The sequence below is a fragment of the Streptomyces sp. HUAS TT11 genome (genome assembly GCF_051553595.1).
Lineage (GTDB): Bacteria > Actinomycetota > Actinomycetes > Streptomycetales > Streptomycetaceae > Streptomyces.
This window is the reverse complement of record NZ_CP196188.1, coordinates 1-57,142: the sequence shown is the minus strand read 5'-3', so window position 1 is coordinate 57,142 and position 57,142 is coordinate 1. Positions and strand designations below refer to the sequence as shown.

The following is a 57,142-nucleotide window of genomic DNA, read 5'->3' as shown; positions in this document are numbered from 1 at the left end:
ACTTGCCCACCCGCGTGCCCACATCATCCTCACCCTCACCCCTCAGGGGACACCTGAGGCTGTCCTCAACACCCTCTGCAAGGGCCCGCTGCGCACTGCCCACCAGTCCACCGGCTTGCCCCCTCTACCCACCGAGGCCCGCCTGCGCGTCACTCCTCACAAACCCCACCGTGCCGAATAGGCCCACCACGTCTCGCGGTGTTTGCACGGGAGACGCTGGGCACTCGCTTAAAAGGTCGTGTCCAGGAGGAGGACGCTGCGCAGCTTCAGAGCATGCTGGAACCGGCTGCCGGCGCCGCCAGCGTCGGCCCCGAGTCCACCTGTTGACCGGTCAACCTCTCCTTCTTGGTGACTCAGGCCTCGGCCGGTGAGTTCCTGGCCGCCGTGGAAAAAGAGAGGCCCGCGAGAGCTGTCCGCCCCTCGCAGCGCGAGGTGAACGGACCACTGCCGCCGTACAAGTCGAGCTTGCGGCGCTGCCGAGCCCATGTCGACGAGCACGGGTGTCGGGGGAGAAGCAACCCAAGAGGCTGCTCATAAAGGCTCTGTTGCTGCCGCGGCACTGGCGCGAAGCACCGTCAGGGGAGAGACGTGACCGCCTAAGCCGCGCGACCCTGACTGGGAGCGGCAGGGCCATACATCGGAAACGGTCGATAGGACGACACGATGAACGGACTGGCATTGGGCCTCGCCGTAGGGGCCGGGTACGTCCTCGGACGCACAAAGAAGATGAAGCTTGCATGTGCCGTGGGCTCGCTGGTCGCCGGAAAACGGATGCATCTGAGCCCCAAGGGCGTCGCAGATCTGATCAGCGAGCAACTGCGAAACAATCCGCAGTTCAAGGAGATCGGCGACCAGCTGCGCCAGGACCTGCGCGGAGTGGGCGAGGCCGCCTCCGGACCGCTGGTCGAGCGACAGCTCGAGGGCCTTGCAAAGCGGCTGCACGGCCGTACGGACCGCGCGCGTGAGCAGATCTCCGGTCGTGTACCGGCGACCTCCGACCTGTCCGGCCTCCACGACGAAGAAGAGGAAGCGGGAGAGGAGGAAAAGGAGGGCAGTGGCGAGGCTTCCCAGGGCGAGGAGGCTCCACGCGAGGCGCAGGCGAAGGCTCCGGCCAAGAAGACCTCGGCGACCGCCCGGAAGGCCCCTGCAAAGAAGGGCCCTGCAAAGAAGGCTCCAGCGAGGAAGGCCGCCACCACGAAGGGCGGCGCGCGTCGCGTCACCAGCGGGTCGGCGGGGGAGAGGGGGCGGTGACGATGGCAGACACCGTCGCATCCGGGAACGGCAAGGCGAAGGGCGGACTGTCTCAGCTCGCCCAGAGCGAAGCGGTCGACCACCTCAAGAAGGAGCTGCAGAGCTACCTGGCGGCTCAGGGCCAGCGGATGCTCGCCGGCGCGGGTCGCAAGCTCGGCGAGGCCACCAGCAAGCTCACCGACATCGCCGAGGGCAACGGCCCTGGCCTCACCAAGATGGCCCTGGAAGGCGGACGCAAGCTTGTCGAGGGCAAGGGGCCGCTGCGCGCCCTCATGGAAACGGGCGCAGGCCAGGCCAAGGAGAAAATCGGCGAAGCCGTCCAGAGCGTCACCGGCGGCAAGAGCAAGCGCAAGGGCCGTGCGGGCAGCAAGCCCATCGTCATTCTCGAGTCCATCGATGTCGGTGTGCCGCTGCGCACCGCCTACGACCAGTGGACCCAGTACCAGGACTTCAGCACCTTCGCGAAAGGCGTCAAGAGCGCGAGCCGCGCCGACGACACCCATTCCGACTGGCAGGCCAAGGTGTGGTGGTCCAACCGCAGTTGGAAGGCCCAGACCAACGAGCAGGTGCCCGACGACCGCATCTCCTGGACGTCTGAGGGCGCCAAGGGTACGACAAGGGGCGTCGTCTCCTTCCACTCGCTCGCCGAGAACCTGACGCGGATCGAGCTGCTCATCGAGTACTACCCCAGCGGCTTCTTCGAGAAGACCGGCAACATTTGGCGCGCTCAGGGCCGCCGGACTCGCCTGGACCTCAAGAACTTCGTCCGTTTCATCACCCTGAAGGGAGAGGCGGAGGACAGCTGGCGCGGCGAGATCCGCGACGGCGAGGTAGTCCGCACGCACGAGGATGCCATCGCCGAGGAGGAAGAGGAACCGGAGGGCGAGTACGAGGAAGAGGAGCCCGAGGAAGAGCCTGAGGAAGAGGAACCCGAGGGCGAGTACGAGGAAGAGGAACCTGAGGGAGAGGAACCGGAGGGCGAGTACGAGGAAGAGGAGCTCGACGAAGAGGAACCGGAGGGCGAGGAAGACAATGAGGGCAACGACGAAGAGGAAGAAGAGGAATACGAAGAAAAGCCCGACGAGCGCGACGCCAAGCGGTCGCCCGCCCGGAGCCGGCGCTGATGACACCCGGCAGGCTTGCAGCAACAGTGCCACCGGACGTGACAGTGAGAGCTTTGAACTGGTCGACGTCAATCTTTGACGGTCGCTAGTGCGGCCGTTCATGTTCGAGCCGCCATCTGGCCGACATGGCCTTCCGAAGTGCTGCGCCGCGGGCTCTTCAGAGGGTGTTTATACGGATACTGACTCTATGCGCATCGAATACGACCCCGAGGTGATGGACGGGGCGGACTTCTACAGGTTCCTGACATCGGTCGTCGTTCCCCGCCCGATCGCCTGGGTCTCCACGGTCACCCCGGACGAAGGCATCGCGAACCTCGCCCCGCACTCCTTCTTCAGCATCGCCAGCACCGATCCCCCGGTCGTAGGGTTCACATCGATCGGCCGCAAGGACACCCTGCGCAATATCGAGGCCACCGGGGAATTCGTACTCAACTTCTCGTCCGAATCGCTTTTGGAGTTGATCAACGCCACCGCCATTACCTTCCCCCGGTCGGTCAGCGAGTTCGAGACCGCGGGCGTCGAGCGCGAGGCCAGCAGATGCGTTCGGCCGCCCAGGGTGGCCGTCTCCCCTGTGGTCCTGGAGTGCCGTTCGCACACCACCCTGCGCCTTGGCAATTCCACACTGATCTTCGGACAAGTGGTACATGCCGTAGTGGACAAGGACTACATCGTCGACGGCCGTCCCAGCGTCGAGCTGCTCCGCCCGCTCACCAAGCTCGGTGGCGACGAATGGGGCACCCTGGGCGAGGTCCTGCACCTGCGCGGCATCCACCACGAGGAACCCGACATGCCCCGGGAACGCGATGCGGACTGATTCCGGGTCGAGGACTGTCTGAGCACCACCATCGGCACCGACCCCGAGGGCTGCCCCACCCTCGAGTGGCACTTCGCCCAGGACGTCCTCGACGCCCAGGCCGCCACCGACCGACGGCTGGTACGCGTGCTGACCAACCTCACCGCCGAGCAGGTGCTACTGCGGTACAAGCGCCAGGGAGTGGTCGAACGCCGCTACCACGACTCCAAAGGCCCCTCGCGGTCGCACCCGTGCTCCTGCAGAACGACCGCAGCATCGCCGCCCTGATCACCGTGATCTGCCTGGCCCTGATGGTGTTCTGCCTGATCGAGCGCCAGGTCCGTCAGGCCCTGGGTCCCGAGCAGACCATCCGCGGCCTCTACTCCAACAACCATGCCGTCCGCCAAACCAGCCGCATGGTCTTGTACCACCTCGCCAGCCTAACGATCCGGCCCGACACCGCCACCCGCCCCACCCCCCATCCAATCAACTGAGGAGTCCAGCCACACCTGCTCGAACTCCGGGCATCGACGAAACCCGACCTCGCTAGTGCTCCCGAGTGGCTGCGCACTCGCCGCGGCTGGTCGATGTCTTGTGGCTGGGCTGATGCCATTGAACGGCATGCCGATGGAGAGGACCTGCTGGCGGTGTTCTTCCGTCTCTTGGACGAGTACCGGGCTGAGGCTTGATCGTGCGCTCCCGGGCGCTGGCCGAGTCTGGCGTCACGCTGCAGTTGCCCGTGCGCGTCCGCCCCAACGCAGGCCCTTCTCCCTGCGGATGCGGGCACGCTCCTTCCCTGCGCGGCGAGGACGTCGGGGTGCCGAGCATTCTTGTAACGCCAGCGCAGGTAGGCGTGCAGGGCCCGGCTCTGGACGGTGTGGTTGCGGTGGTGGGAGTTGGCGACAGTGAACTGCAGCGGCCCGAAGTGGGCCTCGATCGGGTTGGCCCAGGACGCGTAGGTCGGGGTGAAGCACAGCTCGACCCGGCTCTTCTTCGCCCAGCGCCGGATCGTGTCGCCTTTGTAGGCGGAGAGGTTGTCCAAGATGACGCAGATCGGGGCACCGTCCGGGCGGGCCGCGCGTATCGACCTGAGTGCTGCCAGCTCCCTTCTTCCGGCGGTTGACGCCCCAGAGGGCGTCGTCGCCCACACACCCGACCTGCAAAATCCGCCTGGTTTGCGACGCCCTCCCGCCCGCTTGCTTTCGTCATCATCGGCCAGACCCCCAACGACTGCATGCAGCTCACCACCGTCATGAAGGCAATTCGCGTTCCCCACACGGAACCTCTGCTAGCCCTTATGCCGCGCCCCGTCTCGCCGTGTCGAGATGGGGCGTAGTCGTACCTCGGACGTAAAGTCCGACCGCGTGGCACACACCTTTGACGAACTCGTGGAGAAGCAGCGCGCGGCAGACAAGGCGCAGGTCCAGGTCGAACAGCTCCGAGACACGTACGGGTCCCCGACCGCGGAGCTGTGGAGCGAGCAGCAGACCGGTACGTACGAGACCGCGTGGCGCGCCTGGCGTGACCTTGGGCGGGACGTACAGGCGGCGATCACCGAGTACGCCAAGGACGAAGGCGTGGCCCGGAACGTTGTTGAGGCGGATGTGAAGAAGCAGGCCCGGCACTCGGAGGCGGACTGACCCTGTTACGGCGCGGGGCCGGCCATGGGCTTTTGGGCCAGGTGCGAGCTCCTCGTCCGTCTCGGGGGTAGGGCGGTCCTCGGGTGCGCGTCGACGGTGTGATCCTTGGCAGGGCGTACAGTCTGCACGATCTCAGCGGGCTCTTTTGCCGGGCGGGCATCAAAGGTTTGACTGAGGTGGATCCGGCGGCCGAGGACCCGATCGAGTAGGTCGGTGAGCTGATCGGGTGGTGTGGAGGCGGACCAGACGTGTGGAAGGTCTGAATCTCTCCTAGAGCCTGATGTCCCCCGTACAGTCGGCATGCACTATGTCGGGAGACGTTGCCACAGATGGCCCGTCGGCCCTCAGATCATTGGGGGCCGGCGGGCCGGGTGCGTTCAGGCCACAGTGTCCGACTGGGTCCCTCATAGGCGTCCACGGGGTCAATGAGGCGGGGACGCAGTCCAGGTGAGTTGATCGTCAGCTCGCCGAAGTTGGCCCAGATCGCCATCGCCGCGTTGTTGAGTTCGGTTCCACGTCCGTCGCGCGAGCCGGATTGGGGTGGCTCTCCGCGGCGCACATCCGCGGTTGGGACCGTGCCAACCCTCGTCAGCCAGGTTCCGCACAGCCCGCGGACGTCACCGTGTTCCTCACTGTCGGCGACGGCTGAAAAGTGGACCAGTAGCGACGCTTGAAAGTTGACCCCCTCCAGTGGTCTGGCTCGTTGAGTCAGGCCGGGAGGAGTGGTGATCAGCGTGGAGGATTGGGCGGAGATCCGTCGGCTTCACCGGGCCGAGCAGATGCCGGTGAGAGCAATCGCGAGGAAGCTGGGGATCTCGAGGAACACCGTCCGCAGGGCCATCGCGGACGACGCGCCGCCGAAGTACCAGCGGGCGCCGAAGGGCTCGATCGTGGACGTGGTCGAGCCGCAGATCCGTGAGCTACTCGAGCAGTGGCCCGAGATGCCGGCGACGGTGATCGCCGAGCGGATCGGCTGGGACCGGGGTCTGACCGTGCTCAAGGACCGTATTCGGGACTTGCGGCCAGCCTACCGGCCTGCGGATCCGGCCTCGCGGACGGTCTATGAGCCCGGCGAGATCGGCCAGTGCGACCTGTGGTTCCCGCCCGCCGACATCCCGCTCGGCTTCGGCCAGGTGGGGCGGCCGCCGGTGCTGGTCATGGTCGCGGGCTACTCGCGATGGATCACCGCCCGGATGCTGCCCTCCAGGTCAGCGGCCGACCTGATCGCCGGGCACTGGCGGCTGCTGACCGAGCTGGGAGCCGTCCCGCGGGTGCTGGTCTGGGACAATGAGGGAGCCGTCGGCTCATGGCGGTCCGGTGGCCCCCAACTCACCGACGAATTCGCAGCGTTCGCCGGACTGCTGGGCATCAAGTTCCTGCTCTGCAAGCCACGCGACCCAGAGGCCAAGGGGCTGGTCGAGCGGGCCAACGGCTATCTGGAGACGTCATTTCTGCCCGGGCGGGTGTTCACCTCTCCGGCGGACTTCAATATTCAGCTCGCCGACTGGCTGACCAGGGCCAACCGGCGTATCCACCGCATCTTGCAGGCCCGTCCGTCGGACCGGCTGGAGGCCGACCGCTCCCGCATGCTCACGCTGCCGCCGATCGCCCCGCCGGGCTGGTGGAAGGCATCGCTGCGGCTGCCGCGGGATCACTATGTCCGCCTGGACACCTGCGACTACTCGGTCCATCCGCTGGCCGTCGGCCGCCGCATCGAGGTTGCCGCGGACCTGGACCAGGTCCTGGTGACCTGCGATGGCGTCGAGGTCGCCCGGCATGCCCGCAGCTGGGCCCGCCATCAGACCATCACCGACCCCGATCACGCGGCGGCTGCCGCTGCCGCCCGCAAGGCGGCCGTCGGCAAGAAGGCGGCACCGACGATGACCACGGAAGTCGAAGAGCGGTCGCTGGACACCTATGACCGGATCTTCGGTGTCATCGACGGCGGCCTCAGCAGGGGCGAGGGAGTCGCGTGATGGCCGCCAAGCAGACGGTGAACAGCCGTGATGTCTCCTCCGAACTGGTCTATCTGACCAAGGCATTGAAGGCCCCGGCCCTGAGGGATGCGGCCATCCGGCTTGCCGAGCGGGCCCGTGACGAGGACTGGAGCCACGAGGAGTATCTGGCTGCCTGCCTGCAGAGGGAGGTCGCCGCCCGCGATTCGCATGGCGCCGAGGGACGTATCCGGGCAGCCCGCTTCCCTTCCCGCAAGTCTCTGGAGGACTTCGACTTCGATCACCAGCGGTCTGTGAAACGCGAGGTCATTGCCCACCTGGGGACGCTGGATTTCGTCGTCGGCAAGGAGAATGTCATCTTCCTGGGGCCGCCTGGCACCGGCAAGACTCACCTGGCCACCGGGCTCGGCATCCGGGCCTGCCAGGCCGGCCACCGGGTGGCCTTTGCCACCGCCGCTCAGTGGGTGGCCCGCCTGGCTGAAGCACATCAAGTGGGCAGGCTCAGCGATGAATTGACGCGGTTGGGTCGTACCCCGCTGATCATCGTGGACGAGGTCGGCTACATCCCCTTCGAACCCGAGGCCGCGAATCTGTTCTTCCAGTTCATCTCGGGCCGCTACGAACGGGCCTCGGTGATCGTGACCAGCAACAAACCCTTCGGACGATGGGGCGAGGTCTTCGGCGACGACACCGTCGCAGCCGCCATGATCGACCGCCTCGTTCACCATGCCGAAGTCATCTCACTCAAGGGCGACAGCTACCGCATGCGCGGCCGCGACCTCGGACGGGTTCCCGCAGCGAACGCCGGGGAATGACCAACATCGAAAGACGCAGGGGGTCACTTTTCGTCCGTCGGCAGCGGCTCACAATTCAGCCGTCGCCGACACCTCACGAACTTCAGCCCCGCACAGATCGAACCCGCATGTTGATTGTCTGCGAGCGCTAACGACCTCGGGCTCGATAAGAGTTGACGCAATCCTGGCTTGGTGAATCCATGCTGCTCACAGCCTCGCTTCTTGACGGCTGGCTGCGCTGGCGCGCCTTCATGGTGGTTTCACGCGCGGGCTGGCAGTTGTTGATCCACCCAGATGACTTTGCCGTCCGGGATGTGGCGGGTACCCCATCGGCGGGACAGTTGAGTGACGAGGCCGTGTTATAGAAGTTGCTGGTGGGATGGGTGGGTCGTCCGGGGAAGTCGCGGGTGGCCATCCAGATGGTGAGGTAGCGGTGATCCGATTGATGCTGGTCTCGGTGACGACGTCATGTTCGCGGCGGGTGGTATCGCGGCGGACGACCTCGTAGCCCTTCGTCCAGGACGGCGACGGACGTGAACCAGGCCGGGTCGTCGATGTTGCGCAGGCCCTCACGATGTCCTGGAGTCCTACCAGTTCACCACGGGCGTACGGCGTGGTCGGGCCGCTGGCATCTCCGCTACGCCCCCTTCTCCCACGCTCTGGCTGGAGTTGAGGATGAGGGGGCAGGATGGGCGGCGCGGACGCTGCCGGGGATCGAGGCGCGCTCGCCGGTGTCATGCGCCGGGGCCGCTGACGGTGCGGCGGCCCGAGAAACGGGCACGGCGCTAGGGTGCCGCAATGAGGTTGCGCGGAGTGTTTATCGCATTGTTCCTGGTCCCGCTGGCGTGGGGGGTGATCACCCTGCTGAGGGCCGGGGCGGCCTACGGCGTCCCGGACTGCCCGGGGGTCCAGCTGGACGAGGACGGCGAGGACCACCCCGGCCGCATGCGGCCGCACTACACCTGCACGCTCGACTACAACATCAACGGCGGCGATTCGACCGGCACGGCCACGTACGATCAGCTCAAATACGCTCAGGAGGTGAAGCGTGGCGACCTCTTGGGCCAGGGTCTGCTGTACACGCTGTACGGAACGGCGGGCACGGCCGCCACCGTGATCGCCACCCGGTCACGGCACTAGGTCTGGCCTAGGTCTTCCAGTCCCCACCGGTTCAGCTGCCGGGCAGCGAGAGTTCGGGCACGGCTGACGACGGCAAGATCGCTGGGGAACTGCCAAGAAGCAACCTGGTCTGCGTTGAGCACGTGGGTCCGTGCGAGGAGCTATCGACTGTGGAAGAGCACAGATCGTCCAGTGTGTGGTGAGGCCGTGCGAGGGCCGCGCGCAGACGGTTCATGCCGGCGCTGATGTCCTGGTCGCGGGCCTCGATCAGACCGTCGGTACAGAGGGCGAGCAGGCTTCCTTCAGCGCGTTCCAAAGTTACGGATTCGAAGGGAACCAGTTCGAGGCCGAGCGGTGCCCTGATGGGCAGGTCAGGATCAGTTCAACGCATCGGCTGCGCTCAGTTCGGCGAGCAGGGTCCGGTGCAACTGGTCGAAGACCCCGGCCTTCTGCCACCGCTCCAGCCGCCGCCAGCAGGTCCGACCCGAGCCGAAGCCCAGCTCCAGGGGAAGCAGTTGCCAGGCAATGTCGTTGTGCAGCACGTACAGGATGCCCTGCAGGCACAGCCGGTCCGGCACCGGCCGCGGTCCAGGAGACGTCTCAGGCCAGGGCGGCAGCAACGGCTCGATCAGCGCCCACAGGGCATCGTCCACGATCCACGGCCGGACAGTCACACCATCCCGAACGGCCGAATCGTCATACCGGTCACGGCCGACCAGTGCCGTTCAATGAGCTTGATTACGAGCTCTTCCTGCGGAGTGGGGCAGCACCCTGTGTGCAGATCGAGAATCACCGGGGGAGGGGGCCATTCCAGCCGTGCACTATTCCCCTCCGACCAGTAGTTCTCTCGTCGGAACCCGGCAGCTTGTCAGGAGACCGTCGCCCCCGGGGTGTCCCGCAGGGCGACGTTGGCGTGGCTCTCCTGGAAGCTCTGGTCTGAAACGAGGGTCAGCCGGGCCGTGGACTGGAACGCCGGCAGGGTACTGGAGCCGCAGGAGACCATCGTGGTCTTGAGCTTGGCCATGGTCAGGGCGAGCCCTTCGTTGAGGTCGCCCGCGTAGGGAACGTAACCATCCACGCCTTCCTCGAAGACCAGGCCCTGGCCTCCCTGGCCGTAGCGCTGCCAGTTGCGGGCCCGGTTCGAGCCCTCACCCCAGTACTCCTTCACGAAGCCGTCACGGGTGGGCAGCTTCGCGCCGGCCGCCTGGTCGAAGCGTGCGAAGTAACGCCCCATCATGACGAAGTCGGCTCCCATCGCCAGCGCCAAGGCCACGTGGTAGTCGTGCACCAGCCCGCCATCGGAGCAGATCGGCACGTACTCGCCGGTGCGTTCGCGGAAGGCATCGCGGGCTGCCGCGACGTCCAGCACAGCGCTGGCCTGGCCGCGGCCGATGCCTTTCTGGTCCCGAGTGATGCAGATGGAGCCGCCTCCCACCCCGACCTTGACGAAGTCCGCCCCCGCCTCGGCGAGAAAGGTGAATGCTTCGCCGTCGACCACGTTGCCGCCGCCGACCGGGATTTCTGGATAGTGCTTCTTCACCCAGGTCAGGGCCTGTGCCTGCCAGTCGCTGTAGCCGTCGGACGAGTCGAAGCACAGCGCGTCCACGCCCGCTTCCAGCAGGGCCGGGACGCGCTCTTGATAGTCGTGGGTGTTGATCCCCGCGCCTACGCGCAGACGCTTGGCAGCGTCCACGAGCTGGTTCGGGAAGCGCTTGTTGTCCGTGTAGTCGGAACGGAACACCAGATGCTGCAAGCGACCCTCGGTATCCAGTACCGGGAGGCAGTCCAGCCGTTCGTCCCACAGCCGCGCGTTGGCCTCGGAAAGCGTGATGTCGGGCCCGGCGTGGGCCAGGTCGGCGATAGCGGTCATCCGGCCGCTGACGGGTCCGTCCAGGTCATGGCGCTGGGGATGGAAGTCCCGGGAGGTTACCAGGCCGAGCAGGCGGCCGGTGGCGGTCCCGTCGTGGGTGACTACGGCGGTGCTGTGACCGGTGCGGCGCATGACGTCGGCCAGGAAGCTCAGGCTGTCGTCGGGGCGGACGTTGGTGTCGCTGGTGACGAATCCGGCCTTGAAGTTCTTCACCTGCCGGACCGCTGCAGCCTGGTCCTGGATCGGCTGGTTGTGGTGCAGGAAGCTGAGACCACCGTTGCGCGCGAGCGCGATCGCGAGATCGGGTGTGCTGACGGCCTGCATGATCGCGGACGTGAACGGGGATTGCAGCTCGATCGCTGACGGCTCGCCCGCGATGTGCCGCACCAGGGGCGTGCGCAGGTCAACGGCCGCAGCCGAGCAGTCGGTCCGAGTCCGGTTCGGCAAGAGCAGAAACTCGTTGAACGTCCGTGAGACCTCGGCGATGATCTGTGCCACTCGTTCCTCCTGGCCCGTCGGCCGGGGCCCGACTGCCCCGCCGTGAGGATCGCCCCCGTATCCCAGGGCCCGGGCAGGCAGAGATCAGCACGGCAGCTGTGAAGGTGCCACCAACTGCGGCAGAGCCTGACCGGCCCGTGGATCGAACGGGGGCGGTCGTGACCTGGCACCTTATCGATTGACTCAGCCGCTGCACTAATCGTGCCCCTCACCGGCAACCCCCGGGACCGGAGACGCCTCAAGAAGCACAACTCATGATCGTGTTACGAGCTCTAAGGATGACAATGTGTTCGTCCGGGTCGTCGGTGACGATCAGAAAGACCTTGCCCGCCGCGTTGTCGAGGTCCAGTTGCTCGGTGAACGGGCGCTCGTGGCTGTCCCGCGGGCTGCGCCAGTACCGTGTCGCCCGCTGTCCGGGATGAGATCGGCAGGACCGGCGCGGCTGTCGCGTACCGCCGCGCCCAGCCGAGTGATTCCTGTATGCCACTCGGGCTGCAGGCCAAGGGTGCCGCCCGAGGAGGGTGGTCTCTCTCCACTACCGTTGTGGAACGCTGGCGGTTGCTGGCATCGGTAGCGGTCCTGTCCGAGAAGCGTTGAGGAGATGGGCGTCCATGGCCGTGTGTGAGGTCTGCGGCAACGACTACGAGATGTCATTCGACGTACACGTCAAAGGAGCTGTCCACACCTTCGACAGCCTCGAGTGCGCCGCCCAGCGGATGGCACCGATCTGCGACAACTGCCAATGCCGCATCCTTGGCCACGGCCTCCAAGCCGACGGGCAGTTCTTCTGCTGTGCGCACTGCGCCCGCCAGCGGGGCAAGGCAGAACTCGTCGACCACGCCTGACTGAGCGGACTGGCGTTCCTGGCCGCCACTACCTGCGATGGCGCAACAAGAATGCCCGGCACCCTCATGTCCTCGCCGCCCAGCGGAAGGAGCGTGCTCGCATCCGCAGTGAGAAGGGCCTGCGCTGGGGCGGACGACCAACGAAAGTCGCGTGACCTTGATCAGGGCACCGGCAACACTGGTGCCATGACCGATGATCGTGAGGCTCTGCAGGCCGGTTGGAATCACACCCGTCACCACCTCGACGCCGCCCGAGCCCACCTCACACGCCCGCCGGACATCGATCTCTCAGCGACGCTGGAGTTCCTGGAGCACAACGAGTTGGGACTCGCCTTCGACTGCCTGGTCGATCTCGGTGACGACCTCGACCTGCCCCTCAGTTTCTGGCAGCACTTGGACCGAGCGGCTCGTGAGATGCGGCTTTACAGCGATGCGCTGCACAGGCCCCACCTCACGGCAGCCGATTTCTGCCGCCGTCACCTCGCCGCGACCTCCGAGCAGGAATGATCCGCCAACCCGGCGACCTCCCCGGTCAGAGCACTAGGCACTATTGAGTGCGGGGAACCTCAATTCCGTCCAGACGATCTTGCCGGACGTTGTGTATCTCGTGCCATAGCCCTGGGTGAGGTGGGCGACGATGCTCAGGCCCCGGCCGCTTTGTTCGCTCGGCGCCGGTTCACGGGCGTGGGGTGCCGCGTGGTTGGTGTCCGATACCTCGCAGATCAAGGCGTGGTCGCGGATCAGGCGCAGCTGGATCGGCCCGGTGGAGTAGCGGATCGCATTCGTGACCAGTTCGCTCACCACCAATGTGGCGGTGAAGGACAGGTCCGGGAGTCCCCAGGATGTCAGCTGTGTGGCGGTCCGGGCGCGGGCGTCTGCCACTGCGGATGGTTCGTTGGGCAGATCCCACGTGGCAATGTCCGCGGGTGTGGTGGCTCGCGTTCGAGCAGTGAGGATGACGGCCGACGTCGTCCTCGGTCCCGGCTGGTGCGAGCCCATGCCCGGGTCGGCTCGGTCCGGTTGCGCCTCGTCGACGGGCGTGCCCTGGTGTTGTTCCTGGGGACCGGCACAGCTCAGCGCCAGGAGGCTGCCTGGAGGCACGTGGAATTCGGCGACCTCGTACGACTCCGCGCCGATGGGCGCCTGGGTGGAGGGAGCAACGGATTGCGCACCATCGGCGTCGACCACCGTCAAACGAGCCAGGCCCGTGTGGGCTGCCGTGCAGCGGCGGGTCACCGGGTCGTAGACCGCGTACACGCAGTGCCCCGCTGCCGAGGGCGAACCTTGAGCGTCGGACTCGCGTGTGGGCGGTGCAAAGCTGCGGGTCAGGACCTCACCGGGATCGATGTCTTGTACGGCGAACGCCCTGACCTGCGCCTTCTGCTGGCTCATGGCGGCTGCCGCCGGGATTCCGCGACCGCTGCAGAATCCTGCCACCAGCCCCACGCGGGCGCTGGCGAGGGGGATGACGTCGAACCATCCGCCCGGAGGGCCGTTCACCGGTACGTGGCCGTTGACGTCTTCGATGGCGGTCAGGTGGGGCGGCTGTGCCAGCAGGGCCTGCTGGAATCGGCGTCCCATCCCCTGCTCTTGCAGCTCGCGGCGTCTTGCGTCGAGGATTTGGGCTGCCCGTTGCGCAAGTTCTGCCGCTGCCCGCAGGTCGGCCTGCCGGAAGGGTGAGGACCCTCTGCGCCGGTAGAAGGCGACGAGTCCCAGGATGACGTGGTTCGCGGTGAGCGGTACCACCATGAGGGAGTGCACGTCGTTCTCGCACATCACAGCAGCTCGGACGGGGTCATGTGCCAGCCACCGTGCCCGCGCAGGAATGGGGGAGACGATGCGTGGGCGCATGTCCCTGAGGCTGCGCCTATAGGGCGTTCCGGAAGGGATAGCGCAGGCTTCACCGATCCGGTAGGCGCATCCTGGGTGGCGTACGCCGCGGAAGGCCGCGCGGTGAAAGCCGACCCCGTCGCATGCTTCGGACAAGGCGGTGTGCTCGCAGAGGGTGCTGTCCGAGACCTCGACGGCGGCGATGTCGGCCACGGTGGGCACTGCGGAGTTCACCAGTTGCTCGGTGGCCCGGAAGGCGTCCAGGACGGGCGGACCGTCGACCCCGGTGACGGCAGGAAGGGAGGAAGTCATTGTGATCACCTCGGGGGGGCGAGGAGCGTGCCTGTCTTCGAGCATCCGCCGCCGCTATCGGGGGCGCATCGGTAATGGCCCGTGCGCAGCATGCGTGATTTGCCACACCTCCTTGCGGTCCACCCGCAAACCGTGGAGCCGCAGGCCTCATCTAGCCTCACGCGTTCACGAGACGGTCCGTCCGGTTGGTGATCAAGAAAGCAGAAAGTGCCTCTGACCAGCGAGAACGAGGATTGCTGAGGTCCTTGTCCCGTCGCGGGGGCACTTTCGAGGTGAAGAAGAGTACCGGGTCCTATCCGCGTGTCCGTGTCGAGGGCGCCGGTCGCGGAACAGCGTTCGTCGACCACGGCCCGGGTGGAACCGGAGAGCCGGTCGCCGTCCTCTACAGACCGGCGAGCGCACGCGGTCTCCACACGGCCGCAGACCACATCGTCGCGTCCTGCCAGCGGTCGAACATCGCGAATTCGGGACGCCGACCGACAAAAAGTTCGGGCCGCCCCGGTAGGAGCATGCTGCCAATCCACCCGCGGCGGCCGGCCTGTGCCGCCTCCGAACACGTTGAGTGACTCTTTAGACACGCTCAGGGCGGGAGTCCCTCCAGGCGCACATGCAAGAGTTGATCACTACAGAGGTCCTCAAGCCGATCACGGGAGAGATGGCCGCACGACAAGCGCGAGGTTGCGGTGGTGCGGGGGTCGATCGAATTGAGGTGAGGGTGATTTCACGGGGTCGGTGGTCGTTCGGACACGAACGGCACGGGATCAAGCGGCGAGCTCCTCATGACGGCCGCCCTGCGGGCCACCGGCCAAGCCGCGCTGTGACCCCAGCAGCGTCAGCCGGCTCTCCCCGTCGCCCATCAGCTGGCATGGGGAGGCTGGTAGGCCAGTTGGACCTGCCGTGGCATGTTGCGTCGGCCAGTGAACGTGGCGCGGCCGGGAGGCTGGCGGCGCGGGGTGACGGAACCGATGAGCGGGCCCTCGGACTTGTCGCCCGAGAGCGTCAGCCCGTGCGCGCCCAGTTCCCCCAGGCGCTGCATGATGGGTTCGAACATCGACCGCCCTGCTCCCGCCGAATTGCGGCACAGCACTACGCGGAGGCCGATGTCCCGCGCGAACGGCAGGTACTCCAGGAGAAGGTGGAGGGGGTTGCCCGAGGCGGTCGCGACGAGGTCGTAGTCGTCCACGAGCAGGAAGATGTCGGGTGCCGTGTACCAGCTTCGGTTCCGCAGCTGTTCCGGGGTGACGTCCGAGGAAGGGAGCCGCTTTCCTACGACGTCGACCAGGGCCTCGACATGAGACTGCAGTTGCAGGCCGTTGGGGACGTACTCCGTCACAAACTGCGAGGGCAGATCGCCCAATAGCGAACGCCGGTAGTCGACGACGATCAGCTGCGCTTCCTGGGGCGTGTAGCGCTCGCTGATCCTCTGGGCAAGCAGCCGCAGCAGTGACGTCTTCCCGGACTGGCTCTCCCCGATGACGACCAGATACGGGTCGGTCTCAAAGTCGACGCTGAAGGGCAGCAAGGTCGTTTCATCGAGGCCCAGGGCGATTTCGGTCTTGGAAGGGCCGAGGTCCGTGGGAAGCGCGTCCACGGGCAGCAGCGTGGGCAGGACACGTACGGGCGGGGCTGTCGGCCTTGTCCACTGTGACCGGATGGCATCGGCAAAGTTCACTGTGGCCTCTGCCAGTCCTGTGGAGGCGCTGGGCCCGTCGCCGAGTCGCGGCACGGCGGCCAGGAAGTGGAACTTGTCGAGGGTCAGACCGCGGCCCGGCGCACCGACCGGAACATCCGCCGCCACCTTTCGTGCGATCTCTGAGTCCATTGGGTCGGCGAGACGCAGCTCGACTCGCGTGCCGAAGTAGTCGCGCAGCGCTGGGCGGACGTCGGCGTAGCGGGTGGTCGCGAGCAAAAGATGGACGCCGTGGCCGAGGCCGCGTGTCCCGAGATCGAAAATGGTCTCCTCTAGCTGCTCGTATTCGTGCTTGAAGCTTGACCAGCCGTCGATGACCAGGAAGATGTCGCCCCACTGCTGGTCCGGCCACTTTCCTGCCGCGCGTCCTTTGCGGTATGCGGCCATAGAGTCGATGCCGTGGGTCTGGAAGAACTTCTCTCGTGTGGCGAGCACGCCGGCGACCTCGGCGACCGTACGTCGTACTTGCTCCGGATCGAGCCGCGAGCTCACTCCTCCCACATGTGGCAGATGCTGGAGCTGTTGCATGCCGCCGCCGCCGAAGTCCAAGCAATAGAACTGGACTTCGGACGGCGTGTGGGTCAAGGCGAGCGCGCAGATGACAGTACGCAGCAATGTCGACTTGCCCGTCTGGGGTGCGCCGACGATCAGGCCGTGCCCAGCGGCAGCAGAGAAGTCGAGGTACAACGGATCGCGGCGCTGCTGGTCGGGCCGGTCGACCAGCCCGACCGGGACCCGGAGTCCGCCCAGCCCCTCGTATGCCGGGGGGTGCAGCCCGCGCTCAGGCGAGGTCGCCAGTTCTGGCAGCAGCTGGTCGAGGGTGGCCGGGTAGTCCAGTGGAGGCAGCCAGATCTGGTGTGCAGGCGGCCCCTGGCCTTCGATTCGGCGGACCAGCACGTCCAGCAGGCTGTCCGCGAAGATGTCTTCGAAGATGGCGTCGTCCGCGGCAGACGGGGCTTCTCCTGCTGCGTAGGGGGCCGAGACGTATGCGGCTCGGAATCGGGTTATCTGCTCGGAGTCGTGCTTGAGATAGCCGGAACCCGGCACGGGGGGCAGGTGGTAGGCGTCCGGGACTCCGATGGCCGCGCGGGATTCGGCGGCCGAGAAGGTTCGCAGACCAATCCGGTACGAGAGGTATGTATCAAGGCCGCGCAGCCTGCCCTCCTCCAAGCGCTGCGAGATGAGCAGCAGATGCACGCCGAGGGAGCGGCCGATGCGTGCGACCTGGATGAAGAGGTCAATGAACTCAGGCCGAGCAGTGAGGAGTTCGGAGAACTCGTCGATCACGATAAGTAGCGAGGGGAGGGGATCCAGAGGGGCGCCCGCGGCGCGCGCCTTCTCGTACTGAAAGACGTTGGGGTAGTTGCCCGCAACGCGTAGCAGTTCCTGGCGGCGCAAGAGCTCGCCGCTGATGGCGTCGCGCATGCGGTCGACGAGGGTCAACTCGTCGGCGAGGTTGGTGATGATTGCCGAAACATGCGGCAGCCCCTCCATGCCGGCGAATGTGGCACCGCCCTTGAAGTCCGCGAGGACGAAGTTCAGTGTCTCCGACGAGTGCGTGACGGCGAGGCCGAGGATCAGCATGCGCAGCAGTTCCGACTTGCCGGAGCCGGTGGCGCCAACGCACAGGCCGTGTGGGCCCATCCCGCCGTGCGCTGCTTCCTTGAGGTCGAGCATGACGGGCCGGCCGTCGTCGCTGACCCCGATCGGCACCCGCAGCCGCTCCTGCGGTGGGCGCTGCGACCAAGCGCGGGTGGCGTCGAACCGCTCAGCGTCGCTGATGTCGAAAAGTTCCGTGAACGGGATGTCGGTGCGGGGTGCGGGCGCCGTGTCCGGTTGCACGCCGTGCCAGCGTTCCCTCATTCGCTGTGCTGTCTCAGCCAGGGCCTGCCTGGCTTCCGCGGAGCTGGTGACCTCTTCCAGATGGGGCACAGCCACCCGGAAACGCCGTCGGAGCGACAGGCCCCAGCCGATTCCGAGGCTCGCTGAGAGAGTCGCATCGATCTGCGACTCTGATGGGTCGTCCAGGGGCAGTTCGACACGAGTCCCGAGCAGGCCCAGCAGGCTCGTACCGAAGTCGCTCCAACGCCGGGCGGAGACGAGGAGGTGCAGTCCGTAGTTCAGGCCGGTATTCGCCAGTCGGTGGACCTCTTGAGCGAACTGGGGTATCTCCCAGTCGAAGTCGAGCCAGCCGTCGATCACAAGGAAGACATCGCTGCCGCTGTCGCGCGGCAGCCGTCCCGCTGCGCGTAGTTCGCGGAACTCCTCGACCGAGTCGATGTCCAGATCCCGGAACAGAGCCCGCCGGGCGGCGATGGCGTCCTTCAACGCCGTGAGGACCTCTGCGACCGCCTCGTGCTCGTGTGCGGCGGCGACCTTCTTCACGTGCGGCATCGATCGAAGCACGCCCAGCCGATTGACGGCTCCCTCCAGGAGATACAACTCCGCCTCGTGCGGCGTGTGGGTCAGCGCCAGCGACATGGCGAGCACACGCAGCAGCGTCGTCTTGCCGCTGCCCAGCCTGCCGACGACCGCTGCGTTTCCGCTCCGGTTGGAGAGGTCCAGACACATGAGTTCGCCGCCCGAGGCCACAGATGTACGGCCAATCGGCACTATGAGCCGGGACGTACCCTCCCAAGAGTCACAGATGAACCCCCGGTCCGAGGTATCAACCGGCGGAGGAAGCAGCGTCCCCAGCATGAGTTCGTCTGTCCGTGCTCCCTGCGAAAGCAGGCCGGTGGAAGGGTCAGTGCGTGCAGCGTACGCGAGGGGGACATGCCCCTCACACTGGCCGGACTTGGTGGGCGTCTGCTCTGGGCCGCTCTGGTTGACGACGGCGTCGTGCACATACGTGTAAAGCTCGTCGGGCGTGATGACACCGTCACGGTCGAGATCGGCCAGCCCGGTGCTGAGCCCCTCGTTGACGGCGGCGGTGAAACGTGCCACGGGGCGGGCGTTGTCGAGCGTGAGCTGGTCTCCTTCGTAGGCGTATTCGAGCGCGGTGGACGCGGTGATCACGAAGGTGCCACGGCCGACCAGTGCCGCCTCCACGTCGACCGGCGCGGGAGACATGGGGGTGGCCCGGTGGAAGAGACCGCTGTAGCAGCAATCGAGGAGCACGATCTTGGTGCGGGCCTCGCACTCGTCCAAGAGCTGGTGGATGAGGTCTGCCCGGACGGCTGTGGTGTGGGGGCGACTCAGGTCCGTCCCGATCGTCGCGAAGAACAGCCGGTCGGTGTCGTTCCTGATGCCGTGACAGGCGAGGTAGAGCAGGACCACATCGTCAGGCGCGCGATTACTCAGCAGCGCCTCGATCTCTCGCTCGATCTCCTCTTTGGGTCGGTTGGTGAGCGTACGGACGAAGTCGAAGCGGCCCACCGCCTCGTCTTTTAGCAGGGCTTCCAGCTCGCTGGCGCCGCGCACAGGCGACCGGAGCTGGTTGAGGCCGGGGTCGACGTATCCGTCAGTCGCGATCAGCAGCGCGATCCGGCGTCCCGCCATCGCTGCCTCCCGGCTCCCTGCTGTCGCCGTCCGCGCTGACCCCTGCGGCGATCCGCGTGGCCACCACGTCGAGCAGCTTGTTTTGGTCCTTTGCGGAGAGCGCCTGGAACGTACCCTTGTTGCCGTCGAACTCCCATTCCACGGAACGGGCCTTGGAGCGCTGGATGTACGCCATCAAGACGTTACTCATGGCCTTCAGTGCCGCAGCCGAGAAGGCGCCGCTGACAACGAGGGCGCCGATTTCGTGCCCAGCGGAGGCCATCGAGTTGGCCGGCGCCGGAGCCTGCTTGCGCTCCACGTTGAACAGGCCGAGCGTTCTCAAGTCGCGGTAGAGGCTACGCACTTGGCGCTCCACTTGCTCATCGGTCGCCATGGGTCCAGCATCTACTCGGAGCACCAGCTCGTACACTCTGCCTCCCCGGCATCGCAGTTCACCTCCGACGACCGATCGTATAGCGAGGCAGGCAGGCCGTACGAGTCACTTGCCAGCTTCGTCAACCTGAGTCCTGAGGCCGAATGGTGTAGTCCTCGACCGGTGCGGCCGTGTCCGTGGCGTACTCGGCGCGGGCCTGACGGTCTGCCTTGCTGAGGTCGGGTGGGTCCTTCGGTGGGCTCGACTTCGCGGTGAACAGCGCAGAATCCCGTCACACAACCCCGGTCGAGCAGAAGGCGGCCGTGACCCGTTGCGCAGGCTGGCGGAGTCCGAGGAGGTTGCAGCCGCGGCTGTGTGGCTGTGCTCGCCGGACGCTCCTACGTCACCGGCACTGCCCTGTCGGTCGACGGCGGCCGCCGGGCTTGAGCGGGGCAACGGACGGCGGTGGGGGCGGGCGGATGCCCGCCCCCACCGCCGCTGCCGGCTACGGCGACCCAGAACAGCCGCCACTCGTACGCCACTTCGCTCCCCAGCCGCAATACGACGTGAGGCAACACAGGGTGTGTCCACAGAACACCGCGCAGCGGGCGGCCGGCTCCGCCGCGCGCCGCACATCTCGATCGACAAGCTTGCCCGGATCTGGATCCGGCAAGGCCCCTGAAATCTCGTCAGGAATCCCCGGCCGGCTCATCAACGCCCTGAACACATAGGCTGCGACCGCGGTTGGATGCGGCCCACCGTGCTGGGCCGGAAGGTCGTGCGGGGCGGGCGTACACCCGCCCCGCACGACGGGATGGTCGACGGCAGGTCAGGCTCGGTGCTCTGGTCCTCTCGTATGCGCTCCGTCAGAGTCCGCGAACCTGAACGGTCGGTGTGCCGGCGCGGCTTGGGATCACCTCGCCGCGCCTGTCGTCGACCCACTGTGAGCGGCACCTACGGCATCGCGGCCGTGACGGCGCCGGAGTCGAACTGGTTGATCGCTGACTGGGTGGCGTCGTGGGAGGTGGAGAAGATGCCCGCGTCCTGCTTCGCTGCGGCCGAGGCCAACGTCACGGGCTGACCGATCGGGACATAGTTGGCACCGTCGTAGGAGTACGAGGCGGTGAACGAGGTACCCGATCGGGTGAGCTTCACCCAGATGGGGCGGTAGATGTCGACGCTGGCGCGGGCGTCGGTGTCCAGGTAGCCGTCGCCGTTGGTGTCCCACTCGAACACGACGCCGTTGCGGGCGGTGACCGCGACGACGGCATACCCGGCCGACGCTCCCGCCTTGGTCATGTCGTTGCGGACCATGACCCCGGACTTGGCCCAGGCGTTGGCGTCGTTGACCGACACAACCCGGGTGGACACGCTCGAGTCGGCGGTGAACGAGCCGGCCTGGTAGATCGAGCCGAACTGGTCGTCGTGTTGACCGCCGGCGCCCCACACGTCGGCGCCGGCCGCCGCGATCCCGAATCCATTGCCGCTCTGGCCGAAGTACGAGCTGACGGCCGAGCCTCCTGCGGTGGCGTGGCCGGCCGCGACCGGTGCATCGGCCGCGCACCCGCTGAAGCCGAACTGGTTCGCGTTGAGCGAGGTCCGGTACTGCGGCGCGACACCCGCCTGGCAGATCACGTCCCGTGCGCCCGCGGGCCAGTTGGCGCCGGTGACCTTCACGTTGTTGATCAGCTTGTTGTTGTGCGCCTCGGCGTTCGGTGTCGAGGCTCCACCTGAGTTGTACCAGTTGTTCTGGATGACGTTGTCGCTGGTGTTGTTGCGGAGGCTGTACGCGTTGGTGAACAGGAAGGAACCGCCCTGGACCACGTTGTTCTCATACGTCATCGAGCGCGAGCCCTCGTCGAGGTAGAGGCCGACTCCTGAGATGTTGAACAGGTAGTTCTTGGCGACCACGGTTCCCGGACTGGCGGAGAGGTTGTAGACCGATCCGCCGTCGGCGAAGCGTGCCTTCGTGTTGTGCACGAGGTTGCCCTCGACGCGGTTGTCCTTGAGCGTGGTCGGCGTCGTGTAGAGCGTGTTCCACTTGTAGTAGCCGCGGTCGACGTAGTCGTTCGACCCTCCGGCGTCGTTGATGCCCCAACCGTAGCCGGTGTCGATGCCGTCGTAGGGGACGTTGGAGACCTCGTTGTGCAGGATGCGGGCGCCTGTGACGTAGGTGCTGAGGATGCCGCTGTTGTCCTTGTAGTCCACCGCCACGCGGTTGATCGTGTTGTTGGCGATCAGGATGTTCTGGTTGGTCATCCTGGGGTCGCTGGGGTGGTGCGCGTCAGGCAGTACGCCGCCGACCGCGACGCCGTGCCCACTGTCCTCCGTGAACCGGTTGCCGACCACGTCGATGTCGCTGGCGCCCAGTCCGACGCCGGTCGTCGTGGCGTTGGCGTCGTTTCCGACGCCCAGCGCCGACTGGCCGAGGTTGGTGAACGTGTTGCCGGTGAACGAGATGCGGCTGGCGGCGGAGACCTGCACGGCGGCGGGCTCCTGGTACCAGCTGGTGCGCGCTCGTTCGAACATCTCGCAGCCGCGCGAGCAGCTGGTGAAGGCGTCGGCGGGGCGGTATTGGTAGGCGCCCTTGATGAAGAGGCCGTTCTGCTGGTCCGCATACCCGTCGGTCGAGGGGCCGAGCCAGGAGGTTCCGGAGAACTGGATGCCCTCGAAGGCGAGACCGGTCACCGGCTTGTCGTACGTTCCGCCGATGCTGATCAGTGTCTGCATGCGGGGCAGCTCGATGTCGAGCCGGTTGGGGTCGACCCCGTTCGCCGGCTTGTAGTAGAGCTTTCCGGCGCCCGGGTCGATGTACCACTGGCCGACCTGGGTGAGGAACTTCAGCGAGTTGTCGAGGTACCAGCTCGGACCGGCCAGGAATGAGTTCTGGACGGTGTCCCAGCCCCACGTGTTGTTGTCCCACGCCGGCTGCGCCATCGTGATCTCGGTGGCGCTGATGCTCTGAACCGGCGAGTAGCGGTTCGTGAAGTCGCCGAGGGACTCGAACTCGATGCGGCCCTGGTCGGGGAGTGTGGCGAGGTAGCTCAGGGCCGGGTTCTTGATGGTGAGACCGGTTGCGGTGGGGGTGACGTCCGCGTTGGCCAGGCGGATGGCGGCGCGAGGGGCGATCACGCCGTCCACGTAGAGCTGGCGGGTGTCGAGGCCGCTGGGGGTATCCGCCTCCCAGATGCCTGACCCTGCCTCGGACTTGGACCAGCCGGTGACCTTCGAGGCGCCGGTGATGACGGGGTGAGCGTCCGGGGCGGCGGTCCAGTGGATGGTGTGGTCGCCGCCGTCGTTGTCGGGTCCGAACCGGAGGGGCTCGGAAAGGCGGTAGGTGCCGTCGGCAAGCTGAACGGTCACGTCACCTTGCTTGGCGGCCGGGCGGACGACGTGCTGAGCCCGCTCGAGCGAGCACGGCTGGGACTGGCTGCAGTGTCCGGAGTCCTTACCGTCCGGCGCTGCGAAGTACACCGTGCGAGGCGCGGCCTGTGCCTGGAGGGGAATGAGCGCTGATGCGATGACGGCGCAGGCGCCGAGCACTGCAAGGATGCCCGCCCTGCGCCTCCATCGTCTGCTCACCGAGCGTGTCGAGTCTGACGTCGATGTCATGTTCGATCGCTTCCTGTGATGGGGCGTTGATGCCCGGCACAGAGTTAGCATACGTATGATGTTTGCCACAAGAGTCGTATGATGTTTAACAAGTGGACCCTGTGGACTGGCTTGTCCGGGTCGGGTCCGGGACGAGCCCTGTGGAGTGCAGTTCCTCCCACAGCGCCTCGGGGACCACCGCCCGATACCGTGCGGCATTGCTGCGCACGTGTTCCTCGATGCGCATCCCTGTCACCACCGAGACGACCGCGGGATGGCGCAACGGGTATTGGATGGCGGCCGCGGGAAGCTCCACGCCGTGTCGCTCGCAGACGGCAGCGATGCGGGCGGCACGTTCGACGACGGTCCACGGCGCTGCCCCGTAGTCGTAGTTCGCCGAGCCGTCCACGGTCGTACTGCTCAGAAGGCCGGAGTTGTAGACCGCCGCGGCGACGACGCCGACGCCGCGGGTGCCGGCGAGGGGCAACAGGTCGTCCAGTGCCGATTGATCGAGAAGGGTGAACCGCCCGGCGACCATCACCACATCGACGTCAGTCTGCCTCACGAACTCGGCCAGCATCGCCGCCTGGTTCATGCCGGCGCCGATGGCACCGACGACGCCCTGGTCCCGAAGCTCGGCCAGAGCGGCGATCCCGCTCGACGATGCTGTTCCCCAGTGGTTGTCCGGGTCGTGCAGATAGGCGATATCAATCCGGTCCGTCCCGAGCCGCGCCAGTGACTCCTCCACGGAACGAAAGATCCCGTCGCGGCTGAAGTCCCAGACCCGCCTCTTCGTTGCCGCCACGATGAACCCCTCGTCGTCGAGCCGGGGAGCCGTGTCCGGGCTGTCCACGAGCAGGCGCCCGACCTTCGAGGAGACGACCAGGCCTCGCCGAGTGGCCGCCTGCAGGGCGTCCCCCAGGCGGCGTTCGGACAGCCCGAGGCCGTAATGCGGAGCGGTGTCGAAGTAGCGGATCCCTTCCTCGGCTGCGGCTTTGACGGCGCGATGTGACTCGTCGTCGGTCGTCTCGGTGAACAGGTTGCCGAACTGGGCTGCACCCAGGCCCAATTCCGTGAGCTGGTGCCCGGTTCGCAGTCCTCGGGTCGGCAGCGTCTGCTGCATGGGCGCGTCGTCGTGCGGCGGTGGCTCGCTGGTCACGAGCGCGAGGGTAGCAGTGACAGCATACGTATGATGTTTCCTGTTAGGCTGCGCAGCGCTGTGGGCCGGTGCGGCCTGCGACATAGCAAGGAGGACCCGATCGGCATGTTGGCGGCAAGTTACATAGGCGAGCGCACGATAACGGTCGAGGAGCGGGAACCTGCCGAGCCGCGTGCGGGGGAGGTGCGAGTTGCCGTGGCTTACGTCGGAATCTGCGGTACGGACCTCCACGTGTTCCACGGGGACATGGACGGCCGGGTCAGCAAGCCGGCGACGATCGGACACGAGATGTCAGGCACGATCGTCGCCCTCGGCGACGGCGTGGAAGGCTGGTCGGTGGGTGATGCGGTGACTGTCATGCCGCTGGCCTGGGACGGAACTTGTCCGGCCTGCCGTGCGGGGAACGAGCACATCTGCCAGAACCTGGACTTCATCGGCATCGACAGCCCCGGAGCCCTTCAACAGTACTGGAATGTACCGGCGTCGACACTCGTGCGGCTGCCCTCGGAGATCTCGCTGCGGGACGCCGCGCTTGTGGAGCCCGTCGCGGTGGCAGTCCACGACGTACGACGCTCCGAACTTGCCGCAGGCGACAAGGCAGTCGTCATCGGTGCGGGACCGATCGGCGTTCTCATCGCGATCGTCGCTGCCGCGTTCGGTGCCGAGGTCGTGATCGCCGAGATCGACCCGACCCGGCGGGCCGCCGCCGAGGAGATGGGGCTGACGACACTGGACCCCTCGTCGGTCGATCAGGTCGCCTGGGTGGAGGAGTGGACGGACGGCGCCGGAGCGGACGTCGTGTTCGAGGTCTCCGGCTCGGCCGCCGCCGTGCTCGGCGCGACCCGCTTGACCAAGGTCCGTGGCACGCTCGTAGTGGTGGCCATCCACTCGCAACCGCGGCCCATCGACCTGCACCGCGTGTTCTGGCGGGAGCTGAGGTTGCTCGGTGCACGGGTCTACCAGCGCCACGACTTCGAGCGCGCCGTCGAGCTCTTGGCCGAGGACGCCATCCCGGCCGAGAAGCTCATCACGGGCATCGTGCCCCTGAGCGAGCTCGAATCGGCCTTTGGTGTCCTCGAGGCCGGGCAGGCGATGAAGCTGCTCGTCGAGGTGAGTGCGTCATGAACCCGTTCGACCTGACCGGCCGCCTCGCTGTCGTGACGGGGGCCAAGCGCGGAATCGGGTTCGCCATCGCCGAGGCTCTGGCCGCTGCCGGTGCCGACATCGTCGGACTCTCCGCCACTCTTGATCCGGCGTCATCGGCGATCGGCGACCGAGTGCGCCGGCTCGGTCGTGAATTCTCGGGACACCGCGTCGACTTCGCTGACCGACGGCAGGTGACCCGGTTCGCCGAGGAGCTCGTCGCAGGCGAGCGCCCGGTGGACATCCTGGTCAACAACGCCGGGACCATCCGCCGCGCTCCCGCCGCCGAGCACCCCCTGGACTGGTTCGACGAGGTGCTCGAAGTCGATCTCACGAGCACGTTCGTGCTCAGCCAGGTTCTCGGGCGGCGGATGCTGGATGCGCAGCACGGGCGTATCGTCTTCACCGCCTCCCTGCTCTCGTTCCAGGGCGGGATCAACGTGCCGGGCTATGCGGCCGCCAAGTCCGGCATGGCGGGACTGATTCGGGCGCTCTCGAACGAGTGGGCTGGATACGGTGTGACCGTCAACGGCATCGCCCCGGGCTACATTGCGACCGACAACACCCAAGCACTTCAGGACGACCCCGACCGCTCCCGCGCGATCATCGAGCGGATACCGGCGGGGCGGTGGGGAACGGCGGAGGACATCGCAGGCGCTGCCGTGTACTTGGCGTCGGACGCTGCGCGGTACGTCTCCGGGACGATCCTGCCGGTCGACGGTGGCTGGCTCGGCCGATGAGGCCCTTCGAACCCCCAGGTGTGACAACGCTCCGGCCGGAAGCGGTGAGGGCGGCCTGATGGGCGGTCACGTGCTGACCTTCGGGGAGACGATGGGGCTGTTCCGCGCCGCCGACGTCGGCGACCTCGCCGAGGTGGCCGACGCCCGCATCGCGACCGGCGGTGCGGACAGCAACGTTGCCATAGGCCTCAGCCGGCTCGGCATTGAGGCGGTCTGGGTAGGACGAGTCGGAGCCGACTCCCTCGGCCGGCGGGTCGTTCGCGAAATCCGAGGCCAAGGTGTCGACGCAAGAGTCATCGTCGATCCCGACGCGCCGACCGGCCTGATGATCAAGGAGAGGCGCACCCCTCACACCACGAGAGTGTGGTTCTACCGCTCCGGAAGCGCAGGCAGTCGCCTGACCGTGGACGACATCGACCCCCACCTGGTGCAGAGCGCCGCCCTCGTTCACATCACCGGGATCACCGCTTCGATTTCCGACTCGGCCCGCGAGACCGTTCGCGAGGTGGTGCGGCTGGCGCGGCGGTCAGGAGTGCGCATCTCCTTCGACGTCAACCACCGGCGCTCACTGTGGAGGACAGGGGACCCCGCGCCGGTGTACCGAGAGGTGGCGGGCGCCGCGGACCTCGTGTTCGCAGGCGAGGACGAGGCCGCCCTGCTCACCGGCGCCCGGACGAGCGACCCTGCAGAACTCGCCACCGCGCTCGCGCGATTGGGTCCGTCGACGGCGGTGGTCAAACGGGGTGCGGCCGGCAGTATCGGCTACCGCGACGGAGCTGTGCTCGAACGTGCCGCTCTCGCGGTCCCGGTCGTGGACTCGGTGGGCGCGGGCGACGCCTTCGTCGCTGGCTTCCTTGCCGGCTACACCCGGGCAGCGGGCATGGCGGCCTGCCTCGAACGTGCGACGATCGCCGGCGCCTTCGCGTGCATGGGCCCTGGCGACTGGGAGGGCGCGCCGACTCTGGACGATCTCACGCTGCTGGAGAACGACGATCCGGTATCAAGGTAATATGCATGACAAACATAATACGTATGCCCTATAGTCCCGGGCGGAGTCGTCAACGAAGTCGACAGGACAAGGGACATCTCATGGTCGGAATCCACACTGTGGTGCGTTCGCGCCGTAAGGCGTCGACCGTCGCCGTACTGTGCGCCGCAACGGCGCTTCTGGCCCTGGCCGGTTGCGGCGGTGGAGGCAGCTCGGCGAACGGGGCGTACGGCTTTCCCCAGACCAAGCAGGAGGCCTCCTCGGCGGTCACCGTCTGGGTGGATGCGGATCGGCAGGCTGCCGCGAAGGCGTTCCAGAAGGCGAACCCGGACACCAAGATCAAGGTCGTCACCTATGACGGGTCGGCCAACGGGTCCAACTCCTTTCGGACGAAGATGCAGCTCTTCGACCGCGCCGGTAGTGGCTGGCCCGACGTCGTCTTCTCCAGTCAGAACAACGACGCGGCGTGGGCCAGCCAGAAGAGCGCCGGCAAGCAGGCGTTCGCGGCCGTGTTGAACAAGGGTCTGGTCCCGAAGGGCACGCTCAGCAACTTCACCGAGGGCTCGCTCAACCCCTGCACGGTGGAAGGCCGCGTGTACTGCCTGCGCAACGACCTCGCCCAGGCGGTGCTCTGGTACAACAAGTCCCTGCTGGAGCAGTTCGGCTACGCCCTGCCGACCACGTGGGAGGAGTACCAGGCGCTCGGGGAGAAGGTCGCCAAGGAGCACCCCGGCTACATCATCGGGACGGCTGGGGATGCCTGGACGCCCGAGGTGTTCATGTGGGCGAGCAAGTGCCAGGCCAATGACGTGACCGGTCCCAAGTCCGTCACCGTGAAGACCGACTCGGCCGAGTGCAAGCGGGCGGCCTCGATGCTCGACACCCTCCGCCACAACGGGACCGTGCCGGTGGTCAGCGTGTTCACTCCCGAGTTCTTGAAGAAGTACTCCGGCAAAGTGCTGATGATGCCGGGTCCGGCCTGGTACGCCGGCGCGATCTTCAACAACCCTGAGTCGCTCAACGTGCCGGCCGGGCAGCTCGGCGTCGCCGCGCCGTTGCCGTGGAAGGGCGAGAGCGAGGCCGCGACGGGCAACGTGGGTGGCGGAACCTGGTTCATCTCCAGCCATTCGAAGAACCTGAAGGCCGCCGAGAAGTTCGTCCAGTTCGTCACCACGGCCGATGAGTACCAGGTCGATGCCGCACCGGGTTACCCGGCGTTCGCGCCCGCCGCACAGAAGTGGGTCGCCAAGCAGGAGGCGAGCAAGTACTACGCCACCCCGCTGGAGCCGGTGGTGACCGCGGCGTCGCGGGTCTGGGACGGCTGGGGTTACCCCACGTTCAGTCAGGAGGCGATATGGGCGAAGACGATGACCCCGGGGGTCACGGGCGGCAAGTCGATCGTGGACCTGCTTCCGACCTGGCAGACGGCGATCGAGAACCAGGCCAAGGTCAACGGATACACGGTGAAGTGACATGACCCTCGCTCCTCCGAGTGGCCGGCCGACCGTCGACGCCTCAGGGCGTCGGCGGTCGGGCCGGGGCAGCGGCCGGCCGCCCGGCCGCGCCTTCGCCCGCAGTCCGATCGGCTATCTCTTCGTCTCGCCCTACGCGTTGCTCACCGTCGCCTTCGGGATCCTCCCTTCGCTCTACGCAGTGCTCCTGGCCTTCACGAACGCCGATGGTGGATTCGCGGGCTTCGACAACTTCACCAAGGTCGTTGGCGACTTCCGGTTCTGGCCGGCCGTGTTCCACGTGACCATCTATCTGGTCATCTGGCTGCTCGGGCTGCTCGTCTTCGTCGTCGGCCTGGCGTTGGTGGTCCACGCGGTCAGCACGCGGTGGGTGAGCACGACCCTGCGCTTCGTCTACTACCTGCCCGGCGCACTCGCGGGCGCGTCCAGCGTCCTGTTGTGGCTCTTCGTCCTCGATCCGACGGCCAGCCCGGTCAGCGGTCTGCTCAAGGCGATGGGGTTCGACAGCTTCGTGCAGGTGATCCAACCCGGCAACCTTCCGGCGATCTTCGCGATCATCGCGTTCTGGACCGGAGCCGGCGGGTGGATCATCATCATGTACGGCGCCCTCAACAACATCAGCACCGAGGTGATCGAGGCCGCCCGCATCGACGGTGCGAACGCCGTCCAGATCGCGTTTCGGATCCAGCTTCCGATGCTGCGCAAGTGGGTCGCGTACATGGGCGTCATGTCGCTCGCGGCCGGCACCCAGCTGTTCGTCGAGCCACAGTTGCTCAGCCAGGCCAGCAACGCGGTGGTGCCCAACGACTACTCGCTCAACCAGCTGGCTTACCAATACGCCTTCCAGCAGAACGACTTCAACGGCGCGGCCGCAATCTCGCTGATCCTGCTGGTCGTCGCACTTCTGCTGTCCTGGGTGTTCGTGACCCGCGGCGGCCTCTTCGAGAAGGAATGACCATGGCAGCACTCTCCGCCGAACGCCGCCGGTCGAGCCTCAGCGGGTGGAGCGGGCGGTCCATCATCGGCGTCCTGCTCGTCGTCTTCGTCCTGTTCTTCGCCGTCCCGATTGTCTGGCTGCTCCTCGCGGTCACGAAGTCCTCGAAGACGCTCATCGTCGCCAACCCGTTCTCGCTCGGGTCGTGGTCGGACCTCGTCAGCAACTGGCATCAGCTGTTCGACTTCCAGGACGGCGCGGTGACGACCTGGATCGGGAACTCCGCGCTGTACGCGATCGGCGCCCTGGTGATCACGCTGCTCGTGAGTATCCCCGCCGGCTACGCGCTCGCGCTCACGGAGTTCAAGCTTCGGCAGGCGCTGCTCGTGCTGACCCTCGTCGTCATGCTGATTCCCAACACCGCACTGGTGCTGCCCATCTTCCTCGAGCTGAACGGCATCGGCCTGATCGGGAGCCCGCTGTCGGTGATCCTGCCCATGTCGTTCTTCCCGTTCGGCGTCTATCTCACCTACATCTACTTCTCGACCAGCATCCCTCGTGACATCCTCGCGGCCGCGCGCATCGACGGCTGCAACGGGTTCCAGGTCTTCACCCGGGTCGCCCTTCCGCTGGCCGCCCCGGTCGTCGCCCTGGTGGCGTTCTTCAGCTTCGTGCAGAACTGGAACAACTTCTTCCTCCCGTTCGTGATGCTGCCCTCGAGCGACGGCTACCCGATCCAGGTCGGGCTCACCTCGCTCCTGGCGTCAACCCCTGCTTTCAATCCCAGCTCTGCGGGATCCGACTCCGTTCAGCTGCCCACCTTGGCGCTGGGAACGATCGTGTCGATCCTGCCCGTCCTGATCGTCTTCCTGTTCTCCCAGCGATTCCTGGTCGCGGGCATGACAGCTGGAGGAACCAAGGAATGACCGCTCGCGCATGCAAGGAGAACCACAACCGATGAAGATCACTGGGTACCGCAGCCTGAGCACCGTTCACGACTGGGGCAGAATCACCGGGGACGTCAACGGTGTCCAGCCCAGCCATGCCACGCCGGTCCCCGTCCTCATCATCGAGACCGACACCGGAATCGAGGGGGTCGGCCTCGGGTCCCACGCCGACATCGCCCGTGTCTTCCCGGCGATCGAGGGCGATGACCCTCGGTCGGTCGTGGCGCTCTACGACCGAATGCTCGACTGGGTGTTCAAGGCCGGTCACTCAGGATCCACCTTCGGCACCATCGGGGCCATCGACATGGCCCTTTGGGACATCAAGGCCAAGGCCGCCGACGAGCCGCTATGGCGGACCCTCGGAGCCCGCGAGCGCTTCGTCCCCGGGTATGCGTCCGGTCTCGAGTACGGCCTGACCGAGGACGAGCTCGCCGACCTCTATGGTCGGTTCGCGGACCGCGGGTTCAAGGCCGGCAAGCTCAAAGGCGGCCGCGACCTCGACCGCGACCTGCCTCGGCTGGAGATCATGCGCGACATTCTCAGCCGCAACTCCCGTCGGCCGGCGCTCATGTTCGACGCCAACGAGTCGTGGAACCACGCCCAGGCGGCCCGGTATGTCGCGGCCATCGAGGAGCGCATGGACCTCACCTGGGTGGAGGAACCGCTGCGCCGGTGGGATGCGGCCGGCATGGCCGCGCTGCGCGGGAAGGTGCGGGCGGCGATCGCAAGCGGCGAGAACCTGACCGGGCTGGAGCAGTACCGCCCCCTGCTGGACGCCAACGCGGTCGACATCGTGCAGGTCGGCAACGTGTGGGGGATCACCCACTTCCTCCGCGTCGCGACGCTCGCGCATGCCCACGATCTGCCGGTGAGTCCCGTCGCGTACAACGCGAACCCGGTGGCGCACGCCGCCGCCGCCGTGCCGAACCTTCTGACCTACGAAGTCCAGGACCTCCTCTTTCCCGTCGGTCTCGACGTCGACCAGCAGTTCGACGACGGAGGCATCGTCCTGGGCGATCGCCCAGGTATCGGGATCGTGGTCGACGAGTCCGAGATGTCACCGGCCGGCGCTGCGGCGCCCCGGCCCGCGGCGACCGGACCGCACATTCGGCCCGAACGCGCTGCCCTGCGGCTGGTGGCCGAGCCGGACGTGATGGACGACCCGTCGTACCCCGGAGGCCGATCGTCGTGACCCGTCGACCTGAGCGCAGGGCCTTCGTCGTGGGTGTGCGGCCCGAGAAGCGCGAGGAGTACCTGGCGCTGCACCGTGCCGTGTGGCCGGGCGTCGAGCGAAAGCTCACCGAGTGCAACGTGCGCAACTACAGCATCTTCATCTTCGGCGACATCCTGTTCGCGTACTACGAGTACGTGGGCGAGGACCACGAGGCGGACATGCGGCGGATCGCCGACGACCCGGTTTCGCAGGAATGGTGGACGCACACCGACCCGTGCCAGGTGAGGATCGCCAAGGAGCGTGATCCCGGGGCGCTGTGGCAGCCCGTGGAGGAAGTGTGGCACCTCGAATGAATGCCGGCATCGATGCCCATGTGCACCTGTGGGATCGAGCTGTGGACCCGCAGGACTGGATCGACGCGGAGACCATGGCGCCGATCGCCCGCGACTTCGGCGCCTGCGATCTCAGCGACATGCTGGCCTCGACCGGACTCGACGGTGCCGTGGTCGTGCAGTCGAGCAACAGCCTCGAGGAGAGCATCCGGCTCGCCAAGCTGGACTCGTCAGCCATCGTCGGCCTCGTCGCGTGGGTCGACCTCGCAGCCGAGGTCGGACCTCAGCTCGACAAGATCCGAGAGAACGCCGCCGTCCCTGTCGTCGGGGTGCGCCATCTTGCCCACATCGACCCGGACCCGGAGTGGATGATGCGCGAGGAGATCAGCGCGGGCCTTGTCGCGCTCGAGCGTGAGGATCTCTGCTTCGACCTCGTCGTGCGTGAGTGGCAGCTCCCTCAGGCAACCGGCTTGGCCGCGCGCCACGACGGACTCCGCTTCGTGCTCGATCACCTGGGCGGTCCGCCCGAGCCCGGGCAGGACAGGAGCACGTGGGCGTCGCGGCTGCGGAAGCTGGCGCGGCAACCGAACGTCGTCGCGAAGGTTTCGGGACTCACGTCGAGCCTCGCCCCGGGATCATGGCGTGCAGCCGATCTCGCCGCCCCGGTGACGATCGCCCTGGAATCCTTCGGCCCTGAGCGTCTGCTCTACGGCTCCGACTGGCCGTTGGCCGAACTCGGCGGAGGAGCGCCGGCCTGGAAGTCCGCTCTGGAAACCCTGTTCGACGGGCTTTCCGCCGCGGAACGCGCGCGGGTGTTCGGCGGCAACGCCGCCGACGTCTACTTGCTTTCCTGATCCAGCGCCCGGCCGCGCGCCCGTGGCGCGTGGTCGGGCAGCCGGCGACGCTCCCACGAGACGTGGATGTGATCATGCATCGCCTTCTGGGCCCCGGCGACGTCCTTCCTCGAGATGGCATCGACGATCGCCGCGTGTTCCTTCATCGTCAGTGCGAACGCATCAGGCGGGTCGATGCCCTGGTAGCGGCTGGACTCCACGGCTCGCTTGTACAGATGCTTGGCGATGTTCTCCGCCAGCCGGTTGCCGGAGATATCCATGAGCGCGTAGTGGAACAGCACATCCGCCTGCCGGAAGGAGTCCGTCTCGAACTCGCTTTCACGCATCGTGGTCAAGGCATTCTCCAGCCTCCTCAACCCCTCCGCGCTGCGAGAAGCGGCAACCGCGCCCGCCATCGCCGACTCGAGGCTCGCCCGCACGATCGTCAGCTCGTCAAGGACACCGAGCGTCTCATCGTTGTCGATCAACGCGGACAGCACCACCGGATCGAGCATGTTCCAGTAGCCCGGCGCCCGCACCTGGGTGCCGCGACCCTGAGAAACGATCACCAGGCCCTTCTCCTCGAGCCGCTTCACCGATTCACGCAGCACCGTGCGACTCACACCGAAGTGTTCGCTCAGCGGACCCTCCGGGGGCAGCAACTCGCCTTCCTGCAACTGGCCCGTCACGATGAGGTCGACGAGTTCGGAAACGACTGCAACACCCAAGCGGCCGGCGGGAAGGCGTCGCGGGATCAGACGGCTTGAGGGCTGCGACTCGGTTGACATACGTATGACCTTATCGTCAATCCATGCGCGGTCGAAGAGGTCCCTGGTCCACGACCTGTCGTCGACGTCTTCGGCGGCCGCCGTAATCCAAGCCCTGCCCCGGCATGCCGCTGCCGACGTCTTCGAGCCTGAACGTCGCGGATCATCGGGCAGATTGATCTGGTCGCGGATTGCCTCGGCTGCCGCCCCGTGGTCCCAGATAGGTGATACGGGCTCGATGGCTCCTTCGACGATCTGGACGCGGTCGCCACGCATGTGCTGAACGGCGTTCACGGCCCGCTCGGGACCAACGCCCCTCTCGCAGTCGGCGGCTGCACTCATGCGACGTTCCCCCCTCGGCGGCCTGCTTTGCCCTGTAGGCGGCGACGAGCGCGAGGTGAGCGGCGGCTTCGAACGAGAGCTGTCGTGGCGCAATCGGGGAACGGCGGTGAGCGCGGGTGCGGGCCTCGCGCGAGATAGCTGCGAACGGGAACGACCCCTCCACCTGGTCGCTCTATCGCGGGCCGGGACTGATTTGGCCCCGGTCATCACTCGGGGCTGCTGAGAGACGGCGCTTCTTCGTCTCCGTGTGAGTCGCCCGTACCGGTGTTGTAGGGCCGTGTTGCGGACAGGCGCATGTCGGCCACCAGCGTCGCCTCGCCGATGCCGCGTGTGAACACAGCGACGCGGCCGAAACGGACGCAGCGTTGTCGAGCGTGTGGATGTGGAGGCGCCAGGGTCAGCGCGGTCACGCGCCGGGTCCGAGGCCGCTTCGTGTAGACGGCTCGGTCGCGGCACGCATGATCGCGCGTCGGATGGGTTCGTAGCCGGTGCAGCCGCAGATGTTGGACTCGACCAGCCCGTGGATGCGCTCCGGCCCCAGCGGTGTGCCCGGGCGCGGTGTGCAGATTTCCTTGATCGTGATCGATGGGATCTCAGTGGCCGTGGGGACCAGGTAATCCAGGAGCCCGTTGGCGAGCTGCGGAACACCATTGTCGCCAAAGGGGATGCCCTCGTACAGGGCCTGGCCGATGCCCTGCACGGCCGACCCGAACGCCTGCCCCTTGGTTGAGGACGACACCGCAGTCGTCCACGGCGACCACGCGCAACACATGAACCATGCCAGGCTCGGGGTCGACCTCGGCGACGGCCGCATGGGCACCGAAAGGGAGCCCCATGCCGGACTCGAACCGGTCCTGCACCCGCAAGGGGCCGGTGGTTTTCACAAGTGCGCTATCGCTGATCTGGCCTCTGCCGGTCCGCCGGCCCAGCGTCCTTCCGGAAGGGTTCCCCCGGAGTGGAGGTCCTAATTACCATCCTCCGCCGGGGCAGACATTCCGTTCGAGGTAGGGGCCGTTCCGGTTGGCGAGACCGTAAGGAGACCGGTCCGTTGTCCCAAACCCGGTGTCGGCCCGCGATCATGCAGACATGGATCATCCAACGGGGGGACGCGGTCGGGCGGGGGCGCCGGCACACGGATGCGTGATCCCCGTGCTGGTCGCGGTCGGCGTGGTGTGCGCGCTGGTTCTGTGGCAGATTCACCGCACCTTGGACCGTACGCCGCCCGATGTCGGCGCCTTCGCGCACTCCGCCGCCACCCGGACCGCCGATGCGGCCGCGGCACGGACGAGTTCCGCGCGCCTGACGAACCTGACGGTGGCGCTGCCCTGGGCCGTTTTACTCGGCACATCGGTGGCGGACTCCTGCCGGACGGAGGACCAGAACCCGTTCATCGGGCCAGCGCACTGGGCACCGATCAACTGCGTCCGCAGCAGCGTCCTCTACCTCGCGTTCGACGGGGACATCCGCACGCACCTCCACCAACTCGACGCGGTACTGGCCGAGCAGGAGTGGGTGGGCTCGGGTTCGTCCCCGAACACGCTGACCGGGATGGCGACCTGGATGAGCCAGGCCGGCGGTGACCCGTCCCCGGCCGCGTCGCAGCAGGGAAGCACCGACCCCCCGGGTTCGCAGCCGATCTGCCTGTCCACGACGTACGGGCCGGCTGCGCAGAAGCACGACATTCCGTACGGCGGGCTCGGCGTCCGGCTGCGAGTGGCGGTGGCGGAGCTTCCGTGCACGCCCAGAGCGGAGACCGGCGACATCCAGATAGGCGGCAGACTGGAGAAGTCTGCGGTCGACGGAACCGTCTACCTCGCCTGGCACCCCCTGTTGACCGACACAGTGAGCTGCTCCGCCTACATCACGCACCGCTACGTGGCCGCCTTCTCCCTCGTCGACAGCTACGCCGTCCAGTCCACCCCGACGACCTCTCCGCCCTCACCGCCGACCAGGTAAGTCGTCCCCGCCATGCCTCACAGGCAGCTGCTGGTACTGAGGAAGCTCCCTGCGCCTGAGACATCGGCAAGCTCGATGCGGTGAGCTCGTCAGCCTTGAGTCGCGCATCTCGTACCGGCCCTCATGCCCGGAGACCGAGGGATGAGCCGTCTTCCACGCCTCGATCACCGGCCGGATCAGCTCTCATCGCTCATCCGACAGATCGCTCGGATATCGCACCTCGTCGTATCGCACCGGCCCGGCTTAGAGCTGGCAAGGCGGGGACGCAAGCGCAGACTGGAGCTCGAGGCCGAGTCCTGGCGCCTCCTGGCGGCACGGGTGGGCAGCGTAAGCGTGCAGGCACTCGGGATCGGGCGTACGACGGGCTACTGAACTTGAATGTGTGATACCGGGGCTTGCCGGTTGGCGGCGACGGACCCAGCTCACGGCTTCCAGGGCGGCCGGCGCGCGAGGATGATGTTCGCGTGATTCGGGATCTGCCGCCATTGCCGTTGCCCCAGTACACCGTGGTACGCATCGGCTGCTCAGCAGACGTGCCGGACGAGATCGCCAGCGATCTACGGCACAAGGGCGTCCCGGCAGGGCTGATCGGTTATGAGTACCAACCGCTGAGCGAGGCGGCTCTCCTGGACGGGATCGGTAAGAGCGGGTTGGTCGTCTTCGGGACCAGCGGCCTGTTCGGACGGCTCGGCGTCGACGTGGCGTCGCGTCGCATAGTGCACATCCCTACGCCCGAGTCCGCCACCGCCAACCACGTGAACAGGGACCTTGGAATCTTCCACGAGTGCGTCGCGGCCACGATCGCCCGCTTCCCGTTCTACGAGGAAGGCGAGGAGGAGAGATTCCAGGCGGCGGCGGACGAGCTGCGCGAGCTCGTCACCACCCTTGATGACACCGCACTCGCCCACAACGGGTTCTGGGAGACCCTGTGCGACGACGTAGAGATGGGCGATTACGCGAACTGGAGGGACTGAGACACCTCGGCCCCCGGGGGTAGCCCTGCGTGGCGACGTTTGCGTGGACTCTATGCTGGGCCGTAGCCGAACCCCTTCAAAGCGGGTGCTTCGGATCTCCATGTCGTTACAGTTGGTACGGTAAATCCTGTGTGTACGCGTTTCGCCGTGCTCGGCCCGGTCAGAGCCTGGCGTGGCGACACGGAACTGGTGCTGGGACCTCCCAAACAGCGTGCCCTCCTCGCGTTGCTGCTGACCGAGGCGGGGCATCCCGTCGCCGTCCATGAGATCGTCGATGCCCTGTGGGGACAGGATCCGCCGGACACTGCCGTCAACGTGGTCCAGCGGCATATCGGCGCACTGCGCCGACTGCTCGAACCCGATCTCCCGGCGGGGGGTGAGTCACGGTGGCTGGTGCGCGGCTCGGGCGGCTACCGCCTGGAAGTAGCGCCTGACGGACTTGACCTGCATCGCTTCCGAGCCCTGCGGCAGCAGGCGGAGCATGCTGCGCAGAGCGGGGATCCGGCTGCTGCCACCGAGTACTTGATCGAGGCTCTGGCCCTGTGGCGCGGGCCCGCGGCCTCCGGGATCGCGACAGAGGTGAGGGCCTTCCCTGCCTTCACTGCCCTGGACGGCGAACATCTGACCGCCGTCAAGGAGGCGGCCGAACTGGCCCTGGAGGCCGGACCGGGCCTGGGTGCGCGAGTGCTGGTGACGCTCCGGCAGGCCGCAGCACAGCATCCGTTGGACGAGGCGCTGCAGGCCAGGCTGATCCTGATGCTCGCAGCCACCGGGCATCAGGCCGAGGCCATGGACGTTCATCGGTCGGTGCGTACCAGACTCGCTGAGGAACTGGGGGTGCCGCCGGGACCCGAACTGCAGGCCGCTCACCAGCGTGTGCTGGGCCGCGTCTATGCCCTGCGAGCTGCTCAGCAGGTCGCAAGCGGGGAGTCCACCGACCCTGACGGGAGTGGGGGAGATGCGGCCGATGCGGCGAAGGCGCAGGCGGACACCGGCGTCATGGTGCGGCCTGCCCAACTGCCCGTGGGCCTACGCGCCTTCACCGGTCGACGCCATGAGCTCGCCCACGTCGAGAGGTTGTTGCCCGCGCCTGAAGGGCCGGTGTCCACCGTATTGATCGGCGGCATGGCGGGCGTGGGTAAGACGACGCTGGCGGTCCACTGGGCGCACATGCTCGCCGACCGTTTCCCCGATGGACAGCTCTACGTCAATCTGCGCGGTTTCCATCCCACTGGCTCGGTCATGAGCCCGGCCGAGGCGATCCGGTCCTTCCTCGATGCATTCGGCGTTCCCGCACAGCGCATTCCGGCGGGGCTGGATGCGCAGGCTGCGCTGTATCGCAGCCTGGTCGCCGGCCGGCGCGTGCTGATCGTCCTCGACAACGCTCGAGACACCGAGCATGTCCGCCCCCTCCTGCCCGGTGCCCCTGGTTGCCTGGTAGTCGTCACCAGCCGTAACCAGCTGTACGGGCTGGTCGCCGGCGAGGGCGCGTACCCGCTGACGCTGGGCGTGCTCAGCGACGCGGACGCCCGCGAGTTCCTTTCCAGCCGCCTCGGCGCCGAACGGATCGCGGCCGAACCCGACGCGGTCGCGCAGATCATTGCCGCGTGCGGACACCTGCCGCTCGCGCTGGCCGTCGTCAGCGCTCGCGCTGTGGTGAACCCGACCTTTCCGCTCGCGTCCATCGCGGCCGAACTGCACGAGAACGAGGACAGCCTCGACGCGTTTTCCGGGGAGGCCCCTGTCGCGGACGCACGCAGCGCGTTCTCATGGTCATATCAACTTCTCGCCCCGGCGTCCGCCCGGGTTTTCCGCCTGCTCGCACTGCACCCGGGACCCGACTGCTCACTCGCGGCCGTCGCCAGCCTGGCCGGTCAGCGCACGGGTCAAACCAGGGCACTTCTGGCGGAACTGGTTCGGGCCCACCTGATCACCGAGCCCCTTCCCGGGCGTTACGGATGTCACGAACTGCTCCGCGCCTACGGCGCCGAACTGGCCCGGGCGCAGGACACAGCGCACGAGCTGGCCACGGCACGGCGCCGCATGCTGGACCACTACCTGCATGGCGCGCACGCTGCGGACAGCGTCCTTGCGCCCAGTCGGGAGCGAATCGACCTGCGGCCTCACCTGCCCGGGGTGACTGTGCCGCGCCTGGCCAACCAAACGGCCGCCGCCGAGTGGCTGGAGACCAACCGCTCCGTCCTGCTCGCCGCGATCGAGCAAGACGCCCGGCACGGAACCGGTGAGCACGGCTGGCAGCTGGCCGCGACACTGGAGCTGTACCTGGACCGCAACGGCCGCTGGCAGGAACAAGTCGCCGCCCAGACAGCGGCCGTGGGCGCGGCCCAACGCCTGGGCGACATCCGTGGTCAGGCACATGTGCACCGCGCGCTCGGCTTCGTCAACGGGCGCCTCGCACTGTGGGGCGAAGCCGACGCGCACCTCGCGCGCGCCTTGGAGCTGTTCAGCGAGATCGGCGACCTGGCCGGGCAGGGTCGAACCCGCCGCTATCTCGCATTCCTGGCCAACCGGCGCAAGCAGCATGAGCAAGCTCTCGAACACTACAAGCACGCGAGCACCCTGTACCGCGCGGCTGGACTACGCAGCGGCGAGGCGAGCATCGCCAACGAGGTCGGCTGGACGCACATCCTGATGGGCAAGTACGAAGACGCCTTGGAGGAGTGTGCGCAGGCGCTGTCGGACCACCAGGCGAGCGGCGACCGCAACGGCGAGGCCGCCGCATGGGACAGCCTCGGCTACGCCCACCACCACCTCCACAACCACGAACGGGCGCTCGATTGCTATGAGCACGCCCTGGAGCTGTACCGGGCGATCCGCGACCGCTACCTGGAGGCCGACACTTTGGTGCACATGGGCGAAACCCATCGCGCAGCCCACCACCCCACACAGGCCGCGCACGCATGGCGCGAAGCACTCGCCATCCTCGAGGAGATCGGCCACCCGGAGGCCGCAAACGTCCGCGACCGGCTGAAGGGCCCTCTCACACCTGATCCGTCCGCACGTCAGTAAACCGTCAGCGTTCCGGAAGCGGACCCTGCCTACGCTCCCCGCTCCGCTCCACCAGGAGCTGAAGCCGCGTACAGCTTTGTCCTTCAGGAACTGGAACATGACCACGACCACTGACGCGGCCGTCGCGTCGGCCGCCCACCGCAATCAGCTGCTGCACACCCTGATGTCCGACCACGCGAAAGCATTGGTCGCCTACGCCGCCAAGCTGCTGAACGACCACCACATGGCGGAGGACATCGTCCAGGAAACCCTCATCCGCGCCTGGTCGCACGCGGAACGCCTCTACAGCACCGAGGGATCGATACGGGGCTGGCTCCTCAAAGTCACGCGCAACCTCGTTGTCGACAGGATGCGCAGCGCCGCCGCCCGCCATGAGACCCTCGGCGCCCACGACCGCGACGTGCCCCTGCCTGACCATTCCGGCGCTGTGCTGACCTCGGTGGAGACGATCGACCTGCTGCGGCAGCTGTCCCACGAGCACCGCGAGGTCCTGCTGCACACCTACCTGTGCGGCCGCACAGCACAGGAGACGGCTCGCATCCTCGGCATACCTGCCGGCACCGTCAAGTCCCGCCAGCACTACGCCCTCAACACCTTGCGCGCCAAAGCCGACCGGGGTCTCAGGCCGGAACGGTGAGCTGCACATCCAGCACGGGGATGTCGACACGGCCGTCGGCATCGGTGTACCAGCGCCAGTGCGCGCCGCTCGCTTCGCCGCAGACCAGCCCCGTCCAGCCCGCGCCGCCCGGCCCGCACAAGGCGGCCAGCTCCGCGGCCTCCCGCTCGCCCGGTGACCCGGCCACCACGACAAGGCCCTGCACCGGCCGACGGGACGCTCCGGCGCGGACCGTCCCCTGCCCTGAGACCGACGCCGCCCCGGCAAAGGCCCCGACCCGGGCAAGCTGCTGCAGGCCGGTGGGCACGGCGATCGGCAGGGCACCGTCCGTTGCGCGCAGCACGGTCACCGGAGTGTTCGGCCGGGTGCGCGCGATTTCAGCCAGCAGGTTGTGCACCACATCCCGCGCTACGGTCTGATCGCCGCTCACGCTGAGGACGCCGTCCAGTCTGCTGAGGTCCACGAACACGGGCTCGCCGTCGCTGTCCGTGCCCGCCCGGACGAGGCAAGCCGTGGTGATCGACGCCTGCGCGGTCATAGCGGTGGTGTCGCCGCGGGTCAGCCGGCCGCCGGCTGCGGCGGGACGACGCCAGCGCGTGCTGTCGATGTTCGTCCACGGGTCGTCGGCTGCATCGGGAGGCGTCAGCCACACCGTCACACCCGCTGCGTCGACGCGCAGCGCGTGCACCGGCCGTTCGGGCTGCTTGCGGGTGGGAACGAACTCGTCCAGGGCTTCGTAAGCCCGCCGAACCGATTCGGCGTCGATCGCGAACCGGCGGCCCGTCGCCCGCCGGTGCATCAGGCGGCGCCTGCGCCGCACCGGCTCGCCCAGCTTGCGAACGGCGCGCAGGGAGGCCGCGTATGCGATGCGCACCTTGCGCCTTGCCACGATGCCCGCGGTGATCAGCGCGAGCACGATCGCTGCGAGCACGGCCACGACCGCGGCCAGCGGAATGGTGAACATCGTGGTCCAGGCGGTGTTCGGCGGCGATGTCCGCTGTCCGGAGCCCGGCGCAGAGGAGGCGGCGTTCTGGGTTCCGGTGTCACGGGCCAGTTGGACCTCGGGTCCCGCGGCGTCCTGCGGAAGACGCAAGATCCAGCCGGGGTGCAACTGGTCGTCCGGGCCGTTGAGCGCCCCGCCGTCCTTCTGTGTCAGACCGCGGTTGAGGTCGAAGACCTCAACCGAGCGCGAGGGGTCGCCCAGGGTAGAGGCGGCGATCGATTGCAGGGTGGCAGGCTGTCCGCCCGTCTGTGTGGGCTCCGGGACCACGAACACCTTGATCAGACCGTCCCCGGACGCCGCGTGCGCGGACGTGGCTGCCCCGAGCGCCACGAGGCACGCCGCCAGCAGCGTGCCCAGGGCGTGCAGAAGCACGCGTGCCGTGGCGTTTGCCGGCCTGTGCTCGAACCCGAGGTCCGCGCCGTTGCTCATCGTGTCCACCCATGCCCTCCGGGATTTCGTTGCACCGACTACACGGAGCCGACCGGTGAAAGCGTTCGAAGCGAAAACGGTTTGAACCCTCCGGAAGGCCGACCCCGTGTACCTGGCGATCGCGTCTCACAGGCACCGCACCGGGGGATACCAATGGCACGTCGGCACGCCAGTCCCGAGGACTTCCAGCTCGTCGGCATGGACTCGGACCCGACACCTGGTGACCCCGACCTCATCCAGGGCGTGATGCAGCGGTACCGGGATGTCGGTGATGCCGCGGAGAAGGCGCTGAACGTTCTGAAGAAGGACGGCACGATCTCACAGGGCCGTGGTGCGGCGATGGACCAGCTGAAGGAGAAGATCGGCGACGATCTCCCGGACAAGCTGACCAAGACCATGACTTCCTACCACGACGCGGCGCAGGCATACAGCGACTACATGCCGCGGCTGCGTGAGGCCCAGGACACCTTCGACCGGGCGGTGGACCAGGCGCGGTCGGCCGCACCGCAGGCGAACCAGGCGCCCAAGGAACTGAGCGCGAACCCGACGGACGAGGAGAAGTCGCAGGCCCGCACGACGCAGGACTCCATCGACGCAGGCAAGGCCGAGCTGAGCGCGGCCAAGAGCCTGGCGGAACAGGCCAGATCGATGCGGGAGAGTGCGCAGCGGCAGTGCGCCGACGTGCTGGACCGGGCGGCCAAGGAGGCGATTCCGGAGCGCAACATCTTCCAGAAGATCGCCGACTTCTTCAAGGACTTCCCGTTCGTCCAGATTCTGCTGGCCGCCCTCGTCGCCGTCGTGGCGGTGTTCTTCCCGGTGGTGGGCGCGCTGTTGGGCGGGGCACTGTTCGTCTTCAACCAAGTCGTCGCCAGTCAGACCGGCGGTCTCAAAGCCGGTGACTTCGTCGTCGGCCTGCTCGGGATCATCCCGGGCGGTTCCCTGCTGAAGCTCGGTGGCAAGGCCGTCGAGGCGATCGCGCCGGCCGCCGTGGCCGCTGTGAAGAACTCCGGCTTCATCACCAAGAGCACCGGTTCGATCACCAAGATCGGCGAGTCTCTCGCCAACAGCAAGGTCATCGGTGGTGTCCTTGCCAACCCCATAGGAAAGGCGGCTACGGAAGTCACCGGCAAGTTCCTGACCAACTCGGGGCTGGAAGCGGCTGCCAAGGCGGCCAACCACGACAAGATCACGGCGGCGGGTGTGTTCGCCGGGGCCGCGGCCGGAGCCGTGGCCGGAGTCGCCTTCAAGGGAGGCGTCGGCACGATAGGAAAGAGCCGCGGGAACCCCACGGTGGAGGAGGGCAAGGGCGGCCGGTTCGGTGACACCACAGCACCTGCCGCCGCCGACACCGTAGGCAAGCGGGCGTCCGACCAGGTCGGTGGCTTCGTCGAGGAAGGCGCCACCCTGGGCACCAAGATCGGCGTGGGTGTGGCCCAGGGCGGCGACCCCAACGAGGTGGCCGCCGGTGAGATCGCCAACTCCGCTCCCAAGCTGGGCGTGGGGCCGGTGGGCAAGGCAGGACTCGGCCGCGCCGTCGACGGCCTCGCCGACAAGATCCCCATCAAGGGCAGTCCCCGGCCGCCGGCCGGCCCGGTCCACACACCCCCCGCCGCTCAACCCACCACGCCGGATCCGGCGGACGTGCCGCTTCCGCCGTCGCCGACCGGTTCGCGTCCCTCCAGCCCGGCGCCGGTGGATCCGGCGGACGTGCCGCTTCCGCCGTCGCCGACCGGTTCGCGTCCCTCCAGCCCGGCGCCGGTGAACCCGGCGGACGTACCGCTTCCGCCCTCGCCCACCTCCTCGGGACCCACAGCCCCACCGATCAGCACGTCCGACGCGCAGTCGAACGGCGGCACCGGCTCACCTTCCCCGTCCAGCGACGGGTTCGTCACCGCACCGACGAGCCCTTCGGAAAGCCCGGACGCCGGTACAGGTCGCTGAACGTCCACCCACCCACCAGTCCTCCATCCCCGAAAGGGATGGACCGCACCACACACCAGCCAAGGAGTACTCCCATGCCCAACTACAGCGTCAACTCCGACACCACCTCCTCGACCTCGCAGGCCCTCCTCAACGACTTCTCCCAGCTGCAGGACAAGCTCAACGAGGTCAAGGGCAAGATCTCCAACCTGCTCGCCGACGGCTACAGCACGCCGGCCGCCCAGCAGAAGTTCTCGCCGTTCTTCGACGAGTTCGCCAAGGGCTTCGACCAGGTCAACCAGGGGCTGCAGGGGATCGGCCAGTACGTGAAGTCCGTCGGCGAGGCCTTCGACCAGACCGACAGCCAGCTCGGCTCCAACCTCTCCTGACCCACCGGACCAGCTCGCCGCCACGGCGGGCGGCGCCGCACCCACCTCCACACAAGAAGGACGATGAGCAGTGCGATTGACCGTCAGCGTGCGTGACCCGCAGGTCGAGGGGGTGTCCACCACCGTCGCCGTGGAAACCGAACCGTCCGCGCAGGCAGGCAGGTTCGCGGCCGAGCTGGCACGTGCCGTCGGATATGCGGGGGCGGCCGAGGGGGAGCCGTCCCTCTACATCGACTCCACCCCCCTCGATCCGCACACCACCCTGCAGGTCGCCGGTGTGCGGGACGGCATGGACCTTGGGCTCGGAGCCCCCCTTCCCCGGGAGCCCGAGCCCGAGGGCCGCACCGAAATCCGTCTGGTCTCAGGTCCCGGAGCCGGAACCGTCTTCCGGCTCGTCCCCGGTGACTACGACATCGGCAGCGGCCCGGCGTGCCGTATCCGCCTTGTCGAGGGAGCGCCGACGCTCGCGGCCCGGACCCGTATCCGCCTCGACGGCAGCGCCGAACTCCTCATGACCGATGAGGCGTTGCTCGACGGGAAACCCGCACACAGCCCCGCACCGTGGAGGGAGGGCAGCCAGCTCGCCGTCGGCGACATCCTGCTGGAGCTGACCTCACGGCCGACGGCCCGCGCTCCACTGACACCCGCCCAGGACGGGCTGGGCCTGGAGTTCAACCGGCCGCCGAGGTTTCTGCCGCCCGCCGCGGGCGCGAAGTTCCGGCTGCCCACCCCTCCCACAAAGCCCGACAAGCGGCCCATCCCGCTGCTGCCGATCCTGCTGCTGCCGGCAGGCAGCGCCGCTATCGCCATCTTCGTCACCCACCGGTGGTCCTTCGTCTTCATCGCTCTGCTCTCACCGATCGCCGCCCTGGTGACCCAGTTCGGCGGACGCAAGCAGGCGATGCTGAAATACCTGGAGAAGAAGGAAGAACACGAGCAGGCACTGGCCCGCGTACGCGCCGACATCGACGCTGCCGTACTCGAGGAACAGCACAACCTGCGCCTTTCTCTGCCCGATCCGGCCACACTCCTGCAGATGGCCGCCCAGCCCTCCGAACGGCTGTGGGAGCGCCGATGGCAGGACCCCGACTTCTTGTCCGTACGCGTCGGCACAACCGACCTGCCCTCCTCGATCAGCGTCGACGACCCGGAGCAGGACGAGCACCGGCGCAGCACCGTGCCCTGGCTGAACCAGGTGCCCGTCGCCGTTGCGCTGCGCAGGGCGGGAGTGACAGGTGTCGCCGGACCGGGAGCGACCCGGCTGACCGGCTGGCTGGCCGCCCAGGCCGCCGCTCTGCACAGCCCCACCGACTTGCGCATCGTCGTCCTCGCCGGACCCGACGGCGAACGCGACTGGTCCTGGAGCCGCTGGCTGCCCCACACTCAGGCACAGGGCGAGGACGCCTACGCCCTGATCGGCAGTACCGCCGAATCCCTGGCCCGGCGCATCGGCGAACTCGGCCAGATCGTCGCCTCCCGCATGGCCGCCGGCCCGGACGTCATCCGCGGCGGAGCCAACGGCTATCCCGACATCCTCGTCGTCCTGGAACAGGCACGCCGGGCCCGCTCGCTGCCCGGCGTGATCGCGCTGCTGCGTGACGGCCCCTCCGTGGGCGTCTACACCGTGTGCATCGACCGCGAAGAGCGGCTACTGCCCGAGGAGTGCGGCGCCGTCGTCGTCACCCAAGCAGGCGCTAGCCCATCCACGGTGCGCACCGGCTCCGGCGCCGCACTGGAGAACGTGCGCAGCGACTCCCCGGAGCCCGGCTGGTACGAGCAGTTCGCCCGTGCACTGGCCCCGCTGCGCGGCGTCGGCGACAGCGACGAGAGCGCACTGCCCGGCTCCGTACGCCTGCTGGACCTGCTGCACATGGAACCGCCCACCGCGGAGGCCGTGGTGGCCGGCTGGTCGCTGGGAGGCCGCAGCACCCGGGCCCTGCTCGGCGTCGGATACGACGGTGAGTTCACCGTCGACCTGGTGCGTGACGGGCCGCACGCGCTGATCGCCGGCACCACCGGCTCCGGCAAGTCGGAACTGCTGCAGACCCTCGTCGCCACCCTCGCCGTGGTCAACCGGCCCGACGAGATGACCTTCGTACTCGTCGACTACAAGGGGGGCAGCGCCTTCGCCGAGTGCGCCGACCTGCCGCACACCGTCGGCCTGGTCACCGACCTCGACACCAGGCTGGTGGAGAGGGCACTGGTGTCCCTGGGCGCAGAACTGCGCCGCCGGGAGACCCAGCTGGCCCAAGCAGGCGCCAAGGACATCGAGGACTACCTCGACAAGCGTGCACGCGGCGGCAACGTCCTGCCGCCGTTGCCCCGACTGCTGCTGGTCATCGACGAGTTCGCATCCATGGTGCGTGAACTGCCCGAATTCATCTCGGGTCTGGTGAACATCGCGCAGCGCGGCCGATCGCTCGGCATCCACCTGGTGCTGGCGACGCAGCGGCCCGGGGGAGCGGTCACCCCGGACATCCGCGCCAACACCAATCTGCGTATCGCTCTGCGCACCACCGACACCAGTGAGAGCCGCGACATCATCGACGCCCCCGACTCCGGGGACATTTCACCGGCCAACCCCGGCCGCGCCTACGCCCGGCTCGGGCCGTCGGCGCTGCTGCCCTTCCAGTCGGGCCGTGTCGGCGGCCGCCGCCCCGGCGGCCGGGCCGCCGAAGGAACCGAGACGAGCGTCCGAGCAGAACCAGTGACCTGGCAGAACCTCGGCGGCCCGCTGCCCACCCGCGGCTCCCGCGCAGGCTCGGGCGCGGCGCAGACCGAGGCCGTCACCGACCTCGCGGTCCTGGCCGGAGCCGTTGCACAGGCGTCCCGGCTCGCCGAGGTACCGCGCCAGCCCAGCCCCTGGCTGCCGCCCCTGCCCGCGCTGCTCCCGTGGACGGCACCGCCCGCGCCCAAGCCGTCCGCCGAACGCGAGGCAGCCCTGCCCGCGGTGGAGTACGGCATCGTCGACCTGCCCGCACAGCAGACCCGCACCCCCCTGGTCCTCGATCTCGACCGGGCCGGCCATCTGCACATCGTCGGCTCGCCGCGCAGCGGACGCTCCCAGACATTGCGCACCCTGGCCGCGGCACTCGGCCAGGCCCATGGCGCCGACGACGTCCACCTGTACGGCATCGACTGCGGTAACGGTGCGCTCAACGCCCTGACCACGCTGCCGCATTGCGGAGCGGTCGTCGACCGCAACCAGATCGAGCGCCTGGGCCGTCTGCTGGACCGGCTGGGAGCCGAACTCAGCGCACGGCAGAGCATTCTGGGCGCGCGGGGCACAGCCGACCTGACCGAACTGCGAAAGAACCAGCCGCACCAGCAGCGGCTCGCCCACATCGTGCTGATGGTCGACCGGTTCGAGGTCTTCGAGCGCGAATTCACCTCGTACGACAACGGCAGCTACATGGAGCGCATGCTGCGCCTGCTGCGGGACGGAGCGGGCGCCGGTATCCATGTCGTGCTGGCCGGCGACCGGGTCCTCGCCGGCAGCCGCTTCTCCGGTACCACCGAAGACAAGATCGTCCTCAGGCTCAACGACCGCCAGGACTACTCCAGCGTCGGCATCCCCTCCAAATCGGCACCGTCCGACCCCGCGCCGGGGCGCGGCATCCGCACCCAGGATCTGAGCGAGGCGCAGATAGCGGTACTCGGCGAGGACTTGTCCGGCACCGCACAGGCCGAGGTCCTGGCCACCCTGGGCCGGGAGCTGACCGAGCGCGAAGCCTCGGTCCCCGATGCACAGCGCCCGATCCGGCTGGACGTGCTCCCCGACCGGATCGCGTATGCCGACGCCCTCGCTCTGCACACCCACGCAGGGCCGATGCAGCCTCTGGTGGCCGTCGGCGGCGACACGCTCACCTCGCTCGGCCCCGATCTCGCGGACGTACCGACCTTCGTGATCGCCGGACCGCCACGCACCGGCCGCAGTACCGCCCTGTTCACCGCGGCGCAGTCGCTGCTCGCCGCCGGAACCGGCCTCATCGTGCTGGCCCCGCGCCGCTCGCCGCTGAGGCAGTTGGAGGGACGGCCCGGCGTGACCGCCGTCATCACCGACACCGAGGTGTCGGTGGGAGACTTCCGCAACGCGCTGGGCAATGTGCCACAGGAGCACGGCGTGATCGTCGTGGACGACGCGGAGCTGTTCATGGGAGCCGAAATCGACTCCGACCTCGCGCTGCTCGCCCGCGGCGGCGCCGGGACCGGCTGGGGCGTCCTCGCGGCCGGCAACGCCGAATCGCTGTCGCTGAGCCTGGCCGGCTGGATGGGACAGGTCAAACGCAACCGCACCGGCATGCTCCTGTCCCCGCAGGGGCCGAGCGACGGCGATGTGATCGGCGTGAAGCTGCCGCGAGGCGTTGTCGGACAGGCCCCGCAGCCAGGGCGGGGCCTGCTGCACCTGGGCGACGGAACCCTGTGGACGGTGCAGGTGCCTCTGCTTGAAGCGGAGCTCTAAAAGCCCGGGAGGTGCGCCCCGCGTTCCCACGGGGGACGGGACGCATCTCCCTCCTTGCCCGCGGGCCGAGATGAGCGGTCGGCCCTGCGGAGCACCGAAGGACGGCCGGATCAGGGGACCCGGCCGTCCTTCGGCATGCAACGCAAGGGGGGATCAGGCAGCGAGGCTGCCGCTCGCGCCTGCTTCGTCGCCGTTGCCGGAGACCTGGACACCATCGTCGGTCAGGAAGCGAAACGTGCTGGTGATGGCGTCGAACAGGTCATACACCTCGTTCTTCAGCGGCAGGTTGGGACTGGCGAGCGTGACCACGAGGAAGTCCCGGCTGCTGCCGGGCACCGGCATCATCGTGTGCATCGTCAGCAACTTGACGTCGATGTCCCCGGTCAGCCGGGTCACCTCGGTGCCGGTGACCCGGGCCACCGTGCCCACGTGGGGCACCTTCGCCGATGTGATGACCCGGTCCCGGGGCGCGACACCGGTCGCTGAGGAGACACCCAGTCGCGCGGACAGCACGGGCAGCGTGAGCTCCTCGCCCTCGGGTGTGCTGACCGCGAAGACCATCGCGTAGGCCATGAACAGACCCTCGGTGTACAGGGTCGCCGTACCCGCGGCCAGCAGCGCCCCGTGACGCCGGGCGGCCCGGGACACCTCCCGGCCCTGACGGAACATGTCGTTGATCCGCGCCTTCTGACGAGGGTCGCCGGTCGAGGCCAGTGCCTGGGCACGGATTTTCGCCAGTTCCTCCCCGCTGAGGTCGACCTGTTGCCAGGGATCGGGGATGTCCAGCAGAAAACGCTGTGCAGTGCTCATAGGTCAGCCGCCACTTTCGGGGGAACAGTTGGACACGTCGGGGAGACGGCGGAGCTCACGTGCCGCTTCCGTCGTCGAGGTTCGACACCGCGTCCTGATCGGTCTTCTCGAAGGAGTCCAGGATGTCGCCGATGGCGTCCTGGATGCCCTTCACCTGCTTCTGCAGCTGGTGCTTTCCGTCTTCCCACTTGTTTTCGAAGTTCTGTGCGGAGCCGTGGGAGAGCTCGGGCCCGAACGCGGCATCGAAGTCGAACGTGTGGTGTCCGATGTCGATGAAGTCGTGCACGAAACCCAACATGTCCTGGGCCTCTTTGAGCTCACTCCCGGGGATGTTGACGTCCGACGCCACTGCGGGCCCCCGTTCCTGTGCGGTGAGGATTCATCTCCGTGCGGTACACGAGACCGGGGGAGCGGAGCGTTCAACGCTGCGGAGGGTTCGATCGGTCCGGGCGGCGTTGAACCCTTGCCGGTGCCTGTCTCGTGTTGCAGGCATGAATCCGCTCTTCACCCGTCCGCTGTTCAACGGTGGCGCCGTACGCCGCACCGTTGTCGCATCCGTACTCGCACTGTGCGGCGCGGCGAGCCTGTCGGCCTGCGGCAAGACGATCACCATCGGAGACAGCCCGGCACCGGCTGCCTCCGCGGTGTCGTCGGCGGCCTCGGTATCCCCTTCGAGTCCCCCGCCAGGCCAGAACTCGGGCAACTCGGCACTGCAGGTGGTCGACTCCACGGCGCAGGACGCCGGTCTCGACGGCAACGGCGGGACCGTGGTCGGAGCTGCGGTGCAAGAGGCGCCGCCCAAGTGGGTACAGCTGTCCGCGGTGACCTCGCCACCGCTGTCGTCACCGCACCTCATCAACATCAACCAGGCGGCTCTGTACCGTTTCGACGACGACAGCGCCTCCCCGTCGCAGTCGGCCTGCAACACCGCCTGCGCTACGAAGTGGCCCCCGGTGACCGTCCAGGAGGGCGGCAACGTCTACCTGGCAGGTGTGAACCCGAAGGAGGTGGGGGCCGTCCGCCGGCAGGACGGCCAGGTCCAGATCACCGTGGGCGGATGGCCTGTCTACCGCTTCGCGGGCGACGGCAAGCCGGGGGACCTGAACGGCCAGGGGATCGACGGCAAGTGGTTCGCGGTGGGACCGACCGGGGAGAAGGCGACACGATAGCGGGCGGCCGCGCGGCGGTAGGGGGCCGCCCTACCCGCCTCCGCGGGCAGGGCGGCCATCGACAATGCAACAACCTCCACCGCGCAGCGTGAAGGATCGTGGCCTCGTGTCCGGTCGGCCGTCCGGCCGGTGGATGGTCAGCAGCGGTGCCGGCCCGACGCCTCGTTGTCTTGAGGGCGACGTTGCGTTCGTCCGGGTCGTCCGTGACGATCAAGGCCCTGCCTGTCGCCTTGTAGAGGTCCGCCTGCTCGGTGACCGGGCGCCCGTGGCTGACCCCGGGTAGCGGCGGTGCCGTGTTGTGCGCTGTGTCCTGGAGCTTCTTGCCGCTGATGGGCATGGCGAGGGTCAGGCGCGGCGGCCGTGGGCGCGTGGATCCACGGGCTGCTTGGACTTGGGAAGCCCGCCGACCACAAGACGGTAGGAGTCGGTCACGAGCTCCTTCACCAGCTTCTCGTCGATGGTGTCTGCGCCGTCCACCGTGATCCAGTGCCTCTTGTTCATGTGGTAGCCGGGGGTAATGCCTGCGTACTGCTCGCGCAGGGCAGCGGCGTCGTCCGGATCGGCTTTCAGGATCACGACGGGGCGTCCCGGCATGTCGGTCATGAGCATGTAGACCTTGCCGCCCACCTTGTACAGGTCCCAGCTGGGGTCGGAACGGTGCTCGTGGTCGGTGCCGGGCAGATCCGCGGTGAAGCCGTCTGCGATTTTCTGCAGTTCTTGTCCGTCCATGGTGATCAGCTCCTGTGTCGGTCCGGGTGCCTGGTGCGTGTGGTGGTTCGGGTACGTGCGCGGGCCGGTGGCCTGACCGGGGCGTCGATCAGGCCTGTGACCTGCCGGTCGGACTGTGGCCGTCCGGCTTCCTACGGGAGTACGCGGATGACCGTCTTCCCGCGGCGCCGCGTGGTCGGGTTGAGGGCGCCGACGGCATCGTCGAGGCTCGCGACGTCACCGATGTTGGTCCGCAGCCGTCCGTCGCGTACCCGTTGCACGATCTCGCCGAGGTCGGCGCGGTCGGCTTCGACGACGAAGTCCACTGCCAGGCCGTCGGCGGGCCGTGCTTCGACCGGGCCGACGATGGACACCAGTGTTCCTCCGGGCTTGATCAGGGCGGCGGACTGCTGTTGGACGTCGCCGCCGATGACATCGAAGACCAGGTCGACGCTCCCGACGTCTTTCAGCGCGTCGTTGTCGAGGTCGACGAACTCGTGCGCACCGAAGTCGAGTGCCTTGGTCCGGTCGGCGGCGCGTCCGGTGCCGATGACGTAGGCGCCGGCCTCACGTGCGAGCTGGGTCACCATCGTCCCGACTGCGCCGGCTGCGCCGTGGGCGAGGACGCTCTGGCCGGCCTGGAGGCGGCCGTGCTGGAACAGCCCCTGCCACGCGGTCAGGCCGGAGATGGGCAGGGATGCGGCTGTCGTGAAGTCGACGTCGCCGGGCAGCGGTGCGAGGTTGCGTGCTTCGATCGCCACGTACTGGGCGAGGGTGCCGTCGCGGTGCCAGTCGGCGAGGCCGAACACCCGCTGCCCGACCGACAGCCCGGTCGTGCCGTAGCCGAGGGCGGTGACCACTCCGGCCAGCTCGTGGCCGGGGATCGACGGTGTCTTGTCGTGGCCGGCGCGATCGGTCCAGGTCGAAGGCCACTCCATCTCGGTGGGGACGAAGCCCGAGGCATGGATCTGGACGATGACGTCGTTGATCGCTGCGAGTGGCTCGGGCCGCTCCGTCAGTGTCATTCCGGCTGTTCCCGCGGTCTGGTCGGTGACCACAATGGCTTTCATCGGGATGCTTCCTTTCCTCGTGTGTGGGTTGTGGTTTCCGGGTGGCTCTTTAGATGAAGGTGAAGAGCTCGTCGGGGTCGAAGCGGGAGATCGGGGTGGTGTAGACCTTCTTCGGGTCGGGGTAGCCGAGGGCCAGCAGCACCGTCGTGGTGTGTCCGCTGTCGCGGATCTTGAAGGCCTTGTCGACACTGGTGGGGTCGAATCCCTCCAGCGGGGTCGCCTCGACGCCGAGCTCGGCGGCCGCCATCATGGTCAGGCCCACCGCCATGTAGGTCTGCTTCTCCATCCAGTGGTTCAGGTCCTTGTAGCCGTAGTTGCGCAGGTTGAGGAAGTCTCTGGTCATGGATTCCCACAGCTGCTGCTTTGCCGGGTCGGGGAACCGGCCGTCGGCCTTCTCCTTGGTGAACACGGCCTCGAGGTGGCTGTCGGGCAGATCCGCCCGGGTGGTGAGGATGATGGTGTGCGACGCGTTCAGGACCTTCTCGGCGTTGTCCTGGAATCGTTCGCCCAGGTTGTCGGCGAGCTGCTTCTTTCCTTCGGGCGTGGCGAGGACGTAGAAGTGGTTGGGCTGTACGTTCACCGATGACGGCGTGGAGCGCAGGAACCGCAGCAGCTGCTGAAGGGTCTCCTCCGGAATGGTCTTGCTGGGGTCGAAGTACCTGGTGAGGTGCTTGCTCATGAGCTTGTCGAGGTTCATGTCGATCTGCTTTCTTCTTGCGCCGAGTGGGTGAGGAGTGGTGGTTGGCAGGGGGGAACTAGTTCGTGCCGCGGGCAAGCAGCTCGCTGATGCGGTCGAAGCCGATTCCTGTCGTCGCGGCGGTGAGGTCACCGGCGACGAGGGCCTGGGTGGCCTGTTGGAGTGCCTGCATTGCGTGGGTGTAGAGCGCGGGACCCAGGCTGATGCGCTTGACCCCGGCCTTCTGCAGTTCGGCGACGGTCAGCACCTTGTCCGCCGGTGAGATGAGGACGTTGACCGGTGTCGGTGCGACGGCGGTGACGATCGCGCGGAGGGCGTCGAGGTCGGGTGGGAAAGGGGCGTAGAGCACATCCGCGCCGACCTCGGCGAAGGCCGTCAGACGCCGGACGGTGTCGTCGAGATCGGGCCGGCCCTGGATGAAGTTGTCGGTGCGGCCGGTGACGACGATGCGTCCCTTGGCCGCGTCGACGGCGCTGCGCATGCGGTTGACGGCATCGTCGAAGTCCCGGATCGGTTGATCGGGATTGCCCGAGGTGTCCTCGATCCCGATACCGGCCAGGCCGGATGCCACGGCGGCTTCCACGGTCGCAGCGACATCTTCGGGCGTGTCGCCGTAGCCGTCCTCGAAGTCTCCGTTGACGGGCAGCCCGGTGAGCCGGCCGAGCAGCCGCGCATGCTCGAGGTGCTCACCGCGGGTGATGTTGTGACGCCCGTCGAACCGGCCGAGCGTGGCAGCGAGCGCCGCTGACGATGTCGCGATCGCCTCGAAGCCGGCATCGGCCAGCATCAGCGCCGAGAGGCCGTCCCAGGCGTTCGGCATGACGAAACCACCGTCGCGGGTGTGCAGCGCCATGAATTTTTCATAGAGGTCGGAGCCCGGCATATCGAAACCTTTCTCGGGTGATCGTTGAAGGCAGTGACGGATCGAGCGGCTGGATACGGCGCCTCGGCGAGGACGCCGGCGCTCATCCCGGCGTACCGACCGGGCTGACGGCGGGGATGTCGATGTCGGTCCGGTTGACGTTGTTGATGAAGTTGGTCAGCAGGGCCTGCACCGCCACCGTGACGATCGCCAGGATCTGCGGGTCGGTGTATCCGGCGCCTCGCACAGCCGCCAGGTCGGCGTCGCTCACCTGACCGCGGCTCTTCACCACCTGCTGGGCGAAACGAGCGACCGCGGCGCGCTGGGGATCGATCGAGCTCCCGGCCCGGGCCAGGTCGATGTCGTCGCTCGACATGCCGCCGAGTTCGGACGACACGTACGTGTGCACCGCCAGGCAGTAGTCGCAGCCGTTGGCCTGCGACACGGCGAGCGCGATGGTGTGCCGCGTCTTGGCGTCCAGAACCCGGCTCAAGCTGCCCTGCAGCGTCATGACGACGTCGAGGACGGTCGGATTCGACGCGAGAGTCATGAACATGTTCGGGACGAAGCCGAACTGTGCGCCGATGTTGTCGAGGATGCCCTGCGCCGCCTCGGGGACGTCGTCGGGAGAGGGAGCGTTCAGTCGTGACATGGCGGATCAGCCTCCGGTGAGTGGGTGTCGTCGGCCCCTGGGTTGCGTTCGAGATTTTTGGGCTGTTCGGCCCAGTCCTGAGTGAACACTGCCCGCCATTGGGCTGTCAAGCCCAATCGAGGTATCCTCGGAAGCATGAAACCCACTACAGGAGCCCGGGACCCCCACAAGCTCACCGGCAAGGGGCAGGCGACGCGGGCCCGCATCCTGGAGCACGCCGCGCAGCTCATCTACACCAAAGGCGTCCACGCGACGAACAACGAGCAGCTCCGCCGCGCCGCCGGCGTCAGTGGATCGCAGCTCAACCACTACTTCCCGACCAAGGAGAGCCTCGTCCTGGCCGTGATCGCCTGGCAGGCCGAGAGCGTCCTCACCTTCCACCGCAGTGAGCAGTTCGCCCGCTTCGACAGCCTCGACGGGTTTCGGGCGTGGGCGGATTTCTACATCGGCTATGAGCACGCCTACCAGGAAGGCTGCAGCCTCGGCTCCCTGGCGAGCGAGATCATCAAGACGGACCTCGACGTCCACGACGAGCTCGCAAATGCGTTCGACCAGTGGAGGGACATCTTCCGCGAGGGAATCGAACGCATGCAGCAACTCGGCCGCATCAGCACGGAGGCAGACCCCGCACGGCTGGCCACTCTGCTCCTCGCCGCCTTCCAGGGCGGCACGCTCCTCGCCCAGGTCGCACGGAACGTCACGCCGCTGAAAGACGCGCTGCAGACAGCCATCGACTACCTGCAGACCTTCGCCACGTCTCCCGACGACAGCGTCATCGCACCGGGAGCCGGCGATGAGGTGCACGAGGCCGGAGGACGTCCCGATCGTGAGAGCGTCGGCGGTGGGCGTGGGCAGCTCCTCTTGCGATAGGGCGGGCGCCGGCGAGCAGGGTCGCGGTGCTGACCAGGACCGGCCATCCGCCCCGGCGGGACGAACGGCGTCGCCTCGACACTCCCGCGACTGCTTGTCGCGGTAGACGTCACCCCGGCCGGTGAGGGACGTCTCCTTCGGGACGGGTTACTCGACCGGGCCCCGCCGGCCACCGGTGCCCGGCGGTGAGGGCCGGCCGTCGGCGGTCCTCCACGAACGCCGCCGGGAAGTGCGCGTCCAAGACCAGCCACGCCCACGGCGCGACAGCCGCCCCCCTTGTCCTCCTCGGCCAACTCCGCGTACTCCCGGAGACTTCCCGCAGAGCCCGGTTCTCGCCCCGGACGACCCCGACGCCTTCACCGTGGACGTCATGGCCCCGCCGCGCCAGGAGGACGGCTCGCTACTCATCCCCGAGAAGCTCCAACACCCGCTGGGCACCGGCCAACCCGGAGTACCTCATCGATCAGGTGGCCGATCACCAGCGTGCCTGGCCCCACTTCCGGCCGCTGGTGAGGGCGATCGAGCAATGGCGGCACACCGTGCCGGCCGATGGGCGCATCAAGTCCCTCGTCAGGGAGGTCCTGACAGGCCGCGGACTCAGTCGGCGATGCGGCCGACGACTTGAGGAATCTCGAACAGGTTGCCGGTGTCTCCGGTGTGCAGGAACGCGACGTTGCTGCCGACGGGGATCCGCCCGCTGCGGGCGTGCTCGAGCAATCCTGCGAGTCCCTTGCCGGTGTAGACGGGGCCGACGAAGACGCCCTCTGCTCGGGCCAACTCGCGGATGGCCGCTGTGCTTTCGGCGGACGCGACGGCGTAGTCCTCGCCGATGAAGCGCTGGTCGATGTCGATCTCGGCACGGATCGTCGCGTCGTCGGGTACGGGCGCGCCCAAGGTGGCCAGCACCGCCTTGGTCCGTTCGACAATCACACCGGGGTTCATCCGGTCTCCGTCGTTGAACCTCTGGATGGAGATCGACCGGAACTTCACCGGGTGTCCCAGACTCAGCTTGGCCGCCAGCATCCCCGGCAGCGCGGTCCCGGTGCCGATCGTGTGGTAAACGTAGTCGAGCTTGACCCCTGCGGCATCGGACTGTTCCAGCATCTCCCGGAACGTCAGGGCGTGCGCGATGTAGCCGTCGGGGTGCGCGCCACCGGTCCCGACAACGAGGACCTTGTGCCCCTGCGCTTCGAGTTCGGCTTTGCGCACCGCGATGGCGTCGGTGATTCGCGCGGCCTCGTCCGGAGAATGCCAGACATTGCCGCTGACGTTGATGACGTGGGTTTCGACACCCATCGTCTTGTTGAGCAGATAGTTGCCGCGGAACTCGCCGAGCTCACCATGGCGGGGCACGTTCCGCGTCAGAACCAGGATCGGCGTGATTCCTGCGCTCAGGCAGGCGGCGGCGAACTGCAGACCCGAGTTGGTCAGGTACTCACCCTGGGTGATGACGTGTGTCACGCCGTTCCCGAGGGCCCGCCCCAGGATGAACTCGGCCAGGCGCATCTTGCTCCCACTGATCGCACTGG

General features: G+C 67.6%; 47 protein-coding genes and 6 pseudogenes (1 of these 53 cut by a window edge). 33 read left to right on the top strand and 20 right to left on the bottom strand.

Annotated features, from left to right (window positions below; genetic code table 11):
* From ACSHXN_RS47810 to ACSHXN_RS47790, 5 genes are all read left to right on the top strand, one after another.
* Positions 1 to 181 carry the final stretch of an alkaline shock response membrane anchor protein AmaP gene (locus ACSHXN_RS47810; RefSeq protein ID WP_438307138.1) on the top strand. The gene continues 425 nt to the left of window position 1, outside the view, so only the last 181 of its 606 coding nucleotides appear in the window; its start codon lies off the left edge, out of view; it ends in the stop codon at positions 179 to 181.
* Between the two features lie 482 nt (positions 182 to 663).
* Positions 664 to 1,251 (top strand): DNA primase, encoded by a 588-nt coding sequence (locus ACSHXN_RS47805; protein WP_438307137.1) that lies wholly within the window; start codon positions 664 to 666, stop codon positions 1,249 to 1,251.
* A 2-nt stretch (positions 1,252 to 1,253) separates the two neighbouring features.
* Entirely contained in the window at positions 1,254 to 2,375 is a 1,122-nt protein-coding gene (locus ACSHXN_RS47800; protein WP_438307136.1) for an SRPBCC family protein, read from the top strand.
* A 187-nt stretch (positions 2,376 to 2,562) separates the two neighbouring features.
* Entirely contained in the window at positions 2,563 to 3,189 is a 627-nt protein-coding gene (locus tag ACSHXN_RS47795; RefSeq protein ID WP_438307135.1) for a flavin reductase family protein, read from the top strand.
* 230 nt (positions 3,190 to 3,419) lie between these two features.
* Positions 3,420 to 3,662: a hypothetical protein gene (locus tag ACSHXN_RS47790; RefSeq protein WP_438307134.1), complete on the top strand. Its 243-nt coding sequence runs from the start codon at positions 3,420 to 3,422 to the stop codon at positions 3,660 to 3,662.
* A gap of 228 nt (positions 3,663 to 3,890) precedes the next feature.
* On the opposite strand, the pseudogene ACSHXN_RS47785 reads toward ACSHXN_RS47790, so the two are convergent.
* Positions 3,891 to 4,322, bottom strand: a pseudogene (locus tag ACSHXN_RS47785) (transposase); the annotation flags it as partial.
* 210 nt (positions 4,323 to 4,532) lie between these two features.
* Between ACSHXN_RS47785 and ACSHXN_RS47780 the strand changes: the two are divergent.
* The 5 genes from ACSHXN_RS47780 to ACSHXN_RS47760 all read left to right on the top strand — a co-directional run bounded on the left by ACSHXN_RS47780 (position 4,533) and on the right by ACSHXN_RS47760 (position 8,697).
* On the top strand, positions 4,533 to 4,808 hold the full coding sequence (locus ACSHXN_RS47780; protein ID WP_438307133.1) for a hypothetical protein: 276 nt from the start codon (positions 4,533 to 4,535) through the stop codon (positions 4,806 to 4,808).
* A gap of 725 nt (positions 4,809 to 5,533) precedes the next feature.
* Positions 5,534 to 6,784, top strand: a complete 1,251-nt coding sequence (gene istA / locus ACSHXN_RS47775; RefSeq protein ID WP_355140598.1) for an IS21 family transposase — start codon at positions 5,534 to 5,536, stop codon at positions 6,782 to 6,784.
* Complete coding sequence (gene istB, locus ACSHXN_RS47770; RefSeq protein WP_355140599.1) at positions 6,784 to 7,578, top strand: IS21-like element helper ATPase IstB; 795 nt, start codon at positions 6,784 to 6,786, stop codon at positions 7,576 to 7,578. The genes istA and istB overlap by 1 nt, the downstream gene beginning before the upstream one ends.
* A 179-nt stretch (positions 7,579 to 7,757) precedes the next feature.
* Positions 7,758 to 7,922, top strand: coding sequence for a hypothetical protein (locus tag ACSHXN_RS47765; protein WP_438307132.1), 165 nt, complete (start codon positions 7,758 to 7,760; stop codon positions 7,920 to 7,922).
* Positions 7,923 to 8,370: 448 nt separating this feature from the next.
* Positions 8,371 to 8,697 (top strand): hypothetical protein, encoded by a 327-nt coding sequence (locus ACSHXN_RS47760; RefSeq protein WP_438307131.1) that lies wholly within the window; start codon positions 8,371 to 8,373, stop codon positions 8,695 to 8,697.
* A 31-nt stretch (positions 8,698 to 8,728) separates the two neighbouring features.
* Here the strand turns inward: ACSHXN_RS47760 and ACSHXN_RS47755 are convergent, their stop codons facing one another.
* The 3 genes and pseudogenes from ACSHXN_RS47755 to ACSHXN_RS47745 all read right to left on the bottom strand — a co-directional run bounded on the left by ACSHXN_RS47755 (position 8,729) and on the right by ACSHXN_RS47745 (position 11,044).
* Positions 8,729 to 8,992 (bottom strand): SpoIIE family protein phosphatase, encoded by a 264-nt coding sequence (locus tag ACSHXN_RS47755; protein ID WP_355140695.1) that lies wholly within the window; start codon positions 8,990 to 8,992, stop codon positions 8,729 to 8,731.
* A 64-nt stretch (positions 8,993 to 9,056) separates the two neighbouring features.
* Positions 9,057 to 9,350 (bottom strand): annotated as a pseudogene (locus ACSHXN_RS47750) (transposase); the annotation flags it as partial.
* A 194-nt stretch (positions 9,351 to 9,544) separates the two neighbouring features.
* Positions 9,545 to 11,044 (bottom strand): IMP dehydrogenase, encoded by a 1,500-nt coding sequence (locus tag ACSHXN_RS47745; protein WP_356296910.1) that lies wholly within the window; start codon positions 11,042 to 11,044, stop codon positions 9,545 to 9,547.
* A gap of 611 nt (positions 11,045 to 11,655) precedes the next feature.
* Here ACSHXN_RS47745 and ACSHXN_RS47740 point away from each other — a divergent pair.
* From ACSHXN_RS47740 to ACSHXN_RS47730, 3 genes and pseudogenes are all read left to right on the top strand, one after another.
* Positions 11,656 to 11,889: a hypothetical protein gene (locus ACSHXN_RS47740; protein ID WP_355140692.1), complete on the top strand. Its 234-nt coding sequence runs from the start codon at positions 11,656 to 11,658 to the stop codon at positions 11,887 to 11,889.
* Positions 11,890 to 11,918: 29 nt separating this feature from the next.
* Positions 11,919 to 12,044 (top strand): annotated as a pseudogene (locus ACSHXN_RS47735) (IS630 family transposase); the annotation flags it as partial.
* A 31-nt stretch (positions 12,045 to 12,075) separates the two neighbouring features.
* Entirely contained in the window at positions 12,076 to 12,396 is a 321-nt protein-coding gene (locus tag ACSHXN_RS47730; protein WP_355140691.1) for a MafI family immunity protein, read from the top strand.
* A gap of 33 nt (positions 12,397 to 12,429) precedes the next feature.
* Here ACSHXN_RS47730 and ACSHXN_RS47725 read toward each other — a convergent pair whose 3' ends face one another.
* The 4 genes from ACSHXN_RS47725 to ACSHXN_RS47710 all read right to left on the bottom strand — a co-directional run bounded on the left by ACSHXN_RS47725 (position 12,430) and on the right by ACSHXN_RS47710 (position 22,937).
* Positions 12,430 to 14,031 (bottom strand): ATP-binding SpoIIE family protein phosphatase, encoded by a 1,602-nt coding sequence (locus ACSHXN_RS47725; protein ID WP_438307130.1) that lies wholly within the window; start codon positions 14,029 to 14,031, stop codon positions 12,430 to 12,432.
* An 856-nt stretch (positions 14,032 to 14,887) separates the two neighbouring features.
* Complete coding sequence (eccCb, locus tag ACSHXN_RS47720) at positions 14,888 to 19,222, bottom strand: type VII secretion protein EccCb (protein WP_438307129.1); 4,335 nt, start codon at positions 19,220 to 19,222, stop codon at positions 14,888 to 14,890.
* A complete protein-coding gene (locus tag ACSHXN_RS47715) occupies positions 19,185 to 19,595 on the bottom strand; it encodes a hypothetical protein (protein WP_355140688.1) in 411 nt (136 codons plus the stop codon). Before ACSHXN_RS47715 ends, eccCb begins: the two co-directional genes overlap by 38 nt.
* 933 nt (positions 19,596 to 20,528) lie before the next feature.
* Complete coding sequence (locus tag ACSHXN_RS47710) at positions 20,529 to 22,937, bottom strand: right-handed parallel beta-helix repeat-containing protein (RefSeq protein WP_438307128.1); 2,409 nt, start codon at positions 22,935 to 22,937, stop codon at positions 20,529 to 20,531.
* A gap of 142 nt (positions 22,938 to 23,079) precedes the next feature.
* Between ACSHXN_RS47710 and ACSHXN_RS47705 the strand changes: the two genes are divergently transcribed.
* A complete protein-coding gene (locus ACSHXN_RS47705; protein WP_355140686.1) occupies positions 23,080 to 23,205 on the top strand; it encodes a hypothetical protein in 126 nt (41 codons plus the stop codon).
* A gap of 66 nt (positions 23,206 to 23,271) precedes the next feature.
* Here ACSHXN_RS47705 and ACSHXN_RS47700 read toward each other — a convergent pair whose 3' ends face one another.
* Positions 23,272 to 24,288, bottom strand: coding sequence for an aldo/keto reductase (locus ACSHXN_RS47700; RefSeq protein WP_438307165.1), 1,017 nt, complete (start codon positions 24,286 to 24,288; stop codon positions 23,272 to 23,274).
* 141 nt (positions 24,289 to 24,429) lie between these two features.
* Between ACSHXN_RS47700 and ACSHXN_RS47695 the strand changes: the two genes are divergently transcribed.
* The 9 genes from ACSHXN_RS47695 to ACSHXN_RS47655 all read left to right on the top strand — a co-directional run bounded on the left by ACSHXN_RS47695 (position 24,430) and on the right by ACSHXN_RS47655 (position 32,908).
* The gene (locus tag ACSHXN_RS47695; protein ID WP_438307127.1) at positions 24,430 to 25,449 is read left to right on the top strand and encodes a zinc-dependent alcohol dehydrogenase; all 1,020 of its coding nucleotides are present in this window, start codon (positions 24,430 to 24,432) and stop codon (positions 25,447 to 25,449) included.
* On the top strand, positions 25,446 to 26,207 hold the full coding sequence (locus tag ACSHXN_RS47690) for an SDR family oxidoreductase (RefSeq protein ID WP_355140684.1): 762 nt from the start codon (positions 25,446 to 25,448) through the stop codon (positions 26,205 to 26,207). Before ACSHXN_RS47695 ends, ACSHXN_RS47690 begins: the two co-directional genes overlap by 4 nt.
* A 58-nt stretch (positions 26,208 to 26,265) precedes the next feature.
* On the top strand, positions 26,266 to 27,216 hold the full coding sequence (locus ACSHXN_RS47685) for a sugar kinase (protein ID WP_438307126.1): 951 nt from the start codon (positions 26,266 to 26,268) through the stop codon (positions 27,214 to 27,216).
* Between the two features lie 80 nt (positions 27,217 to 27,296).
* Positions 27,297 to 28,667: an ABC transporter substrate-binding protein gene (locus ACSHXN_RS47680; RefSeq protein ID WP_355140682.1), complete on the top strand. Its 1,371-nt coding sequence runs from the start codon at positions 27,297 to 27,299 to the stop codon at positions 28,665 to 28,667.
* 1 nt (position 28,668) lies between these two features.
* Positions 28,669 to 29,622, top strand: coding sequence for a carbohydrate ABC transporter permease (locus tag ACSHXN_RS47675; protein ID WP_438307125.1), 954 nt, complete (start codon positions 28,669 to 28,671; stop codon positions 29,620 to 29,622).
* Positions 29,619 to 30,527, top strand: coding sequence for a carbohydrate ABC transporter permease (locus tag ACSHXN_RS47670; RefSeq protein WP_438307124.1), 909 nt, complete (start codon positions 29,619 to 29,621; stop codon positions 30,525 to 30,527). Before ACSHXN_RS47675 ends, ACSHXN_RS47670 begins: the two co-directional genes overlap by 4 nt.
* Before the next feature lie 31 nt (positions 30,528 to 30,558).
* Positions 30,559 to 31,740: a mandelate racemase/muconate lactonizing enzyme family protein gene (locus tag ACSHXN_RS47665; protein ID WP_403850251.1), complete on the top strand. Its 1,182-nt coding sequence runs from the start codon at positions 30,559 to 30,561 to the stop codon at positions 31,738 to 31,740.
* A complete protein-coding gene (locus ACSHXN_RS47660) occupies positions 31,737 to 32,075 on the top strand; it encodes an L-rhamnose mutarotase (RefSeq protein WP_355140678.1) in 339 nt (112 codons plus the stop codon). The genes ACSHXN_RS47665 and ACSHXN_RS47660 overlap by 4 nt, the downstream gene beginning before the upstream one ends.
* Complete coding sequence (locus ACSHXN_RS47655) at positions 32,072 to 32,908, top strand: amidohydrolase family protein (protein WP_438307123.1); 837 nt, start codon at positions 32,072 to 32,074, stop codon at positions 32,906 to 32,908. Before ACSHXN_RS47660 ends, ACSHXN_RS47655 begins: the two co-directional genes overlap by 4 nt.
* Here the strand turns inward: ACSHXN_RS47655 and ACSHXN_RS47650 are convergent.
* Positions 32,893 to 33,996: a FadR/GntR family transcriptional regulator gene (locus ACSHXN_RS47650; RefSeq protein ID WP_355140676.1), complete on the bottom strand. Its 1,104-nt coding sequence runs from the start codon at positions 33,994 to 33,996 to the stop codon at positions 32,893 to 32,895. The genes ACSHXN_RS47655 and ACSHXN_RS47650 overlap by 16 nt on opposite strands.
* A gap of 406 nt (positions 33,997 to 34,402) precedes the next feature.
* A pseudogene (locus ACSHXN_RS47645) lies at positions 34,403 to 34,832 on the bottom strand (molybdopterin cofactor-binding domain-containing protein).
* A 304-nt stretch (positions 34,833 to 35,136) separates the two neighbouring features.
* Between ACSHXN_RS47645 and ACSHXN_RS47640 the strand changes: the two are divergent.
* The 5 genes and pseudogenes from ACSHXN_RS47640 (at position 35,137) to ACSHXN_RS47620 (ending at position 40,593) form a co-directional block, all read left to right on the top strand.
* The gene (locus tag ACSHXN_RS47640) at positions 35,137 to 35,952 is read left to right on the top strand and encodes a hypothetical protein (RefSeq protein ID WP_438307121.1); all 816 of its coding nucleotides are present in this window, start codon (positions 35,137 to 35,139) and stop codon (positions 35,950 to 35,952) included.
* A gap of 249 nt (positions 35,953 to 36,201) precedes the next feature.
* Positions 36,202 to 36,321 (top strand): annotated as a pseudogene (locus tag ACSHXN_RS47635) (IS30 family transposase); the annotation flags it as partial.
* Positions 36,322 to 36,416: 95 nt separating this feature from the next.
* Positions 36,417 to 36,926, top strand: a complete 510-nt coding sequence (locus tag ACSHXN_RS47630; RefSeq protein ID WP_438307120.1) for an SUKH-4 family immunity protein — start codon at positions 36,417 to 36,419, stop codon at positions 36,924 to 36,926.
* Between the two features lie 129 nt (positions 36,927 to 37,055).
* Positions 37,056 to 39,956 (top strand): AfsR/SARP family transcriptional regulator, encoded by a 2,901-nt coding sequence (locus ACSHXN_RS47625; RefSeq protein ID WP_438307119.1) that lies wholly within the window; start codon positions 37,056 to 37,058, stop codon positions 39,954 to 39,956.
* Between the two features lie 97 nt (positions 39,957 to 40,053).
* Positions 40,054 to 40,593 (top strand): sigma-70 family RNA polymerase sigma factor, encoded by a 540-nt coding sequence (locus tag ACSHXN_RS47620; protein ID WP_355140672.1) that lies wholly within the window; start codon positions 40,054 to 40,056, stop codon positions 40,591 to 40,593.
* Here the strand turns inward: ACSHXN_RS47620 and ACSHXN_RS47615 are convergent.
* Positions 40,577 to 42,004, bottom strand: a complete 1,428-nt coding sequence (locus ACSHXN_RS47615) for a hypothetical protein (RefSeq protein ID WP_438307118.1) — start codon at positions 42,002 to 42,004, stop codon at positions 40,577 to 40,579. The genes ACSHXN_RS47620 and ACSHXN_RS47615 overlap by 17 nt on opposite strands.
* 153 nt (positions 42,005 to 42,157) lie before the next feature.
* Between ACSHXN_RS47615 and ACSHXN_RS47610 the strand changes: the two genes are divergently transcribed.
* The 3 genes from ACSHXN_RS47610 to ACSHXN_RS47600 all read left to right on the top strand — a co-directional run bounded on the left by ACSHXN_RS47610 (position 42,158) and on the right by ACSHXN_RS47600 (position 48,775).
* The gene (locus ACSHXN_RS47610) at positions 42,158 to 43,945 is read left to right on the top strand and encodes a putative T7SS-secreted protein (protein WP_355140670.1); all 1,788 of its coding nucleotides are present in this window, start codon (positions 42,158 to 42,160) and stop codon (positions 43,943 to 43,945) included.
* A 74-nt stretch (positions 43,946 to 44,019) separates the two neighbouring features.
* A complete protein-coding gene (locus tag ACSHXN_RS47605; RefSeq protein WP_355140669.1) occupies positions 44,020 to 44,313 on the top strand; it encodes a WXG100 family type VII secretion target in 294 nt (97 codons plus the stop codon).
* 70 nt (positions 44,314 to 44,383) lie between these two features.
* Complete coding sequence (locus ACSHXN_RS47600; RefSeq protein ID WP_438307117.1) at positions 44,384 to 48,775, top strand: FtsK/SpoIIIE domain-containing protein; 4,392 nt, start codon at positions 44,384 to 44,386, stop codon at positions 48,773 to 48,775.
* A gap of 153 nt (positions 48,776 to 48,928) precedes the next feature.
* Here ACSHXN_RS47600 and ACSHXN_RS47595 read toward each other — a convergent pair whose 3' ends face one another.
* Positions 48,929 to 49,585, bottom strand: a complete 657-nt coding sequence (locus tag ACSHXN_RS47595) for a hypothetical protein (protein WP_355140667.1) — start codon at positions 49,583 to 49,585, stop codon at positions 48,929 to 48,931.
* A gap of 55 nt (positions 49,586 to 49,640) precedes the next feature.
* Positions 49,641 to 49,883: a hypothetical protein gene (locus ACSHXN_RS47590; RefSeq protein WP_355140666.1), complete on the bottom strand. Its 243-nt coding sequence runs from the start codon at positions 49,881 to 49,883 to the stop codon at positions 49,641 to 49,643.
* Positions 49,884 to 50,076: 193 nt separating this feature from the next.
* Between ACSHXN_RS47590 and ACSHXN_RS47585 the strand changes: the two genes are divergently transcribed.
* A complete protein-coding gene (locus ACSHXN_RS47585) occupies positions 50,077 to 50,754 on the top strand; it encodes a hypothetical protein (protein WP_438307116.1) in 678 nt (225 codons plus the stop codon).
* 345 nt (positions 50,755 to 51,099) lie between these two features.
* Here ACSHXN_RS47585 and ACSHXN_RS47580 read toward each other — a convergent pair whose 3' ends face one another.
* The 5 genes from ACSHXN_RS47580 to ACSHXN_RS47560 form a co-directional block, all read right to left on the bottom strand.
* Positions 51,100 to 51,483: an MmcQ/YjbR family DNA-binding protein gene (locus tag ACSHXN_RS47580; protein WP_438307115.1), complete on the bottom strand. Its 384-nt coding sequence runs from the start codon at positions 51,481 to 51,483 to the stop codon at positions 51,100 to 51,102.
* Positions 51,484 to 51,614: 131 nt separating this feature from the next.
* The gene (locus ACSHXN_RS47575) at positions 51,615 to 52,532 is read right to left on the bottom strand and encodes an NADP-dependent oxidoreductase (protein ID WP_438307114.1); all 918 of its coding nucleotides are present in this window, start codon (positions 52,530 to 52,532) and stop codon (positions 51,615 to 51,617) included.
* Between the two features lie 49 nt (positions 52,533 to 52,581).
* Entirely contained in the window at positions 52,582 to 53,229 is a 648-nt protein-coding gene (locus tag ACSHXN_RS47570) for a nitroreductase family protein (protein ID WP_355799300.1), read from the bottom strand.
* 58 nt (positions 53,230 to 53,287) lie between these two features.
* Positions 53,288 to 54,112, bottom strand: coding sequence for an isocitrate lyase/PEP mutase family protein (locus tag ACSHXN_RS47565; RefSeq protein WP_438307113.1), 825 nt, complete (start codon positions 54,110 to 54,112; stop codon positions 53,288 to 53,290).
* An 82-nt stretch (positions 54,113 to 54,194) separates the two neighbouring features.
* Entirely contained in the window at positions 54,195 to 54,743 is a 549-nt protein-coding gene (locus ACSHXN_RS47560; protein ID WP_438307112.1) for a carboxymuconolactone decarboxylase family protein, read from the bottom strand.
* A gap of 135 nt (positions 54,744 to 54,878) precedes the next feature.
* Here ACSHXN_RS47560 and ACSHXN_RS47555 point away from each other — a divergent pair.
* Positions 54,879 to 55,496, top strand: a pseudogene (locus tag ACSHXN_RS47555) (TetR/AcrR family transcriptional regulator); the annotation flags it as partial.
* Between the two features lie 714 nt (positions 55,497 to 56,210).
* On the opposite strand, the gene ACSHXN_RS47550 reads toward ACSHXN_RS47555, so the two are convergent.
* Positions 56,211 to 57,119: a 1-aminocyclopropane-1-carboxylate deaminase/D-cysteine desulfhydrase gene (locus tag ACSHXN_RS47550; protein ID WP_438307111.1), complete on the bottom strand. Its 909-nt coding sequence runs from the start codon at positions 57,117 to 57,119 to the stop codon at positions 56,211 to 56,213.
* Positions 57,120 to 57,142 lie beyond the last annotated feature (23 nt).

Coding starts and splice junctions, on each gene's coding strand:
- ACSHXN_RS47805 (WP_438307137.1), top strand. CDS start 664: ATGAACGGACTGGCATTGGGCCTCGCCGTAGGGGCCGGGTACGTCCTC.
- ACSHXN_RS47800 (WP_438307136.1), top strand. CDS start 1,254: ATGGCAGACACCGTCGCATCCGGGAACGGCAAGGCGAAGGGCGGACTG.
- ACSHXN_RS47795 (WP_438307135.1), top strand. CDS start 2,563: ATGCGCATCGAATACGACCCCGAGGTGATGGACGGGGCGGACTTCTAC.
- istB (WP_355140599.1), top strand. CDS start 6,784: ATGGCCGCCAAGCAGACGGTGAACAGCCGTGATGTCTCCTCCGAACTG.
- ACSHXN_RS47765 (WP_438307132.1), top strand. CDS start 7,758: ATGCTGCTCACAGCCTCGCTTCTTGACGGCTGGCTGCGCTGGCGCGCC.
- ACSHXN_RS47740 (WP_355140692.1), top strand. CDS start 11,656: ATGGCCGTGTGTGAGGTCTGCGGCAACGACTACGAGATGTCATTCGAC.
- ACSHXN_RS47730 (WP_355140691.1), top strand. CDS start 12,076: ATGACCGATGATCGTGAGGCTCTGCAGGCCGGTTGGAATCACACCCGT.
- ACSHXN_RS47725 (WP_438307130.1), bottom strand. CDS start 14,031: ATGACTTCCTCCCTTCCTGCCGTCACCGGGGTCGACGGTCCGCCCGTC.
- eccCb (WP_438307129.1), bottom strand. CDS start 19,222: ATGGCGGGACGCCGGATCGCGCTGCTGATCGCGACTGACGGATACGTC.
- ACSHXN_RS47715 (WP_355140688.1), bottom strand. CDS start 19,595: ATGGCGACCGATGAGCAAGTGGAGCGCCAAGTGCGTAGCCTCTACCGC.
- ACSHXN_RS47705 (WP_355140686.1), top strand. CDS start 23,080: ATGAGCGCTGATGCGATGACGGCGCAGGCGCCGAGCACTGCAAGGATG.
- ACSHXN_RS47700 (WP_438307165.1), bottom strand. CDS start 24,288: ATGCAGCAGACGCTGCCGACCCGAGGACTGCGAACCGGGCACCAGCTC.
- ACSHXN_RS47695 (WP_438307127.1), top strand. CDS start 24,430: ATGTTGGCGGCAAGTTACATAGGCGAGCGCACGATAACGGTCGAGGAG.
- ACSHXN_RS47690 (WP_355140684.1), top strand. CDS start 25,446: ATGAACCCGTTCGACCTGACCGGCCGCCTCGCTGTCGTGACGGGGGCC.
- ACSHXN_RS47685 (WP_438307126.1), top strand. CDS start 26,266: ATGGGCGGTCACGTGCTGACCTTCGGGGAGACGATGGGGCTGTTCCGC.
- ACSHXN_RS47680 (WP_355140682.1), top strand. CDS start 27,297: ATGGTCGGAATCCACACTGTGGTGCGTTCGCGCCGTAAGGCGTCGACC.
- ACSHXN_RS47675 (WP_438307125.1), top strand. CDS start 28,669: ATGACCCTCGCTCCTCCGAGTGGCCGGCCGACCGTCGACGCCTCAGGG.
- ACSHXN_RS47670 (WP_438307124.1), top strand. CDS start 29,619: ATGACCATGGCAGCACTCTCCGCCGAACGCCGCCGGTCGAGCCTCAGC.
- ACSHXN_RS47665 (WP_403850251.1), top strand. CDS start 30,559: ATGAAGATCACTGGGTACCGCAGCCTGAGCACCGTTCACGACTGGGGC.
- ACSHXN_RS47655 (WP_438307123.1), top strand. CDS start 32,072: ATGAATGCCGGCATCGATGCCCATGTGCACCTGTGGGATCGAGCTGTG.
- ACSHXN_RS47650 (WP_355140676.1), bottom strand. CDS start 33,996: ATGAGTGCAGCCGCCGACTGCGAGAGGGGCGTTGGTCCCGAGCGGGCC.
- ACSHXN_RS47620 (WP_355140672.1), top strand. CDS start 40,054: ATGACCACGACCACTGACGCGGCCGTCGCGTCGGCCGCCCACCGCAAT.
- ACSHXN_RS47615 (WP_438307118.1), bottom strand. CDS start 42,004: ATGAGCAACGGCGCGGACCTCGGGTTCGAGCACAGGCCGGCAAACGCC.
- ACSHXN_RS47610 (WP_355140670.1), top strand. CDS start 42,158: ATGGCACGTCGGCACGCCAGTCCCGAGGACTTCCAGCTCGTCGGCATG.
- ACSHXN_RS47605 (WP_355140669.1), top strand. CDS start 44,020: ATGCCCAACTACAGCGTCAACTCCGACACCACCTCCTCGACCTCGCAG.
- ACSHXN_RS47595 (WP_355140667.1), bottom strand. CDS start 49,585: ATGAGCACTGCACAGCGTTTTCTGCTGGACATCCCCGATCCCTGGCAA.
- ACSHXN_RS47590 (WP_355140666.1), bottom strand. CDS start 49,883: ATGTTGGGTTTCGTGCACGACTTCATCGACATCGGACACCACACGTTC.
- ACSHXN_RS47585 (WP_438307116.1), top strand. CDS start 50,077: ATGAATCCGCTCTTCACCCGTCCGCTGTTCAACGGTGGCGCCGTACGC.
- ACSHXN_RS47580 (WP_438307115.1), bottom strand. CDS start 51,483: ATGGACGGACAAGAACTGCAGAAAATCGCAGACGGCTTCACCGCGGAT.
- ACSHXN_RS47575 (WP_438307114.1), bottom strand. CDS start 52,532: ATGAAAGCCATTGTGGTCACCGACCAGACCGCGGGAACAGCCGGAATG.
- ACSHXN_RS47570 (WP_355799300.1), bottom strand. CDS start 53,229: ATGAACCTCGACAAGCTCATGAGCAAGCACCTCACCAGGTACTTCGAC.
- ACSHXN_RS47565 (WP_438307113.1), bottom strand. CDS start 54,112: ATGCCGGGCTCCGACCTCTATGAAAAATTCATGGCGCTGCACACCCGC.
- ACSHXN_RS47560 (WP_438307112.1), bottom strand. CDS start 54,743: ATGTCACGACTGAACGCTCCCTCTCCCGACGACGTCCCCGAGGCGGCG.
- ACSHXN_RS47550 (WP_438307111.1), bottom strand. CDS start 57,119: ATGCGCCTGGCCGAGTTCATCCTGGGGCGGGCCCTCGGGAACGGCGTG.